Below are 57,111 nucleotides of genomic sequence, written 5' to 3' on the forward strand. Positions count from 1 at the left end.
CCTCGGTGAGCAGGGTGCGGAACCCCGTCGTCGTCGCGTCGCGCCTGGCCGGGTTGGCGACCGCACCGTGCCACAGCGCGTGCGCGACGAGCACGAGGCCGCCGGGGCGGGCCATCCGGAGTCCGTGCTCGACGTACTCGATGACGGAGCCGGGATCGGCGTCGACGAAGACCACGTCGTAGCTGTTCTCGTTCATGCGGGGCAGCACCTCGGCGGCCCGGCCGGTGATCAGGCGCACCCGGGCGGCGGGCACGCCGCCGCGCAGGTAGGCGTCGCGCGCCGCCTGCTGGTGCTCGATCTCACGGTCGATGGAGGTGAGGGTCGCGTCGGGCGCACCGGCGAGCAGCCAGAGGCCGCTGACGCCGACCCCGGTGCCGATCTCGATGATGCTGCGGGCCCGCGACGAGGCGGTGGCGACGGCCAGCTGCGCGCCGACGGCGGGGGAGACGGCCTCGACCCCGACCTCGAGCGAGTGCTGCCGAGCCTCGGCCAGCGGTCCGCTCTCCGTCACGAGTTCTTCCGCGAACTTCCAGCTCGATTCGATCTGCGACACACTCACTCCTCGGTGCCCAAGCCTAGGGGCTGGCTGTCGGGGGCAGACGTTAGTCTGCATGCGTGTCCCTGTTCGGTCTGACGTTCGACAAGCTCCTGGTGATCGGCGTGCTCGCCGTCTTCCTCCTCGGCCCCGAGCGCCTGCCCGGCTACGCCTCGAAGCTGGCCCAGCTCGTCCGCAGCCTGCGCGACATGGCGAACGGCGCGAAGGCCCGCATGCGCGACGAGATGGGGCCCGAGTTCGATGAGGTCGAGTGGCAGAAGCTCGACCCGCGGCAGTACGACCCGCGGCGCATCATCCGCGACGCCCTCCTCGACGCCCCCGAGGCCGCCACCAAGCCCGTGTCGGGCGCCATGGCCCCGGCGACGGCGGCTGCCGTGTCGGTCGGGCTCCCCGGCGGCGGCCCACGGCCGGCGCCCGAGCCGCTCGCGGTCGGCGAGGTGCCCCCGTGGGACGCCGAGGCGACCTAGCCCTGCCCCGCCGCCGGTCGCGCAGCTCCGGCCCTGCAGCACCGCGTCAGACCCCGCCGTGCAGCGCGGCGACCCGCGAGGCCTCCGCGCGCAGGGCGTCGACGACGCGGCGGACGGACGGCCGCTCCGCCCGGTCGCGACGCATCAGCACCGAGACGTAGCGGACGGCTCGGATGCTCTCGAGGGGCAGCAGGACCATGTCGTCCCGCGCCTCCTTCGCGGTGAACCGCGGCAGCACCGCGATGCCGAGGCCGGCCCCCACGAGCGACTCGGTCACCTTGGTGTCGCTGAAGCGCTGGGCGACGCGCACGGGGCTGCCCGTGACGCGCTCGATCTCGCGGTAGACCCACTCGAACGGGAAGTCGGTCGGGACCCCGATCCAGGTCTCGCCCTCGAGGTCGCCCGGCGAGAGCGAGGCCCGTCCCGCGAGGCGGTGGTCGGCCGGCAGCGCCACGTCGAGGGGCTCCGTGAGCAGCGGGACCGTCACGAGCCCGCGCCCCCGCCAGGCGCGCCCGTCGGGGGAGTGCGCGACGACGACGTCGTGGTCGGCGGCGAGGTCGGCGAACTCGAGGATCGACGGGTCGTGGTCGGTCGCCACGACCGTGAGGCCCGGCGTCTCGGCGATGGTCCGGAGCAGGCCCGGCAGCAGCATCTGCCCGCCGGTGGGGAAGGTCGCGAGGGTGACCTCGCCCTGGGGCGTCGCGACGAAGTCGGCCCAGACGGCCTGGGCGCGCTCGAGGGCCACGGCCACGTCGGTGGCGGTCTGGGCGAGGACGCGGCCCGAGCCCGTCAGGACGACGCCTCGGCCCACCCGCTCGGTCAGGGCGACCCCGGCCTCCTTCTCGAGCACCTTCAGCTGCTGCGAGACGGCCGACGGGGTGCGGTGCGTCGCCTTGGCGACGGCGGCGATGCTGCCCCGCTCGGCGAGTTCCCGGAGCAGTTCGAGCCTCTTGACGTCCATGTAGCGATTCTACGGTGTCACGGTAGAAAAGCATGGTTGTGCTTCCCTTTGTGAGGGCGCAGACTTGACCTTGTCATCAGAGGGACCCCATGCCCTCTCCGCTCGGTCGACCTGGTCCCGAGCATCCGCAACGAGGCTGACCGACCGCCTACGAGACCTGTCGTCGTGCCCTGCACGACCCGGTCCAGGAGGCGGTCGATCGTCCTGCCCACACCGCGCGACAGCGCAGACAAAGAGAAGAACATGTTCACCGGAATCATCGTCCTGGCCGTCGCCGCGAGCATCGGCATCGTCGGATCCGTCGTCGCGGTCGCCCGCGACGGCTACCGCGCCATCCCGACCCGCACCTTCACCCGCTGGTCCTAGTCGGCTCGTCGCCGCCTCCCCTCGCCGCCGGTCCGTGCTGGAACCGATGACGAGTCGGCGGGCAGGTCGCGTCTCCTCCTGAGCGCGACGGCCCGCGAGAGGCGAGTGATCGAGACACCCGAGAGGCCCCCGTGCACCTGCACGGGGGCCTCTCGTGCACCCGGATGCCGTCAGGCGACGCCGTCAGCTGACGCTGAGGCCCAGCCGGCGGCCGACGAGGCTGCGCGGGCGCACCGCGAGGGTGCCCGCGAGCGCGTCGATGACCCGCGCCGCAGGGTCGTCGGGCGCCGCGACGACGACGGGCGCCCCCAGGTCGCCGCCCTCGCGCAGCCCGAGGCTCAGCGGCACGCTGGCGAGCAGCGGCACGTCGGCCTCCTGCCCGGCTGAGAGGCGGCGTGCGGTCTCGGCGCCGCCTCCGGTGCCGAACAGCTCGAGCACGGTGCCGTCGGGCTGGGCGAGCCCGGCCATGTTCTCGACCACCCCGAGGAGGCGCTGGCCGGTCTGGCGGGCCACGACGCCGCTGCGCTCGGCGACGTCGGCCGCCGCGGGCTGCGGCGTCGTCACGACGAGCACCTCGGCGTGGGGCAGCAGCTGCCCGACCGAGATCGCGACGTCGCCCGTGCCGGGCGGCAGGTCGAGCAGCAGCACGTCGAGGTCGCCGAAGAACACGTCCGTGAGGAACTGCTGGATGGTGCGGTGCAGCATCGGTCCGCGCCAGGCCACCGCGACGGAGGAGTCGTCGACGAACATGCCGATCGAGATCACCTTCACCCCGTGGGCCACGGGGGGCAGGATCATGTCGTCGACCTGCGTGGGCTTGACGGCGGCGCCGTCCGGGCCGACCAGGCCGAGCAGGCCCGGGATGCTGAAGCCGTAGACGTCGGCGTCGACGATGCCGACCGACAGGCCGCGGGCCGCGAGCGCGACGGCGAGGTTGGCGGTCACGGTCGACTTGCCCACGCCTCCCTTGCCGCTGGTGACCGCGATGACGCGGGTGAGCGAGTCCGGCCCGAACTGCTGCACGCGGGCGCCCCGTCCGGCCCGCAGCTTCTCGGTGAGCGCGTGTCGCTCCTCCTTCGTCATGACGGTGACGGCGACCGTCACGTCCGTGACGCCGTCGACCGAGGCCGTCGCGGCGCGCACGTCGCGCTCGATCGTGTCGGCCGCGGGGCAGCCCACGATGGTCAGCTTGACCGAGACCGTCGCCGCGCCCGCAGCGTCGACCGACACGTCGCCGATCATGTCCAGCTCGGTGACCGGTCGGCGGATCTCGGGGTCGAGCACCGATCCCAGCGCCGTCAGCACGCGAGCGGCGGGGGTGCCTGCGTCAGCGGTGTCAGCCACGGGGCGCGTCGTCCGTCGTGGCCGCCGCAGCCGCCTCCTCGTCCCGACGGTCCATCTCGTCGAGCAGCCCCCTCAGCTCGGCCCGGATGAAGTCCTTGCTGGCCATGTCGCGGATCGCGATGCGCAGGGCCACGACCTCGCGCGCGAGGTACTCGGTGTCGGCGAGGTTGCGCTCGGCCCGCTGGCGGTCCTGCTCGAACTGGACGCGGTCGCGGTCGTCCTGGCGGTTCTGCGCGAGGAGGATCAGGGGCGCGGCGTAGGAGGCCTGCAGCGAGAGGATCAGCGTCAGCGCCGTGAAGCCGATCGCGGCGCTGTCGAAGCGGATCGAGTCGGGCGCCGTCGTGTTGTAGACCATCCACAGCACGCAGAACGCCGTCAGGGCGATCAGGAACTGCGGCGTGCCCATGGCCCGGGCGATCGCCTCCGTGGCGCGGCCGAAGCGGTCGCGCCCCGCACGGCGCCGCCCCGGCAGCACCCGGGTGCGGAGGCCCTTGGGCGAGTCGAGTCGGACGGTGCTCCGGTTATCGCGTGCCACCGGTGGTCCTCCTCGGGGTAGTCGTCGGGGTCGTGGTCAGGGGGGCGCGGCGGGCACGCGCCCGGGAGCGGCTGAGCGGTCTGTCCTGGTCGTTGCTGCGCCAGTCGTCGGGCAGCACGTGGTCCAGGACGTCGTCGATGGTCACCACCCCGACGAGGCGGTGGGCGGCGTCGACGACGGGCACGCTGACGAGGTTGTACGTCGCCATGACCCGCGTCACCTCGAGGGCGGTCGCGTCGACGCGGACCGGTTCGAGCTGCTGGTCGAGCAGCGTGCCGAGGCGCTCGTTGGGCGGGTAGCGGAGCATCCGCTGGAAGTGCACCATGCCGAGGAACCGGCCGGTCGGCGGCTCGTACGGCGGCAGCGTGACGCAGACGGCGGCCCCGAGCGCCGGCGCCAACTCGTGGCGCCGGATCAGGGCGAGGCCCTCGGCCACCGTCGCGTCGGCGGAGACGATCACCGGCTCGGTGGTCATCAGGCCGCCGGCGGTGTCGGCGTCGTAGCTGAGCAGCATGCGGACGTCGTCCGCCTCCTCCGGCTCCATCAGCTGGAGCAGCTGCTCCTTGCGCTCGTCGCCGAGCTGGGACATGAGGTCGGCGGCGTCGTCGGGCTGCATCTGGTCGAGCACGCCCGCGGCGCGCTGGTCGTCGAGCTGGGAGAAGATCTCGACCTGCTCGTCCTCCGGCAGCTCCTCGAGCACGTCGGCCAGGCGGTCGTCGGACAGCTCGGAGGCCACCTCGAGGCGGCGCTCGGGGGTCAGGTCGAGCAGCGTGTTCGCGAGGTCGGCGGGCACGAGGTCGGAGTAGGCGGCGATGAGGTGCTCGGCGCTCTGGGCCTCGCCGGGCTCGTTCTCCTCCACGACCTCGTCCCACGTGGCGAACGCGGTGGGGCCCTTCCCGAAGGGCGACGGCGTGGTCTTCGGGCGGCGCAGGAACAGCTGGCCGATCTCCCAGTCGCCCTCGCTGACCTCGTCGATCGCGACGTCCTCGACGACGGCGCGGCCGCCGTCCCGGCGCAGGGAGACCCGTCGGCCGAGCATCTCGGCGATGACGCGGGTCTCGCCCCCGCGCTGCTCGAAGCGACGCAGGGTGATCGTGCCGCTCGTGATGATCTGCCCCGAGCCGATGCTCGTGACCCGGCCGATGCTGACGAAGACGCGGCGCTTGCCGGGCACCTCGACGATCAGGCCGACGACCCGCGGCGGGTCCTCACGGCGGTAGACGACGAGGACGTCCCTCACCTTGCCGACCTTGTCGCCGGCGGGGTCGAAGACGGAGCACCCGGCGAGACGGGCGACGAAGACTCTGGTGGCGCTCACGCCTCCAAGTTAGTCGCTCAGCCCGACCGCGCCGCGTGCTGCCGTCCATGCCGACGTGTTTCACTGCTCTCATGACGAACCCGAGCCCCTGGGGCCGCCGAGCGCCGAGCGTCCCGACCCTGCCCCGCGGCGACGTCCTCGGGACGTACGCCAGCTACCCCGAGGCCCAGGCCGTCGTCGAGCGCCTGTCGCACGCCGACTTCCCCATCGCGCAGCTCGCGATCATCGGGAACGAGCTCACCACGGTCGAGCGGGTCACCGGCCGGCTGACCTACGGCCGTGCGGCGCTGGCCGGTGCCGTCACGGGCCTCTGGATCGGCGTCTTCTTCGGGGCCGTCATGCTCCTCTTCTCGCCCGACACCGCCTCCGTCACGACGATCCTGGCGGCGTCGCTGATCGGCGCCGGCTTCGGCATGCTCTACGGACTCGCCAGCTTCGCGATCAGCCGGCGCCGCCGCGACTTCACCTCGACCCACCAGGTGCTCGCCCGCAGCTACCAGATCGTCGTCGACCCGGAGCTCACCCACCGCGCGCAGCAGATCCTCGCGGGGCCGCAGACCGGGCGGTGAGGCGACCAGCTCGTCGATCGGTCCGGTCGGCCGGCACGCCCGCCGGTCCGGTCAGCCGCGCAGCGCCGCCGCGAGGTCCTCGGGGAGGGGCCTCGCGCCTCCGTCGCTCGTCAGCAGCCGCCCGCAGCCGTCCAGCTCGGCGGTGAGCAGCGGGTCCGACGGCAAGGAAGCGCCCGCCGCGTGGTCGGGGAGCGTCACCAACGACGTCGTCGTCGCGTCGCACTGCTCGAGCCCGGGTGTCGACGGCTGCCCCGCGGCGAGCACCAGCCGGGACCCGACTCCGTCCGCGAGCGGCACGACCCGCGTGAACGTCCCGCTCGTGACCGACTTCGAGATCGTCCCCGGCGCCGCCGCGGACCCTGACCCGGCGCCGGTGCCGAACGGGCTGTCGGTGGGCGCCGCGGGCTCCGGGAGCGGCGGGTCGACCGCGTACACGCAGGCGCGGTCGAGGTCGGCCGGGTCGGGCAGCGCAGGAGGCGCCATCGGCTGGGCGGGGACGGCCGGCACCGTCGTCGTGCCGGCCGCGTCGTCGGTCACGACGTCGTCGGGCTCCAGGCCCTCGATCCTGGTCGTGGTCCCGACGCCGAGCATCCAGGGCAGGGAGGCCTGCATGCTGCAGCCGGCGTCGAGCGCCGCCCGGCTCTGGACGAGCGAGACGCGGACGAGCCGTTCCTCCTCGACGGGGAGCGCGTCGAGCACGTCGTGCGTGCCGGGCAGCGTCCCGCCGCACGGGGTCACCGGCCAGGCCGCGCGCATCGACCGTCCGTCGGCCGAGGTCAGCCAGAGGTCGGGCACGATCTCCATGTCAGCGGTGCACACGCCCGAGCCGCCGGTCTCATCGGGCAGGGCGAGGGCGGCGAGCAGCCGGTCGAGGTCGTCCGTCCAGGTCGTCTCGAGGCGTGCGGACCAGCGGCCGACGGCGCGGCGCCCGGCTCGGGCACGATCCAGGCGTCGGTGCTCAGCGCGCAGTCGGGGGGACCCTCGACGACCTCGGCCACGGGCCGAGGCGGCGCCGTGGCGTCGAGGGCGCAGCCCGCCGTGACCAGCAGCACGACGAGCACCGCCCCGGTCGTCGTGGTCGTGCTCAGCCGCCCCATGGGGCGAGCGTAGGAGGCGCCCGACCCGTCGTGCGGGATCGTTGTCGACCCGTGACCCCGCTGTCCCAGAGCGGCGACGGCGACTGCATCTGCAGCCCTCGCCTGCCTCCCCGCCGCGACCGGCGGGAGAGGTCGCTCGGCGTCGACGGACCTGTCCCGTCCCGGCCCGTGGCCGACCCCGGCCGCCGCTAAACTGGCGCGACCGTCCCCGACCCCGAGAGAGCGCCATGGCCCCGAGATGGACGCGGTTCGTCCGCGGCTGGCTGACCGCCGGCTTCTCCGTCGTCGTCGCCGCCTTCTCGCACGTCGCGGGCGGCGGCGCCGAGCCCGGCACGCTCGGGGTGGTGCTCGCGCTCGCCTTCTCGGTGCCCCTCTGCATCGCGTTGACCGGCCGCCGGGCCTCGCTGCTCCGTCTCGCCGTCTCGGTCGCCGCCAGCCAGCTCGCGTTCCACCTCCTGTTCTCGCTGGGCGCCGCCGCCGCCGGCTCCGGCTCCGGCTCCTCGGCCGTGGGCGGGCACCACTCGCCCCTGGTCGTCACGGCCGGCGCGTCCGACGTGCTCGCCGCGCCCGGCGGGCACCACATGGCGATGGCCGGCGGGCTGATGTGGGCCGCGCACGCGTCCGCCGCGCTCGTCACCGCGGTCGGGCTGCGCTGGGGCGCCCACTGCCTCGAGCGCCTGGCTCTGGTGGCCGTCCACGGCCTCGCCCGCGTCCGTCGTGCTCTCTCCGGGGCCGTGCCGCCCGTGAGCACGGGCCCGCGCCTCCGTCCCGTCCTCGCCCTGCCGGGGCGGCGTGCGCCGCCCCTCCGGGCGATCGGCGCGAGGCCCCTCCGCGGTCCGCCCCTGCCCGTCTGACCACCGCACCGGCGTCGACTCCCGACGCCGGTGCCCGGCCCGCCGTCCGCTCGACGACGAGGCCCGGACCAGACGACACCGGCCGCCGCCGCGCGGCCAGACAGGACCATCACCATGACCACCACCCGCTCCTCCTCGCGTCCGGCCGCCGCCGCGCGCGTCGCCGCAGCCCTCGGCGCCGCGGCACTGCTCACGCTCGCCGCCCCCCTGGCGGCGTCGGCGCACGTGCGCGTGAACCCGGCCCAGGTCGACCCCGGCTCGTACGCCACCCTCACCTTCAAGGTGCCGACCGAGTCGGCCACGGCCGGGACCGTCGGCCTCACCGTCGACCTCCCGACCGACACGCCCTTCACGTCGGTCACCTACCAGCCGCTGCCCGGCTGGACCACGGTCGTCACCACGAGCACCCTCCCCGAGCCCGTCCAGCTCGACGGCGCGACCGTGACGGAGGCGCCCACCGAGGTCACCTGGACGGCCGACCCCGGCACCCAGGTCGGCCCGGGGGAGTTCCAGCAGTTCGTCATCTCCGCAGGAGCGGTGCCGGAGACCGGCTCGATCACGTTGCCCGCCCACCAGACCTACTCGGACGGCTCGGTCGTCGACTGGGCGGACGAGACTCCGGCCTCGGGCGAGGAGCCGGAGTTCCCGGCCCCGGTGCTGTACGTCGAGGACGCCCCGCCCGCCGACGAGCACGGCGGCCACGACATGTCGGGCGGTGCGGACGGCGCCGCCGTCGCCGCGGGCGACGACTCGTCGTCCGGCGACGCCGGCTCCGCCTCGGACTCGGTCGCCGTGGGTCTCGGCACCGGCGGTCTCGCGCTCGGCGCCGTCGCGCTCGTCGTGAGCGTCGTGGCGCTGACCCGACGGCCTCGCGCCGCGGGTGCGACCCGACCCGGCACGGACGGGGCGGGGGAGCGCCGGTGATCCGCGCCTCCTCGCCCCTGCCCGGTCGCGCGCCGGCCGGTCGGCGACCGTCCCGTGCCGCCCTCGTCGTCGGCGTCCTGGGCGTCGGGGCGGCGGGCCTGCTCGCGCTCGCACCGGTCTCGTCCGCCTCGGCGCACGACTACGTCGTGAGCAGCACGCCCGCCGAGGGCAGCACGCAGACCGCCGAGCTGACCGAGGCGTCGATCACCTTCAACGACGTGATCCTCGACCTGTCGGGCACCGGCTCGTCGAACGTGCTCGAGGTGACCGACGCCTCCGGGCGGCACTTCGAGGACGGCTGCTCGGCCACCGGCGGGGCCACCCTCAGCACCGGGGTCGCGCTCGGCGCGGCGGGCGACTACACCATGACGTACCAGGCCGTCTCGGCTGACGGCCACACCGTGTCGGCGTCGCTGCCCTTCACCTGGGCGCCGCCCGCCGGGGCGAGCGTCGCCGAGGGAGCCGCCACCCGGCCCGCCTGCGACACCTCGGACGAGGGCGCGGGCGCGGCCGGTGCGGGGCAGCCCACGGCCTCGGAGGAGCCGGGAGGCGCGGAGTCGACGGGCGCAGCCGTCCCGTCGGTCTCGGCGGACCCGACCGACGGCGCCACCGGCGAGGCCCTCGCCCAGACCGCCGACCCGGACCAGTCGAACCTCGGCCTCGTCGTGGGCATCGGGATCGGCATCGTCGTGCTGGCGCTCGTGGCCGTGGTCGTCGTGCTCGTGACGAGCCGACGGCGCGGCGACGACGTCGCCGGTCCCGCGGGCGAGGTGGACCGGACCGACGGCGTGGACGGCGCGGGACGCGCTGACGGCGTGGACGGCACGGAGTCGGGGCCCGGCACCGGGCGCGACTGACGCAGCTGCACGGCACGCGCCTCCTGCGGGGCCCGTGCTCCGGCCACACGAGAGCCCCGGCCCCCTGAGGGGGACCGGGGCTCTTCCCGTGGGGGCCGAGGGTCTCCCCGTGGGAACGGTGCTACGGGCGGGCGATCCAGGCCTCGACGTCCGCGACCGTGCGCGGGATGCCGACCGAGAGGTTCTCGGCACCGTCGGCCGTCACCAGGATGTCGTCCTCGATCCGGACGCCGACGCCGCGGAACTCCTCGGGCACGGTGAGGTCGTCGGGCTGGAAGTACAGGCCGGGCTCGATGGTGAACACCATGCCGGGCTCGAGGACGCCGTCGAGGTAGAGGTCGCGACGCGCGGCTGCGCAGTCGTGCACGTCCATGCCGAGGTGGTGGCTCGTGCCGTGCACCATGTAGCGGCGGTGGTACTGGTGGTCGGGCTCGAGGCTCTCCGCGGCGCTGACGGGCAGGAAGCCCCACTCGGCGGTGCGCTCGGCGATGACCTGCATCGCGGCGGCGTGGATCTCGCGGAACGCGATGCCGGGGCGCACGATGGCGAAGGCGGCATCTGCGGCCTCGAGCACGGCCTCGTAGACGAGTCGCTGCACGTCGCTGAAGCGGCCCGACACCGGCAGCGTCCGGGTGATGTCGGCGGTGTAGAGGCTGTCGAGCTCGATGCCGGCGTCGATCAGGATCAGGTCGCCGTCGGCGACCGGGCCGTCGTTGCGGGTCCAGTGCAGCACGCAGGCGTGGTCGCCGGAGGCCGCGATGGTGTCGTAGCCCACCGTGTTGCCGTCGGCCCGGGCGCGGCGGTTGAAGGTGCCCTCGACGAGGCGCTCGCCGCGGGGGTGGGCGACGATGTCGTCGAAGTCCGCGATGACGTCCGAGAAGCCGCGGCCGGTGACGGCGACCGCCTGCCGCATCTGCGCCACCTCCCACGCGTCCTTGACGAGGCGCAGCTCGCTCGCGTCGCGGGCCAGGACGTCGACGGCTGCGGCGGACGTCAGGTCGGCGTCGGTCGCGTCCGCGTCCGTCTCGTCCGTGCCCGTCTCGTCCGTGCCCGTCTCGTCCGGGCCGGCGGAGTCGACGGCGGCCGCGACGACGGCGTCGACGCGCGCGGTCAGCTCGGGGTCGGCCTCGCGGAGCACGAGGGTGGCGCCGGTCGACGAGGCGACGACCGCGTCGAGCTCGGCGAGCTCACGGGTGGCGAGGTCGAGGTCGGCACCGACCTGCGCGAGCGAGGGGCGAGGTCCCGTCCAGAACTCCCCGATCTCGGGGTCGGCGTAGAACTCGTCCGACTCGCGACCGGCGCTGGCGCGGAAGTACAGCGTGGCCTCGTGTCCGTCGCCGGCGGGCTCCAGGACGAGCACCGAGCCGGGCACGGTGGCGGAGCCCCAGCCGGTCAGGTGCGCGAAGGCGGAGTGCGCCCGGAACGGGTAGTCGCAGTCGTTCGAGCGGACCTTCGCGCGCCCGGCCGGGACGACGAGGCGCTCGCCCCGGTGCAGCTCGGAGAGGCGAGCCCGGCGCGCGGCGGCGAAGGCGGCTTCCTCGCGCGCCGCCGGCATCACCTCGTCACGATCGGCCCACCGGGACGAGATGTAGTCCTTGAACGAGTCCGAGCGGGGGGTGGTCGATCGGTTCGTGGTGGCACGGGGTGCCTTCTGTGCGTCCATGCCGCCATTGTCCCGCGAAGTCGCGGGCCGTCCAACCCGGTGCGGGGTCAGGCGCCCGTCATGGTGAGCTGCGCGACGACGGGGCGGTGGTCGCTGCCGGCCTCGTCCTGGTCGGTGACGACCTTGTAGCCGGTCGGCATCCAGGAACGCGTCGCGAGGACGTGGTCGATGGGGGTGCCGAGCAGCGGCGGGAGGTCGGTGGGCCAGGTGCCCAGGCCGGCGTTCGCGGTCGTCACCCCGACGTCGCGGCACCGGCCGAGGGCGCCGCCCGCGGTCCCGAGGCCGGCCATGTGGTCGAGGGTCGCGTTAAAGTCGCCCGCCATGATGACGTTCCCGTCCGTGCAGGCGTCCGCGAGGTACCGGAGGCCCGCCTCCCACGGGTCCATCTGCGCGGTCGTCGGCGCGACGGGGTGGGCGGCGACGATGGTCGGCCCCGTCCCCGAGGCCGGGGTGGCGACCACCGAGGGCATGAGCGGCGTCGTCTCGACGGCGGTGCCGTCCTCGGCCAGGGCGACGGTGTACTCGCCGAGGGCCGCCGCGATGAGCAACGACGTCGGCTCCGAGCCGCCCTGGGCGGGGTACTCGACGGTCTTGACGGTCATCGGCAACCCGGCCACCGCCATGGCGTCGGCCACCGCGGTCGCGGTCTCGGCGCTCGTCTCGGGAAGGCTCACGATCTCCGCGCCCTCCTCGACGGCCAACGCGGCGATCGCCTCGGCGCCGGGCGCGCCTCCTTCGGTGTTCCAGACCACGACCGTCAGGTCGGTCGGCAGCGCCTCGACGAAGTCGTCGCGGCCGATGCCCCTGGCGGCGGCCACGCCGATCGACACGGCCCCGAAGACGAGCAGCAGCACCCCGAGGGAGGCGGCGATCGACCGGAGCGGACGAGCCGCGATCCCGACGACGAAGAGGACCACGGCCAGCACGCCGGCGACGGCCGCTGCCGCACCGCGGAACGAGACCAGCTGGGCGACGGGCCACGTCCGCTGGAGGTCGAGCTGCTGCGGCCAGAGCACGACGAACAGGGCGGCGGCGACCGCGAGGACGATGACGAAGGCGACGAGACGACGGATCATGGCGGGACCGAGCATAGGCGACCGCCCGTCCTGTGCAGGGAGGACGCTCGGGCGGGCCGGAGCGGTGTCGGCCTACGATGAGGGGATGCCCCACCGCCCGATCGACCTGCACACCCACAGCAGCGTCTCGGACGGCACGGAGACCCCCGCCGAGCTCGTGGCTGCGGCCGTCTCCGCGGACCTCGCCGTCGTGGCCCTCACGGACCACGACTCGACGGCCGGCTGGTCCGAGGCCACCCGGGCCGTCGCGGGCACCGGCCTCACGCTCGTCCCGGGCATGGAGATGAGCACGAGGCTCGGCATGAACAGCGTGCACATGCTGGCCTACCTGTTCGACCCCGAGGACGCCGCGCTCGTCGCCGAGACGGCACGCCTGCGCGACAGCCGGCTGCACCGCGCCGAGCGCATCGTCGAGCGGATCGCGGCGGACTACGACGTGAGCTGGGCCGACGTCCTGGCCCAGTCGACGCCGGGCGCGACCCTGGGACGGCCCCACATCGCCGACGCCCTCGTCGCCGCGGGCCTCGCGCCCGACCGCAGCGCGGCGTTCGCCGGCATCCTGCACTGGCGCTCCGGCTACTACGAGCCGCACGAGGCGCCCAGCCCGATCGACGCGATCCGGCTCATCCGTGCAGCCGGCGGCGTCCCCGTGATCGCCCACCCGGCGACGCGCGGACGCGACACGAACATCTCGGCGCGGTCGTTCGAGCAGCTCGTCGAGGCGGGCCTGCTGGGCGTCGAGGTGCGGCACCGCGAGAACACGGAGGCGGGCGCCGAGCGCCTGCGCGAGCTCGCGGCCCGGCACGACCTCATCACGACCGGCTCGAGCGACTACCACGGGACGGGCAAGCCCAACCGGCTGGGCGAGAACAGCACCGACCCCGAGCAGCTGGCGCGCATCGTCGACGCCGCGACCGGCTGGCGGCCCGTCGAGGGCTGATCGTCCCGAGGTGCGCCGGCGGACGCGGTCGATCGATCCGTCCGCCGCGCGGGCCCGGCGACGACGGAGGCCCCGCACCGTGACGGTGCGGGGNGGCGACGCCGCGTGCGGCTGCGTCGGCGAGGGGCCTCGCCGTCGCCAGCGGGCGCAGCCGTGGGGGCCTCGGCCGGAGCCTGGTCACGGCGGGGCGCCTGGTCGCGTCGCGACGACTGCTCGCTCCCGCGACGACCGGAGTCGCCCTCGGCGCCGCGCGACCGGCTGCGCGAGCCGGGGTTGCGCTCGCGGGCCGTGGCGGCGCCGCCCTCGACGGCGGCCTTCGGGGCCGACTTGAGGCGGCCCTTGGTGCCGGCGGGGATGTCGAGGTCCTCGAAGAGGTGCGGGCTCGACGAGTAGGTCTCGACGGGCTCGGGCTGGCCCATGTCGAGGGCCCGGTCGATGAGAGCCCACTTGTGCAGGTCGTCCCAGTCGACGAACGTGACCGCGATGCCGGTCTTGCCCGCGCGGCCCGTCCGGCCGGCGCGGTGCAGGTACGTGTCGTGGTCGTCGGGGACCGTGTGGTTGATCACGTGCGTCACGTCGTTCACGTCGATGCCGCGCGCCGCGACGTCGGTCGCGATCAGGATGTCCTTCTTGCCGGCCTTGAAGGCCGCCATCGCGCGCTCGCGCTGCTCCTGGTTGAGGTCGCCGTGCACGGCGGCGGCGTTGAAGCCGCGGTCGTTCAGCTCTTCGACCAGCTTCGCGGCGGCGCGCTTGGTGCGGGTGAAGACGACGGTCTTGCCGCGGCCCTCGGCCTGCAGGATGCGCGCGATGACCTCGTCCTTGTCGAGCGAGTGGGCGCGGTAGACGACGTGCTTGATGTTCGCCTGCGTCAGGCCCTCGTCGGGGTCGGTGGCGCGGATGTGGATCGGCTTCGTCATGAAGCGGCGGGCCAGCGCCACGATCGGGCCGGGCATCGTCGCCGAGAACAACATGGTGTGGCGCGTCGCCGGCACCTGCTGGAAGATCTTCTCGATGTCGCTGAGGAAGCCCAGGTCGAGCATCTTGTCGGCCTCGTCGAGCACCACTTCCTGCACGCCCTTGAGGTCGAGGAGGCGCTGGCCGGCCAGGTCGAGGAGGCGCCCGGGGGTGCCCACCACGATCTGCGCGCCGGCCTTGAGCTGCTCGACCTGGCCCTCGTAGGCCTTGCCGCCGTAGATGCTGACGACCTTGGTGTCGCGGTTCGACGTGGCCACCTCGAGGTCCTCGGCGACCTGGACGCAGAGCTCTCGGGTCGGGACGACGACCAGCACCTTGACGCCGGGCTCGGGGGAGAGGCCGATGCGCTGGACGACGGGGAGGCCGAAGCCGAGGGTCTTGCCGGTGCCCGTCTTGGCCTGGCCGATGATGTCCTGGCCGGAGAGCGCGAGCGGGATGGTCTGGGTCTGGATGGGGAACGGTTCGAGGATCCCCTTCGCAGCCAGTGCGTCGACCATGTCCTGGTCGATCTGAAGATCGGTGAAAGTCACGTAGTTGCCCTGTCTCATGTGTAGGCGGATCGCGGACAGTTTAGCCCGTCGTGCGGCCGCGACCCCCGGACCCCGTAAGCTTGCGGCGTGGTGTCATGGAAGGGCCGGAGGTCTCAGCGCGGCGTCCCGTCCATCCAGTGGCCGCGGCCCGCCTCCAAGGCCGTGCCCGTGAACCGGGTCGAGCTCGGCGACTTCACCCCCGACCTCGACGTGTACCTCGGGCAGGCCGCCTACCTCGAGCTGTCCCTCTTCGAGGGCCTCGGCCGTGCTGCGGAGTCCGCCCCGCACGTGCGCGCGCAGCGGATGACCGCCCGCGTGGCCGGCAGCACCCTCGACCGGCACCGGGGCCTGCTCGCCGAGATCGAGCGCACCGGGGGCGACCCGACGGTCTCGATGGAACCTCACCGCCACGCCGTGGACGAGTTCCGTCGACGCACCGAGGGCGCCGACTGGCACGAGGCCATCCTCGCCTCCTACGTCGCCGCCGGCCTGCTGAACGACGTCTTCGTCCGACTGGCGGCGGGACTGACCGCCGACCACCGCGAACGGATCGTGCGGGTGCTGGAGGCGGGAGACGACGAGTCCGCCATCGTGGCGGAGCTCTCGGCGGCCATCGAGGACGACCCGCAGCTCGCGTCGCGCCTGGCCCTGTGGGGCCGCCGACTCGTCGGCGACACGCTGCTCGTGGCCCGCGCGGCGATCTCCGCGTCGCACGAGTCCGCCGACGACGAACGGCTCGAGCCCGTCTTCACCGAGCTCGTGGCGGCGCACACGCGCCGGATGGACGCCCTCGGCCTCACGGCCTGACGACACCTCGCTGCGGGGCAGCGCGCGGTGTCAGCCCCGCATCAGGCGGGCGAGCAGGTCGCCGTCGCGGCGTCTCCTCGCCGTCGCCGCGACGCGGCAGACCACGATCGCGACCACGCCCGCCAGCAGCAGGGCGACGACCCAGATCCAGCCGCCGTCGGCTCTCAGGCCTGCCAGGAGGAGGACCTCCCAGGCGACGGCCGCCACGGCCGCCGCGGCCGCAGGGGCCAGGAGCACCCCGCGGGTGTCGTGCGCCGGCAGGGCGAAGTGGGCGACGAAGCCCAGCAGCGCACCGCCGAGCACGACGAAGAGGAGCTCCATGTCAGCTGACGAAGCCGACGCGGCGGTTCTCGTCGGAGCCGACCTCGACGTAGGCGAGGGAGGCGGTGGGCACGAGGTAGGTCTTGCCCTTCGAGCCGGCGAGGGTGACGTACGTCTTGCTGCCGTCGAGGGCGTCGGCGACGATCGCCTCGACCTCGGCCGCGGTCTGCGACGTCTCGAAGCTGATCTCACGGGGGCTGTTGGTGATGCCGATGCGAATGTCCACGTCGTCACGATATCCGACCCGGCCCGGTGCGGCCTGACGCGTTCACCGAGAGCGCAAGCGGCGTCGCGGCACCGGCCCGCGTCGCTCCTCGGTGTCGGCGGCAGCCGCTAGCGTCGAGCGCATGGTGACGACCTCCTTCCGCCCGGTCTCGGGCACCGACACGCGGTCGGCGGTCGAGCTCGACGCGTCCCAGCGGGCGGTGCTCGACCTGCCCGACGGCGTCTCCGCCGCGGTGATCGGGGCCCCGGGCACCGGCAAGACGACCGCCCTCGTCGAGTTCGTCGCCGACCGGCTCGAGACGCGCGGCTGGGCGCCCGGCTCCGTGACGGCGCTGACGCCGTCCCGCACGACGGCCACGCGCCTCCGTGACGTCCTTGCCGCCCGGCTCGACGTGCCCACCCCCGGCCCCCTCGCGCGCACCGTCTCGTCCCTCGCCTTCGACGTGGTCGGCCACGCCGCCCGTCTCGCCGGCGCCGAGCCGCCCGCGCTCCTGACCGGCGGGGACCACGACTCGGTCGTGCGCTCGATGCTCGAGGGCCACGAGGTCGACGGCACGGGCCCTCGGTGGCCCGACGTCCTCGGCCCCCGCGTCCGCGTGCTGCGCGGGTTCCGCACCGAGCTGCGCGAGGTGATGATGCGCGCGACCGAGCAGGGCCTCTCGCCCGACGACCTGCGTCGGCTCTCCGCGGCGCGCGACCGGCCCGAGTGGGCCGCCGTCGCCGACTTCGTCGACGAGTACCACGTCGTCGTCGACGCCATGCCGGGCCGCCGACTCGACTCGGCCGAGCTCGTCGACTGGGCCGTGGCGGCGCTCGACCGCGGCGAGACCGCGCCGGTCGTCGACGGCCTCCGCGCCGTGCTCGTCGACGACGCCCAAGAGGCCACCGAGTCCACGGTCGCCCTGCTCCGCGCCCTGGCGCGCCGCGGGGTCGCCGTGATCGCGCTCGGCGATCCCGACCTGGCCACGAGCGCGTTCCGCGGCGGCAGCCCCGACGTGCTCGGCCGGCTCGGGCAGCGGCTCGGCCTGCCCGACGCGCGGACGCTGTGGCTGTCGACCGCGCACCGTCACGACCCGCCGCTCCGGGAGCTCGTGCAGCGGGTCACCGCGCGCATCGGCACGGCCGGCGCCGGGCGTCAGCACGCCGCCGAGCCCGGGCGGCCCGCGGCGGGAGTGCCGGGCGCTCAGGGCGCGCCGGGCCTTCGTCCGGACGTGCAGCCTGGCCGTGACGTCCCTCCGGTGCTCTCCGTCCAGGCCGACAGCCCCGCCCACGAGCTCTCGACGGTGGCGCGCGTGCTCCGCGAGCACCACCTCGTCTCCGGCGTCCCGTGGTCGAGCATGATGGTCGTCGTGCGCAGCGGCGGCCAGGTGCCCGGCGTCGCCCGCGGCCTCCAGCTGGCCGACGTCCCCACGCGCACCTCAGCAGCGGGACGTGCCGTCCGCGACGAGCACGGGGCGCGACACCTCCTGCTGGCCGCCTCGGTGGCCGTCGGGCGCGACGAGCTCACGGCCGACCTCGCGGCCGAGCTCCTGCTCGGCCCGCTCGCGGGCTTCGACGCCCTGTCCCTGCGCCGCCTCCGGCTCGCCCTGCGGGCGGACGAGCTCGCGGGGGGAGGCACGCGCTCCGCCGACGCCCTCCTCGTCGAGGCGCTCGCCGGGCCGGGACGCTTCGCGACGATCGACTCGAGGCCGGCGGCCCGGGCGGGCCGCTTCGCGGCCAGCCTCGACGGCGCCCGTCGCGAGGCCGCGGCCGGCGCCAGCATCGAGGAAGTCCTCTGGGGGCTGTGGGACAGAAGCGGCCTCGCGCGCGAGTGGAGCGCCCGCGCCGCGGGCCGGGGCATCGTGGCGGCCGAGGCCGACCGGCACCTCGACGGGGTGGTCGCGCTGTTCACGGCCGCGAAGCGGTTCGTCGAGCGCACCCCCGAGGCCCCCGCCGTCGGGTTCCTCGACGCCTTGCTCGGCGCCGAGGTGCCTGAGGACACCCTCTCGCCGCAGGCGTCCGCCGAGTCGGTGCTCGTCTGCACCCCGTCGGCCGCGGTGGGCCTCGAGGTCGACGTCGTCGTGGCAGCCCGCCTGCAGGACGGCGTGTGGCCGAACCTCCGGGTGCGCGGTGCCCTGCTCGGCCCCGACGACCTGGTCGACGCGGCGCAGGCGGGCGAGGGACCCGACCAGGGGCCGACCCCGGTCGACGCCCGTGCCGCGGTGCTCAGCGACGAGCTGCGCATGTTCGCGCTCACGGTCTCGCGAGCGCGTCGCCAGGTCGTCCTCTCCTGCACCTCCGACGACGACGAGGGGCCGTCGGTCTTCTTCCGGCTGCTGCCGACCGACGCGCCGTCGCCGTCCGGGGGGCACCCGCTCTCGCTCCGCGGCCTCGTGGGTCACCTCCGGCACGTCGTGGTCGAGTCGACCCACCAGGGCCGCGCGGAGTCGGCGACGGCGGGCCTGGCCCGTCTCGCCGCGGCCGGCGTCGCCGGGGCGCACCCGGGCGAGTGGTACGGCCTCGCCGAGCCGAGCACGTCGGCACCCCTGGTCGACCTCACCGAGCCCGAGGCCCACGTCGCGGTCTCGCCCTCCCAGCTCGGCTCGTTCGAGGAGTGCCCGCTGCACTGGTTCGTCGACCGGTTCGGCGGATCGGCGCCCAACGCCTCGATGGGCATCGGCACGGTCCTCCACTCCGTCATGGAGCACGCGCTCGACACCGACGTCGAGGCCCTGTGGGACGCGGTCGAGGAGCGCTGGGACGAGCTCGACTTCGAGTCGCCCTGGATCGCCGAGGCCGAGAAGCGCCGAGCCCGGCAGATGACCGAGAGCCTCGCCTCCTACCTGCGCGACTTCGCGCAGTCGGGCGGCGAGCTGATCGGCGCGGAGTCGACCTTCACCCTCGACACCGGCCCGGCGCGCCTCCGTGGCTCGATCGACCGGGTCGAGCGCACCCGCGACGGCGCCGCGGTCATCGTCGACCTCAAGACCGGGCGAGCTGCGCCGACGTCGTCGGCGGCCATCGCCGCCCACCCGCAGCTCGGCAGCTACCAGCTCGCCCTCGCCGACGGCGCGGTCGAGAGCGTGCCGGAGGGGACGCCGCCGGGCGGAGCGAAGCTCGTCGTCGTGTCCTCCGGCGTGCGGGGCAAGCTCTACCGGGAACCCGCCCAGGCCGCCTTCGACGCCGAGATGCTCCAGGAGTTCCGCGGCCGCGTCGAGACCGCGGCCGAGGGCATGGCGGGGCAGGTCTTCCTGGCCCGCCTCGACGAGCACTGCGAGGGCAGGACCGGTGGCTCCTGCCGCATCCACGTCGTCGGCGAGGTCAGCTCGTGAGCCTGTCGGCGGTCGACGTCGCGGTGCGCCTCGGCCTGCCCGAGCCGACGCCCGAGCAGCAGGCCGTCATCGAGGCGCCGCTCGTGCCCGCCCTCGTGGTCGCGGGCGCCGGCAGCGGCAAGACCGAGACCATGGCCAACAGGGTCGTCTGGCTGCTCGCCAACGGCCACGTCGAGGTCTCGCAGGTGCTCGGCCTGACCTTCACGCGCAAGGCCGCCGGCGAGCTGGGCGAACGCATCGAGAAGCGCATCCGCCAGCTCGGCGAGGCGGGGCTGCTGGGCGACGACCCCGACCCGTTCGACGTCCCCACCGTGTCGACGTACAACGCCTTCGCCAACGGGGTGTTCCGCGACGACGCCCTCCGCGTGGGTCGCGAACCCGAGTCGCAGGTGCTCGGCGAGGCCTCGGCCTGGCAGCTGGCGCGGTCGCTGGTCGTCGCGAGCCGCGACGAGCGCCTCGCCGGGCTCGGACGCAGCGTCGACTCCTTGACGGAGGCGGTGCTCCGGCTGAGCCACGCCCTCAGCGAGAACGTGGCCGACGGCGACGACGTGCTGCGTCTCAGCGACCGGTTCCTCGACCTCGCGGGCCTGCCCTCGACCAAGGGGTCGGCCTACAAGTCGGTCACCGACGCGGTCGCCGCGGTGTCGGCGCTGCCGCCGCTCGTGGCGCTCGCCGAGCAGTTCGCCGACGAGAAGGCGCGTCGGGGCCTCGTCGAGTACTCCGACCAGGTGGCGCTCGCGCTCGACGTCTGCGACACGGCCCCCGAGGTCGTCGACGCGATGCGCGCGCGCTTCCGCGTCGTGCTCCTCGACGAGTACCAGGACACGAGCGTCGTGCAGACGCGCCTGCTGTCGCGCCTGTTCGCCTCCACGGGCGTGATGGCGGTCGGCGACCCGCACCAGTCCATCTACGGCTTCCGGGGCGCCTCCGCGGCGAACCTCGGCCGGTTCCCCGTCGACTTCGGGGCCGAGCCCGACGCCGTCTACAGCCTCTCGACGAGCTGGCGCAACTCCCGAGGCGTGCTCGACGCCGCCAACGTGGTGGTGGCCGAGCTGGCGGCGGCGTCCGAGGTGCCGGTCGGCGAGCTGCGAGCCCGGCCCACGGCCCCCGACGGCCGGGTCGAGACGCTCTTCGAGCAGACCCTGCCGGCCGAGGCGGACCAGGTCGCGGCCTGGTTCGCCCGCGAGCTCGCCGACCCGCCCGTCGTCGACGGCGTCCCGTCGCCGCGCACTGCGGCGCTGCTCTTCCGGTCCAAGAAGACGATGCCCGCCTTCGTCGAGGCGCTCGCCGAGCGCGGGGTGCCCTACCGGGTGCTCGGCGTCGGCGGGCTCCTGCAGCGCCCCGAGGTCGTCGACCTGGTGTCCTGCCTCCGGGTGCTCCACGACCCCTCGGCCGGGTCCGAGCTCATCCGGCTCATGACGGGTGCGCGCTGGCGGATCGGCCTGCACGACGTCGCGGCGCTCCGGTCCGTCGCCTCCTGGCTGTTCGCCCACGACCACGCGCAGCAGGTGCTGGGAGACGAGGTCGCCGCGGGCTTCCGCGCGTCCGTCGCCGTGGGCGAGCACGGCTCCCTGGTCGACGCGCTCGACTTCGTGGCCACGGCGCCCGACGGGCACGGACAACTGCGCGGGCTGAGCGACGAGGGCCTCGCCCGGATGCGGCGGCTGGGCTCGCAGCTGGCGTTCCTGCGCGGGCGCACGGGCCTCGACCTTGTCGACCTCGTGACGCTGGTGCAGCAGGAGATGCTGCTCGACGTCGAGGTCGCGGCCGCCACGGGGCAGGGCCACGGCGGCGCGTGGCTGCAGGCCTTCGAGGACGAGCTGACGGGCTACGTCGCGGCGGACGAGAACGCCGCCCTCGGCGGCTTCCTCTCCTGGCTGGCCGCGGCCGAGCGGCGTGACGACATGGGGCCGAGGTCGGACGACGGCGAGCCCGGCACCGTCCAGCTGCTCACCGTGCACGGCTCCAAGGGCCTCGAGTGGGACCTCGTCGCCGTCCCGCGCCTCGTCGAGGGCGAGCTGCCCGGCACGTCGCGCGAGGGCGTCGGCTGGCTCGGCTTCGGCGAGCTGCCCTACGAGTTCCGCGGCGACGCCGCCGAGCTGCCGGACCTCGCCTGGCGCTCCGTCGACGACCAGAAGGAGTTCGACCAGCGACTCGCGGCCTTCAAGGACGACCTCCGGCGTCGGCACCTCGCCGAGGAGAGGCGCCTCGCGTACGTCGCGTTCACCCGAGCGAAGGAGGCCCTGCTGCTCAGCGGGTCGTTCTGGTCGTCGACCGTGAAGCCGCGGCAGCCGAGCAGGTACCTGGCCGAGCTTGTGGAGGCGGGCCTCGTCCCGGCCGAGGCGGTGCCGGTCGAGCCCGACGACGAGTCCGACCCTCTCGCCCAGTCGTCGCGCGAGCTGGTCTGGCCCGTCGACCCGCTGGGCCCGAGGCGCGCACGGGTCGAGCGCGCCGCCGTACGGGTCGGGCGCACCCTCCGAGCTCGCGAGTCGGGGGAGGACGGCACCGGCGAGGTGGTCGACGCGGCGGCCCGGCGGCGGGAGGACGTGGGGCCGTGGGCCGACGACATCGAGCTGCTCCTGCTCGAGCGAGAGGCCGTCCGCCGGCGGGCCGGCAGCATCGACCTGCCGCAGCGCATCCCGGCGTCCCGGTTCAAGGACTACGTGAGCGACCCCTCCGGCGTCGCCTCGTCCCTCCGACGTCCGCTGCCGGAGCGCCCCTACCGGGCGACGCGCCTCGGCACCCTGTTCCACGAGTGGGTCGAGCAGCGCTACCGGCCGACCGGCCGCGCCGAGCTGCTCGACGCGTGGGGTCTCGAGCTCGACCTCGACGACGACGAGGAGCGCGGCGGGAACGGACTCGTCGATCCCGACGACGCGCGCCGTCTCGTCGAGCTCCAGGCCACCTTCGAGGGGTCTCCCTGGGCACGGCTCGAGCCGGTCGAGGTCGAGCTGGAGGTCCACCTGCCGCTCGGACGGCGGACGGTCATCTGCAAGATCGACGCCGTCTTCGAGCGGGAGGGGCGCCTCCAGGTGGTCGACTGGAAGACCGGTCGAGCCCCGACGGACGACGCGGACCTCGAGCTTCGGCAGCTGCAGCTCGCCCTCTACCGCGAGGCGTACTCCGCGTTCCGCGGCGTGCCGGCGGACGACATCGACGCGGCCTTCTACTTCGTGGCGGACGACGTCGTGGTCGAGCCCCGGCACATCGCGGACAGGGACGAGCTGACGGCCCTCTGGGACGCGGTGGAGGCAGGAGGCCAGGCCGAGTAGCCCGCCGCCCAGGCGCAGGCGCGACGGGCAGCTCGGTCGAGCCGAGGGTCAGCGCGACCGGGTATCCGCCGGTCCGGTCGTCAGCCCGACCGGGTCTCAGCCGTGCCGGCGCTCGGTGGTCGAGAGCAGCTCCTCGACGCCGTCGAGGTCGAGCGCGGCCGTCGAGTCCGACGAGATCGACACCCCGTCGGGAGACTGCAGCCGGTCGACCAGGGCGGCCATCATGCCGACGGCGTCGTCGACGACGGCGGTGTTCTTCGTGGCGGTGCCGTGCAGGAGCCACTTCGCCGTGTCGAGCTCGCGGTAGAGGGTGGCGCGGCGTCGGAGCTGGTGGTCGCTCGTGCCCCGGGCGTCGTTGTAGGCCGAGAAGGCGGAGTCGACGGCCTCGGGGCCGGCGCCGAGCAGCCAGGCGAGGTCGCGGGCAGGGTCGCCGACCTGCAGGTCGTGCCAGCCCAGCACCCCGGTGACGGCGCCGTCCAGGACGAGGAAGGACGCCGCGTCGAGGGAGCCGTTGACGACGGTGGGCTGGAACTGCCACAGCACGTGGTCCTGGATCGCCGCCTCCCACCGCTCGAGCAGCGCGGCGGGCAGCAGCCGGGTGGAGGCGGCGCGGTCGACGAGCGAGGCCGTCGAGCGCATCGCCTCGAACGGCGTGTGGCTCGTGAGCCCCGCGTCGGTGACGAAGCTGGTCGGCAGGGCGTGGATCGCGGCCACGCCTCGGCCGAGGGCCGTGGGCAGGCCGGAGCCGCCGGTCACCTGGGCCGTGCGGAGGTGCGTCCCCGCGATGAAGTCGTAGACGATCCCGCGGGTCCGGCCGACGGGGGCCTGGCCCCGGTAGGACGGGACGGCGAAGGGCAGACGCCCGCGGACGCCCGCGCTGAGGGCCCGGAGGGCGACCAGGTCGGCGGACTGCTGTGCCTCGGCACGCTGCGACCGGGGGACGCGCACGATGAGCTCGTCACCGGCCCCCGTCGTGAGCAGCGCGGAGTCGACGTCGCCGGTCGAGGAGCCGTGCGGGGAGGTCGTGCGCACGTCGAGGTCGGCGACGGCGGCCGTGGCCAACGCGGCTAGAGTGAGGTGAGATCTGGCCATGCCCTCAGGGTAGGCCGCAGTGTCCGGTGCTCCGCCGTTCGCCACGCTGTCAACTCGCGATGATTGGTCGTCCGATGTCCTCGCCGCTCACGTCCCGGCTGCCCCTCGCCCGACACCAGGTCGACCGCGACTACCTCACGCGAGAGAAACCCGACGCGATCCCCGAGCTCCTCGCGGAGCAGGGCACGCGCGTGCTCCCCGTGTGGGGCACCCGCCTGCTGATGGCGGGCGGCGACCGTCTCGCCCTCCTGCCCCCGAGCGAGGTCCCCGAGGCGGCCGGTTACCTCTACCTCGGACGGTCGCTCGACCCCGACGCGGCCGAGCCCGTGGGCACGCCCCTGGTCGCGGCCCTGCTCGACGACGAGGCCTCGGCCCGGCTGTCGGCGACCGACGACGACTGGGGCAGCGTCCGCATGTTCGGCACCCGGCTGAGCGACCGGGACGCCGGCCTGGCCGTCGAGGCCGTGGCGCTCGCGAACTGGCACGACTCGCACCGGTTCTCGCCCCGTACCGGCCGTCCCCTCGTCCGCGACAAGGCCGGGTGGGTCGGTCGCGACGCCGACGACGGCCACGAGGTCTTCCCCCGGACCGACCCGGCGATCATCGTGGGCGTCACCGACGCCGAGGACCGCCTCCTGCTCGGCTCGAACGCGCTGTGGGAGTCCAACCGCTGGTCGCTGCTGGCGGGCTTCGTCGAGCCGGGCGAGTCCCTCGAGCACGCGGTCCAGCGCGAGATCTTCGAGGAGAGCGGCGTCAAGGTCGTCGACCCGCGCTACGTGGGGTCGCAGCCCTGGCCGTTCCCCGCCAGCCTCATGCTCGGCTTCACGGCGCGCGTCGACGTCGACGACCCGGGCACCCTCGAGCCCGACGGCGCCGAGATCCTCGACCTGCGCTGGTTCAGCCGCGACGAGCTGGCCGCCTCGCTCGGCGAGGTCCTCCTGCCCGGCCGCACCTCCATCGCACGCGCCATCATCGAGGACTGGTTCGGCGCCGAGCTCGACCAGTGAGCGACGCCGCGTCGCTCATCGCGGGCCTCGACGAGCAGCAGCGCGAGGCGGCCAGGCGACTGCTCGGCCCCGTCTGCCTGCTGGCGGGGGCCGGCACGGGCAAGACCAGGGCGATCACCCACCGGATCGCCTACGGGGTCGCCACCGGCGTGTACGCGCCCGGGCGCGTGATGGCCCTGACGTTCACGTCGCGTGCTGCTGCCGAGCTCCGGGGGCGCCTCCGCCAGCTCGGTGCGGGCGGGGTCTCTGCTCGCACCTTCCACGCCTCAGCGCTGTCGCAGCTGTCGTACTTCTGGCCCCAGACGATGGGCGGGCAGATGCCGCGGCTGATCGACAGCAAGGGGAAGCTCCTGGCGCACGCGGCCGAGCGTGTGGGCCTGAAGCTGGACACGGCGTCGCTGCGCGACACGGCGGGTGAGATCGAGTGGCGCAAGGTGTCGCGGCTGACGGTGGAGCAGTACGCCGTGAAGGCGCACTCGCGGAACCTGCCGCAGGCGCTCACCGTCGAGAAGGCCGTCGATCTGCACCGTGCCTACGAGGACATCAAGGACGAGCGCCGGCAGCTCGACTTCGAGGACGTCCTCCTGGCGACCGTCGGCATGATGCAGCTCGAGCCCCGCGTCGCGCAGCAGGTCCGTGAGCAGTACCGCTTCTTCGTCGTCGACGAGTACCAGGACGTCTCCCCGCTGCAGCAGGAGCTGCTCGAGCTCTGGCTCGGCGACCGCAACGACCTCTGCGTCGTGGGCGACGCCAGCCAGACGATCTACTCGTTCGCCGGGGCGTCGGCCGACTACCTCCTGGGCTTCGGCTCGCGCTACGACGACGCGACCGTGGTCCGGCTCGAGCAGAACTACCGGTCGTCGCGCCAGATCGTCGACACGGCGAACCAGCTGATGCGGGGCCGGCCCGGCGCGCTGCACCTCCACCCGGCGGTCGAGTCGACGGGGCCGGTGCCGCCCGTCGTCCAGTACCCGACCGACATGGCCGAGGCCCGCGGCGTCGCGCAGACGATCGCCGACGAGATCCGCAGCGGGGTCGCGCCGGAGGAGATCGCGGTGCTCTACCGGGTCAACGTCCAGGCCGCGGCCCTCGAGCGCGCCCTGGCCGACGTGGGAGTCTCGACGCGGATCCACGGGGCCACCCGGTTCTTCGACCTCCGCGAGGTCAAGGAGGCGGTGATGATGCTCAAGGGAGCCTCGGTCAGCATCATCGGCGAGCCCCTCTTCAAGACGGTCAGCGACGTGCTGCGCTCCCTCGGCTGGACGCAGGAGGCGCCGGAGCAGCGAGGCGCCCTCCGCGACCGCTGGGAGTCGCTGAACGCCCTGATGGGCCTCGCCGAGGCCTCGCCGGAGGGGACGACCCTGGTGCAGTTCGTCGAGGAGCTGCTGGCGAGGCAGGCCGGGCAGCACGAGCCGACGATGGCCGCGGTCACCCTCGCCACGCTGCACTCGGCCAAGGGCCTCGAGTGGCGGAGCGTCTACCTGATCGGCCTCAGCGAGGGTCTCGTGCCGATCAGCTACGCCCAGGGCCTCGAGGCGATCGACGAAGAGCGTCGTCTGCTGTACGTCGGCATCACCCGGGCGCGGGAGCGACTGCGTCTCTCGTGGGCGCCGAGCGGCCAGGGCCGGGGCGGCGAGCGTCGACCGAGCCGGTTCCTGGAGGAGCTCCGCACCCGCAGCCGGGATGGGGCCGCACGACCGACGAGCTGACCTCGTAGGTGTCGAGGTCGATGCGGACGACCTCTGCCGGCGGGGAGCCGCCGACGCGGCGCTCGCCGTCGCCGTCGCCTCCGGCCGGGGACGTCGTCGCCGCGAGGACGCGGCGGACGGTCCGGACCGCGGCGTCCCGCAGGACGAGCAGGGGAGGCGCGGCGACGGGGAGCGCGGCCAGCTGCCCTGCGACGGCCGGCCACGCACGGTCGCGGTCGCCGTCGTGGAGGTGCAGGCACCGCGCACAGGCCGTGACCCCGGGGACGACGACCGGACCGACGCGGACCGAGCGGTCGCCGACGCGCACGAGGACGTGCGGCACGTCCCGGCGCAGCCACTCGGACACGACGACGGGGTCGAGGGCGAGGCCGCCGACGACGACGCCGACCTGCTGCCGCGCCCCGTCGACCCGACCCGGCGTCGAGGCGGCCGAGGCGGCCGACTCGCCGTCCTCGAGGAGCACGCCGAGGCCGCAGGACTCGAGCAGGCGCCCCACCTCGTCGGCCAGGGCACCGCGCCCCGCGAGCCGGACGACCGGGCGGGGCGTGAGGGCGAGCTGTGCCGAGGGGCCAGGGAGGAGGACGGGCCCGAGCCGCCTCACCAGGTCGTCGGCCTCGGACCTGTCGCAGCCCACCTGGACCACCACCGCCGAGATGCCGCCAGCCCCGAGGCCGGCCGAGAGGGCGGCCAGGAACTCCGCCTGCCCCGCCGTGACGCGGTCGACGACAGCGTGCACGTGCTCCACCCCGATCTGGAGCGACGACGGATCACGCCAGACGACGGGAGCACGGGCAGGGAGACGGAGCGGCGAGGAGCGGGGCACCTGACGAGACTGGACCACGCCGTCCGGCCCCGCGGGGTTGTCCACAGGAGCTCGGGGGCCGTCGTGGACCTCAGGGGGCGGGGGAGGAGCCGGGCTCGTCGGCCGAGCCGTCCTCAGCCTCGCGGGGACGGTCGTCGCTGGTGTCGTTCAGCAGGTCCTCGATGGCCTGGTCGACGTCGTCGAAGGCCGGCTCGTCCGACGTGAGCCGGGCGATAAGCGCCTGCGGGTCGTCGACGTCCGCGCTGGTGGGCACGATGTCGGGGTGCGACCAGAGAGCGTCGCGCTGCTCGGCGCCCACCGCCTCCGAGACGGCCGACCACATGGCCGCGGCCTCGCGCAGTCGACGGGGTCGCAGCTCGAGTCCCACGAGCGTGGAGAACGCGGACTCGGCCGGCCCGCCTGCGGCCCGGCGACGGCGCACCGTTTCGGCGATCGCGGCGGAGCGGGGGAGGCGCGCGGTGGCCTGGGCGGTGACCACGTCGACCCAGCCCTCGATCAGGGCGAGGGTCGTCTCGAGCCGGCCGAGCGCGGCGAGCTGCTCGTCGGTCTTCGGGGGGATCAGCGCACCGCTCGCCAGCGCGTCGCGCAGCTCGCCCGGGTCGGAGGGGTCGAAGTCGACCGCCAGCTCCTCGAGCCGGGCGGTGTCGATGCGGATGCCCTGGGCGAACTCGCGGATCGACGAGATGAGGTGGAGGCGGAGCCACCGAGCGTGCCGGAACAGCCGGGCGTGGGCGAGCTCCCGCACCGCGAGGTAGAGCTGCACCTGGTCGGTCTCGATGTCGAGGCCCTCGCCGAAGGCGGCGACGTTCTGCGGCACGAGCGCGGCCTGCTGGTCGTCGAGGAGGGGGATGCCGACGTCGCCGCCGGACACGACCTCGGTCGAGAGCTGGCCCACGACCTGGCCGAGCTGCATGGCGAACAGCGTGCCGCCGACGCTGCGCATCACCTGGCTGGCACCGGCGAGCAGCTGCTGCATCTCTTCCGGGGCCTGCTCTCGGAGGACGTTCGTGAGCGAGTCGGCGATGGACTCGGCGACCGGCTCGGCGAGCTGGGTCCACACCGGCATCGAGAGCCGTGCCCACTCGGCGCGCGTGAGGAGGCGAGGCGCCACCGTGAGCTCGGAGACGAAGGTGACGTCGTCGAGCCAGAGGGCCGCGACGTGGAACGCCTGCTCGAGGGCCCGCTCGTCGGCCGGGCTGGTCGCGACGGCGGACTGCGTGCCCACCGAGGCGGCCTGGTCGGTCGCGACCGACCAGTCGATGCCGTCGCCGCTGCGGGCGACGGCGGACTGCAGCTGGCTCATCAGCTGGGCCACGAAGGCCGGGTCGTTCGGCAGCCCCGCGGCACCCGCGAGCTGCGACGGATCGATCTCGGAGTCGCCGGACAGGAACTGGCGGAGCATGTCGCGGAACTCGTCCTCAGGCTCGCGCTGCGGATCATCGGTCATGGTGGCTACGCTAGCTCGTGGCCCCAGGAACAGCCTGGATCCCGGCCGATGCCCCAGGGTCCTTCGCTGCGCCCGTGGCGAACAGCGAGAGGAACACCCGTGGCCTTGTTCACGCCCCCGACCCGAGCCGCCACGGCCGGTCGCCGTTCCGGCCGTCTGGGCTGGTCCCTCCTCGGCGTCGCGCTCGTCTCCGGCCTCGCGCTCACCTTCATCCCGTCGCCGTACCTGATCGAGCAGCCCGGCCCCGTCTTCGACACCCTGGGCACCGCCGAGTACGAGGGCGAGGACGCCCCCCTGATCACCGTCGACGGTGCGGAGACCTACCCCACGGCGGGCTCCCTCGACCTCCTCACCGTGAGCGTCCAGGGCAACGAGTCCGTCCGCCCGAGCTGGATCGAGGTCGTCGGCTCCTGGTTCTCCCCGAGCCGGGCCGTCGTGCCGGTCGAGGCGATCTACCCCTCCGGCGTCTCGAACGAGCAGGTCGACGAGCAGAACGCCGTCGACATGCAGAACTCCCAGAAGTCCGCCGTCGCGGCCGCCCTGGTGCACGAGGGGTACCAGGTCCCCAGCACGGTGTCGGTGAGCCAGGTCTCGCCCGGCGGTCCGTCCGAGGGCGTGCTCGAGGAGGGCGACGTGCTCGTGAGCGTCAACGGGCAGGACCTGACGACGAACGGCGACGTCGACGCCCTGCGCTCGATCGTGGCCGACAACGGGGCCACGTCCCCGGCGGAGGTGGTGGTCGAGAGGTCGGGGCAGCGCGAGACCGAGCGGATCACGCCCCAGGAGGTGCAGGGCACCTCCTTGCTGGGGGTCGGGGTGAGCGTCGACTACACGTTCCCCTTCGACGTCACCCTGCGCCTCGACAAGGTGGGCGGCCCCAGCGCCGGAATGATGTTCGCCCTCGGCATCATCGACAAGACGACGCCCGGCGAGCTCAACGGCGGCGAGCGGGTCGCGGGCACGGGCACGATCACCGCCTCCGGCACGGTCGGCCCGATCGGCGGCATCCGCCAGAAGCTCTACGGCGCGCTCGACGCGGGCGCCACCGTCTTCCTCGCGCCCCGCTCGAACTGCGACGAGGTCGTCGGCCACGTGCCCGACGGGCTCGACGTCTACTCGGTCGCGACGCTCGACGACGCCGTGACGGCGCTCGAGACCGTGGCCGACGGAGGCGACACCGGGGCCCTGCCCACCTGCTCGGCACAGTAGGCACGAGGAGGCGCGTCCAGCTCCCTCTTGGACGTGTCGAGGACGATGGGCGGGCTCGCAGCCTGTTCGGGAGCGGCCCCCGTAGGATGGCCGTCCACGTCCCCTGATCCAGGAGCAACCACTTGACGTCACCTGCATCGTCGCGACCCGTACGACGCTCGCCCCGATTGCCCGTCCTGGTGACGGTGGCGGTCCTCGCCGCCCTGGTCATCGCCTTCTTCATCTTCTCGTCGCTGCTGACGGACTACCTCTGGTACGACCAGCTGGGCTTCGCCAACGTGCTGACGACCCAGTGGCTGGCCGGGGCGGCGATGTTCTTCGTCGGCTTCGTGGCCATGGCCGTGCCGGTGTGGGTGAGCATCGAGGTCGCGTTCCGGTTCCGGCCGGTCTACGCCAAGCTCAACTCGCAGCTCGACCGCTACCAGCAGGTCATCGAGCCGCTGCGCCGTGTCGTCGTCATCGGCGTCCCCGTGGTCCTCGGTCTGTTCGCCGGCATCGCCACGTCCACCAACTGGCAGACGACCCTCCAGTGGCTCAACCGGACGCCCTTCGGCCAGACCGACCCGCAGTTCGGCCTCGACGTGGGCTTCTACGTGTTCGAGCTGCCCTTCTACCAGGGCGTCGTCGGCTTCGCGTCGGCGGTCGTGCTGATCAGCGGCATCGCCGCGGTCGCCACGAGCTACCTGTACGGAGCGCTCCGCTTCTCGGGCCGCGACGTCCGCATCTCGCGGGTCGCGCGGATCCAGCTGGCTGTGACCGCCGCCGTCTACCTGCTGCTCCAGGGCGTCAGCCTGTGGCTCGACCAGTACGCCACGCTCTCCGACGGCACCAACAAGCTCATCACGGGTGCCACCTACACCGACGTCGCGGCCGGCATCCCCGGCAAGCAGATCCTCGCGCTCGCCGCGGCGGTCGTCGCCGTGCTGTTCGTCGTGACCGCGATCATCGGCCGCTGGCGCCTGTCGGTCATCGGCACCGCCGCGTTGATCATCATCAGCATCATCGTCGGCGGCATCTACCCGTGGATCGTGCAGCGCTTCCAGGTCGAGCCCAGCGAGCGCACCGTCGAGTCGACGTACATCGACCGCAACATCCAGGCCACCCGGGACGCGTACGGCGTCTCCGACGTCGAGGAGCAGCCGTACGACGCCGTGTCCGACGCCGAGGCGGGCGCCCTGGCGGGCGACGCGGTCACGACCGCGAACATCCGCATCATCGACCCGGCCCTCGTGACCGACGCCTTCGCCCAGCTGCAGCAGTACCGCCAGTACTACAGCTTCCCCGAGCAGCTCTCCGTGGACCGCTACACGATCGACGGAGCGACGCAGGACACGGTGATCGCCGTGCGCGAGCTCAACACCGACCAGCTCGGCAGCTCGGCCACGCCCTACAACACGACGTTCGTCTACACCCACGGCTACGGCGTCGTCGCGGCCTACGGCAACCAGCGCTCGGCCGACGGCCAGCCCGTGTTCCTCGAGTCGGGCATCCCCGTCAACGGCGCGCTCGGCGACGCTGACGAGTACGAGCCGCGGATCTACTTCGGCCAGGAGTCGCCCGCCTACTCGATCGTCGGCGGCGAGGGCGGCGACGACATCGAGCTCGACTACCCCTCGGGCAGCAACGACAACGGCACGAACCAGACGACGACCTTCAGCGGCGACGGCGGGCCCAAGCTCGACAGCGCCTTCAAGAAGCTCATCTACGCCATCAAGTTCCAGTCCGAGCAGGTCTTCCTGTCCGACGCCGTCAACGACGGCTCGCAGATCCTCTACGACCGTGACCCGGCGCAGCGGGTGCAGAAGGTGGCTCCGTACCTGACCATCGACAGCGCGCCCTACCCGGCTGTGGTCGACGGCAAGGTCAAGTGGATCGTCGACGCCTACACGACGACGCGCGAGTACCCGTACTCGAAGCCACAGGCCCTGTCCGACGCGATCGCCGACACCTACACCGAGCGTCCCGTCTACGCGTCGAACGAGATCAACTACATCCGCAACTCGGTCAAGGCGACGGTCGACGCCTACGACGGGTCGGTCGACCTCTTCGCCTGGGACACCGAGGACCCGATCCTCAAGACCTGGGAGAAGATCTTCCCGTCGACGGTCAGCCCGCTCAGCGACATGAGCGTCGAGCTCATGCAGCACGTCCGCTACCCGCAGGACATGTTCAAGGTGCAGCGCGCCATCCTCGGCACCTACCACGTCACCGACGCGGACTCGTTCTACTCGAGCGACGACGCGTGGGTCACGCCCAACGAGCCGACGAGCAACGCGGCCAGCCCGCCGTTGCAGCCGCCGTACTACCTGACGCTCCAGCTTCCCGACCAGGACCCGGCCTTCTCCATCTACTCGACGTACATCCCGCAGCAGTCGGGCGAGAACGCGAGGAACGTGCTGACCGGCTACCTGGCGGCCAACGCGGACGCCGGTTCGACACCGGGGGAGATCTCGGAGAACTACGGGAAGCTCTCGCTGCTGACCCTGCCCAAGACCGACACGGTGCCCGGCCCCGGACAGGTGCAGAACAACTTCAACACCGACACGGCGGTCGCGAACCAGCTGGCGCTCCTCACCCGGGGCGACACGAGCGTCGTGCGGGGCAACCTGCTCACGCTCCCCGTCGGCGGCGGCCTGCTCTACGTGCAGCCGATCTACGTGAAGTCGAACTCCGAGACGTCGTACCCCGTGCTGCAGAAGGTGCTGGTCTCGTTCGGCGAGAAGATCGCCTTCGAGGACACCCTGAACGGCGCGCTCGACTCGCTGTTCGGCGGCAACTCCGGGGCGGTGGCCGGAGACGACGCCGTGCCCGAGACGGACGACGGCACGTCGACGGACACTGGCGGCGACACGGGCACCGACTCGGGGACGACCGACCCGGGCACGGCGACGCCCGCTCCGGACGCGGGCACCGCCACGGGCAACTCGGCGCTGAACGCGGCCCTGGCCGACGCTCAGTCCGCGCTGGACGACCGTGCGGCGGCGTACGCGTCGAACGACCTGGTGGCGGCGGCGGAGGCCGACCAGCGCCTCCAGACCGCCCTCGAGGACGCGGTGGCCGCCAGCGGCCAGTGACGTCACGACCTGACGGCGACGGCCGCCTCTCGACTCGTCGAGGGGCGGCCGTCGCCGTCTCCGCAGGCGCTCTGCGGGTGACCAGGCTCGCCCGACAGCACCTCGCACGGCCTCGATTTGTGGAGCGTCAGTTGCCGTGATAAGTTTCTTCTCGTGCCGCGGGGTGGAGCAGTTCGGTAGCTCGCTGGGCTCATAACCCAGAGGTCGTAGGTTCAAATCCTGCCCCCGCAACCAACGCCGCACCACGACAGAAGCCCTGATCACTCGATCAGGGCTTCTGTCGTTCCCGGTGTCCGACCCTCCCGTGCCTGGCGCCCGGTGTGCCAGCATGTCCCTGTGCCAGGCCTCGCCGTCGTCGTCGCGCCCGACTCCTTCAAGGGGACCGCGGGCGCCGCCGCCGTGGCCGCCTCCGTCGCCGAGGGCTGGCGCTCCGTGCGGCCGGGCGACCACGTGACCGAGCTGCCCCTGGCCGACGGCGGGGAGGGCACCCTCGACGCCCTCGAGTCCGCGCTCCCGACCTGCACACGTCACGAGGTCGTCGTGCCCGGCCCCGACGGTCGGGCCGTCACCGCGTCCTGGCTGATGCTCCCCGACGGCACGGCCGTGGCGGAGCTCGCGTCGTCGAGCGGCCTCGGGCTGATGTCGGCACCCGCGCCCTACGACGCCCACACGCGCGGCCTCGGCCGGGTGCTCGCCGACGCGCTCGACGCAGGTGCACAGCGCCTCGTCGTCGGGCTGGGCGGCAGCGCGTCGACCGACGGGGGCGCCGGGCTCCTCACGGAGCTCGGCGCGCGCCTCCTCGACTCCCTGGGCGAGCCCGTGGTCGACGGGTCGCACGGGCTGGCCGCGGCCGTGCGGGTCGACCTGTCCGGTCTCCGGCCCCTGCCCGCGGGCGGTGTCGAGATCTGGTCCGACGTGACGGCGCCGTTGCTGGGACCGCGCGGCGCTGCTGCTGTGTTCGGTCCACAGAAGGGCGCCACTGCCGACGACGTCCTCGCCCTCGAGCGCGCGCTCGAGGGCTTCGCCGTGCTGGTCGACGCCGATCCGTCGAGGCCGGGCGCCGGGGCCGCGGGCGGGACGGGCTTCGGGCTCCTCGTCTGGGGCGCGACCGTCGTCTCCGGCGCGGAGGCCGTCGCGGAGGCCGTGGGGCTCGACCGCCTGGTCGCCGAGGCCGACCTCGTCGTCACCGGGGAGGGGCGGTTCGACGAGCAGACGGCAGGAGGCAAGCTCGTCTCGTGGGTCGCCTCCTCGGCTCGTGCCCTCGACGTGCCGGTCGCCCTGGTGGCCGGCCAGGTGGCAGCGGACCCGGCCGGGTTCGTGGACGTCGTCGACACGTCCGTCCTGGCCGGGGGAGCCGCCGCCTCGCGGGCGGAGCCGCAGCGGTGGCTCGCGAAGGCCGGCGCCGTGCTGGCCGAGCGCACCACGGCACGCAGCGACACGGCCGGCGCGGGCGACGCGGCCGGTGCGGCCGGCAAGACCCCGTGAGCCGAGGAGGCGCCCCGCTCGTGCCTCAGACGCGCAGGGCCGCCAGCTGACGAGCCGCCTGCTCGAGCACCTCCGCGCGCTTGCAGAACGCGAACCGGATGCGCGACGCGTGCTCGACCGCCGCCTCCTCGTGGCAGAAGGCGCTGACGGGGACGCCGACGACGCCGGCGAGCTCGGGCAGTCGCCGGCAGAGGTCGGCGGCGTCCGGGAAGCCGAGCGGGGCGGCGTCGGCGACGACGAAGTAGCCGCCGCGGGACGGCGCGACCGAGAAGCCGGCGGCGGCGAGGCCGTCAGCCAGCACGTCCCTCTTGCGCTGCAGGCCGGCGGCGAGCCCCGCGAACCACTCGTCGGGCATGCCCAGCCCCACGGCGATCGCGGGCTGGAAGACCGAGCCGTTCACGAACGTCAGGTACTGCTTGACCGTCATCACCTTCGACACGAGGTGCTCGGGGCCGGTGAGCCAGCCGATCTTCCAGCCCGTCGTGCTGAAGGTCTTCCCGCCGCTGGAGATGCTCAGCGTGCGCTCCGCGGCGCCCGGCAGGGTCGAGAGCGGCACGTGTGCGGCACCGTCGAAGAGCAGGTGCTCGTACACCTCGTCCGTGACGAGGACGGCGTCGTGGCGGCGCGCCAGGTCGACGACGAGCTGCCTCGTCGCCGCGTCGAGCACCGTCCCCGTCGGGTTGTGCGGGTCGTTCACGATCACGAGGGCCGTGCGGTCGGAGAACGCCGCGCGAAGCTCGGCGTGGTCCACCGCGAACTCGGCCCCGCGCATCGGGACGGTGCGGTGCACCCCGCCGGCGAGGCCGATCACGGCTCCGTAGGCGTCGTAGAACGGCTCGAGGGTGACGACCTCGTCACCGTCGTCGACGAGGGCGAGGACCGTCGCGGCCAGGGCCTCGGTGGCGCCGGCCGTGACGAGCACCTCGCGTCCCGGGTCGAGCTCGATGCCGTAGAAACGCCGCTGGTGCTCGGCGACGGCCTCGAGCAGCTCGGGCCTGCCGCGACCGGGCGGGTACTGGTTCAGGCCGGCGTCGAGGGCGGCGTGGGCGGCGTCGAGCACGACCCGGGGCCCGTCCTCGTCGGGGAACCCCTGGCCGAGGTTGATCGCCCCGGTGCGGGCCGCCAGCGCGGACATCTCGGCGAAGACGGTGGGCGCGGCGCGGCCGGCACCGTCGAGCAGCATCGCGCCGCGCGCGGCGCGTTCCCAGGGGGCAGGTGCAGTCATGGTGCTGTCACGGTACCCGCACGACCGGTCACCTCTGCGGGGGCAGGCCGACCCTCACCGGCGGACGCATAAGCTGACCGCAGCCCGCTCCCAGGCGGGTCTTATGCGCTGCACAGCTTGCGCGACCAGGCTGTCAGGGCTTGGAAGGAGCACACCCTCATGAACGAGACCCCCCGAGGCGCGGACGACCACGTCGGTCCCGACCACGACGCGACGAACGAGGCGCCGACGACCGGGGGCCCCGCCGAGGAGGCGCGGGCCGACCGACCGGACGCCGCAGGCCTTCCCGAGACGGCCGCCACCGCTCCGCGCGGGCAGGAGCCCCCGGTGACGTTCGGCGCACCGCCCCTGCCGGGCAGCACGCCGGGATCCCTCGCCGACGAGGCGGCCGCGCGCGCCGGCTCGGCCGACGGGCGCCCTGCCGCGCCCCAGCAGCCTGGGTCCTCCCAGCAGCCGGCGTCGTACCAGCAGCCCGCGGCCCACCAGCAGCAGCCGGCCTCGTACCAGCAGCCCGCGTCCTACCAGCAGCCTGCGTCGTACCAGCAGCCTGGTTCCTACCAGCAGCCCTCGTCGTACCAGCAGCCGGCGTCGTACCAGCAGCCCTCGTCGTACCAGCAGCCTGGTTCCTACCAGCAGCCCTCGTCGTACCAGCAGGCGCCGCAGTACGCGCAGGCGTCGTCGCAGCAGACGGACGCCTTCGGGCGGCCCGCCGCGGGCGGAGCTCCTCAGGGTGCCGCCTCCTGGGCGCCTCCCACCTCGACGACTAGGCGCCGCGGCGGCAAGGGCGTCCTCGCGGCCGCCCTCGCCGTCGGCCTGATCGCGGGCGGCGCGCTCGGCGGGGTCGTGGGAGGAGTGGTCGCCGACGGACGCGGCGGCACGACCGCCTCGAGCGGCCCGTCCCGTGAGCTCACGGTCAACGACTACGACGACGCCACGGCCATCACGGCCGTCGCGGCCAAGGCCACGCCGTCCGTCGTCACCATCAACGTCGCGAGCGGATCGTCGGGCGGCACGGGGTCGGGCGTCATCGTCTCCGACGACGGCTACATCGTCACCAACACGCACGTCGTCACCCTCGACGGCGCGAGCGCCTCCGGCACGGTGACCGTCACCCTCAGCGACGGCAACATCCTGCCCGCCGAGGTCGTGGGCCTCGACCCCACGGTCGACCTCGCCGTACTCAAGGTGGACGCCACGGGCCTGAAGCCCATCACGTTCGCCGACTCGTCCAAGCTCAACGTGGGCGACACCGCCGTGGCCATCGGGGCGCCCTTGGGGCTCTCGAACACCGTGACCGACGGCATCGTGTCGACCCTGAACCGCAGCATCACCGTCCAGTCCTCGGCCGCGCCGAGCGACGGCAGCGACCAGGGCGACCAGGGCGACAACAACGGCCAGGGCCCGTTCTCGTTCAACAACGGCGACGGGAGCACCCAGAACCAGGCGAGCAGCGTGATCTCGCTGCCCGTCATCCAGACGGACGCGTCGATCAACCCCGGCAACTCGGGCGGCGCGCTGCTCGACGCCAAGGGAGACCTGATCGGCCTGAACGTGGCGATCGCCAGCTCCGGCTCGTCCTCGGGCAGCATCGGCGTGGGCTTCTCCATCCCCTCCGCCCTCGTGCAGCGGGTCTCGAAGGAGATCATCGCGAACGGGAGCGCCACCCACGGCCTCCTCGGCGCGAGCGTCGACGACGCGGCCACGGCGCAGGGCGCCGACCGGGTCGGAGCGCTCATCGTCGAGATCAGCCAGGGAGGCGCGGCCCAGGAGGCCGGCCTGCGTGCCGGCGACGTGGTCACCGAGTTCAACGGCATCGCGGTCACGAGCCGCACCGACCTGACCGCCCAGGTCCGGTTCCTGACCGGGGGCGCCACGGCCGAGCTGACGTACGTGCGGGACGGCGCGGAGGCGACCGCCCAGGTGACCCTGGACACGCTCACGAGCTGACCTCGGGGACGACACGGCTCCTCCTCAGGGCGGACCAGGGCACCTGCTGCCCCGGCCCGCCCTGAGGCCTTGGTAGGCTCGGCAGGATCTCCGCGGGGCTCCGGTCTCGTCCGTCAGCGCGTCAGCGCCGCATCCCGAGGCACCTCCATGACCTTCCCCGACAGCCCGGCGCCCGGCGTGTCCTACGTCATGCCCGTGCTCAACGAGGAGCGAGAGATCCGTGCCGCGGTCGAGAGCCTCGTCGACCAGGACTACGAGGGGCCGTTCGAGGTCCTCCTGGCCCTCGGCCCGAGCGTCGACGGCACCAACGAGGTCGTCGCGGCGATGTCGGCCGCGGATCCCCGCATCCGCACCCTGCCGAACCCGGTCGGCTCCACGCCGGCGGGCCTGAACGTGGCCATCCGCGCCAGCGTGCACCCGATCACGGTGCGGGTCGACGCGCATTCGGTGCTCCCGCGGGACTACACGCGGCTGGCCGTCGCCGCGCTGCGCCGCAGCGGCGCCGACAACGTGGGCGGCATCATGCTGGCGGAGGGGCGCACGCCCTTCGAGAAGGCCGTGGCCCGCGCGTACGGCAGCCGGGTCGGGCTCGGCGGCACGCCCCACCACGTCGGAGGTGCGGAGGGGCCGACCGAGACGGCCTACCTGGGCGTCTTCCTGCGCCACCGCCTCCTCGAGGTCGGACTGTTCGACGAGGGCGTCAAGCGCGGCCAGGACTGGGAGCTCAACCGCCGCCTCCGCGCCACCGGGGGCACCGTCTGGTTCACGCCCGAGCTCGTGGTGACGTACCGTCCGCGACCCAGCCTCCGCAAGCTCGCCCGGCAGTTCGTCGCCACGGGGCTGTGGCGGGGCGAGCTCGCGCGGCGGTTCCCCAAGGCCAACACGCTCCGCTACCTCGTGCCGCCCGCGATGGTGGTGGGCGTCGCCCTGGGCGTGCTGGCCGGCCTGGTGGGCCTCGTCGGCGCGCTGACGGGGACGGCGGCGGCCTGGGCGCTGCTCGGGCTCGTCGTGCCGGGTCTCTACGTCGCGTTCGTGGTGCTGGCCGCCGTCCTCGTGGCCCGGGGCGACGGTCTCCGCACGCGGCTGTGGTTTCTCGTAGTCTTGCCTTCCATCCACTTCGGCTGGGGGCTCGGCTTCGTGGCGGGGTTCCTCGACCTGACGGGGAACATCACCGCGCACACGGGAAGATAGCCTCACGCCATGACCGCGCTGCCCACGCGTCCCACGTCCATCGCCGAGCTGCGACGGGTGGCCCAGCCGCCCGAGGTCCGCAGCCGTGCCAACGCCGAGCACTGGACGGCCTCGCTCTACCTGCGCGACGTCTCGCCCTACCTCACGTGGTGGCTGCTCAAGACGAGCGTCACCGCGAACGGCGTCACCGGGCTCATGATCCTCACGGGCTGGGCCACCGCCGCGGCGCTGCTCGTGCCCGGCATCGGCGGCGCGATGCTCGCCCTCGTCCTCGGCCAGCTGCAGATGCTGGTCGACTGCTGCGACGGCGAGGTCGCCCGGTGGCGGGGGACGAGCTCACCGGCCGGGGTGTTCCTCGACAAGGTCGGGCACTACTCGACCGAGGCCCTCATTCCCGTGGCGCTCGGGCTCCGGGCGGCCGGCTGGCCGTTCGACGTGCCCGCCGACTGGCTCTGGACGACGCTCGGCACGGCGCTCGCGCTCGTCATCGTCCTCAACAAGGCCCTCAACGACATGGTGCACGTGGCCCGGGCCAACGCCGGCCTGACCCGCCTCGAGGACAAGCGCGGCGGCGCGACCGTCCCCAGCGGGCGCCTCCTGTCGCGGCTCCGCTCCGCCGCCCGCTTCGTCCCGTTCCACCGGCTCTACCACTCCGTCGAGCTGACGATGCTCGCCTTCGTCGCCGCCCTCGTGGGGCTGGTCGTCGGCGAGCCCCTCGCGGACCGCGTGCTCGTGTCGCTGCTGCTGCCGTTGTCCGTGGTCGCCCTCGTGGGCCACTTCGTGGCCATCATGGCGTCGAAGAGGGTCCGCTCCTGAGCGGCGAGGCGGCTGGCTCGACACCTCGGGTCGGGGTCGTCAGCCTGACCCAGGGCCGCCGGCCCGACGACCTGCGCCGCGGCCTCGAGAGCGTCCTCGCGCAGGTCGGCGTCGAGGTCGACGTCGTGTGCGTCGGGAACGGCGGGGGCCCCGGCCCCGTGCCCGAGGGCGTGTCGGTCCTGACGCTCCCCGAGAACGTCGGCATCCCCGCGGGTCGCAACCGCGGCGCCGAGCGCGTGTCGGGCGAGTGGGTGTTCTTCCTCGACGACGACGCGAGCATCCCCTCCCCGACGTTCCTCGCCGACGCGATCGAGCTGATGCGGCACGAGGGCGACGTGGGGCTCGTCCAGCCCCGGGTCGTCGACGCCTCCGGGGCCACCTCGCCCCGCCGCTGGATCCCGCGGCTGCGCAAGGGCGACCCTGCGGTGTCGAGCGACGTCTTCTCGGTCTGGGAGGGCGCCACGGTGATGCCTCGCCGGGTCTTCGACGCCTGCGGGGGCTGGGGCGAGCCCTACTTCTACGCCCACGAGGGCATCGAGCTCGCGTGGCGGGTCTGGGCGCAGGGCCTCCGGGTCCGCTACGAGGGCAGACTCGTGGCGCACCACCCCGCGATCGACCCTGCGCGCCACGCCGAGTACCACCGGCTCAACGCCCGCAACCGGGTGTGGCTCGCCAAGCGGAACCTGCCGTGGCCGCTCGTCCCCGTGTACGTCGGCAGCTGGACGGCGGTGCAGGTGCTGCGCTGGGCCTCGACGCCGGCCCGCCTCGGGGCCTGGTTCGGCGGCTGGGCCGAGGGCTGGCGCACGTCTCCCGGTGGCCGTCGGTCCATCGGTTGGGTAACGGTCCTGCGCATGTCCAGGTCCGGCCGACCGCCGGTGATCTAGCCTGGGACACCCCGGTGCGCGACGGTCGTCGGGGACATCAGCACCACAGGAGGACCCTCCGTGCCCTTGAAACGGGATCTCTCGCTCGCCAGGGGACTGGCCTCGCGTGCCTGGAAGTCGCGGCGTCAGCGCCGGCAGCTCGAGCGTCTCGGCGACGACCGCCGGCGCCCGGCGCCCGGGACGGTCCGCGTCGCCGTCTACTTCGCGGACACGGCGGTCAACATGTACCAGATCAGGCAGTGGTACGCGCCGCTGGCCCATCTCGCCGAGACCGTCCCCGTCGCCATCGTCGCGCGCTCGCCCGGCGCCATGCTCGCCCTCCTGGAGGAGTCGCCCGTCCCCGTCGTCTACGCCCGTCAGGTCGTCGACCTCGAGGACTTCGTCGGGTCGCAGCCCCTGGCCATGACCCTGTACGTGAACCAGAACGCCAAGAACTTCCAGATGATGCGCTACGGGCGCATGTGGCACGTCTTCGTCAACCACGGCGAGAGCGACAAGATGTACATGACCACGAACCAGTTCAAGGCGTACGACTACGCCTTCATCGCGGGCGACGCCGCCCGGGCACGGCTCGAGGCCGCCCTCTGGGACTACGACCTCGACCGTCGTGCCGTGCCCATCGGCCGGCCCCAGGCCGACCACGCTGCGGGGACGCCCCCGTTCGAGCCGGACGACCGCATCGTCGTGCTCTACGCCCCGACCTGGGAGGGCGATCGCCCGGCGGCCACCTACGGGTCCATCGCGACACACGGCGTCCGTCTGGCCGAGGCGCTGCTGGCGTCGGGGCGCCACCGGCTCGTCTACCGCCCGCACCCTCGCAGCGGGGTGGTCGACCGTGACTACCGGCGCGCTCACGAGGCCGTCGTGGCGGCGATCGAGGCCGCGAACGCGGCGGCGCCCGGAGCAGGCCACATCTACGACACCAGTCCGCAGCTCGGCTGGCAGCTCACGACGGCGGACGTCGCGATCACCGACGTCTCGGCGATGATCTACGACCGCCTCGCGACGGGCAGGCCCCTCCTCGTGACGAGGCCGGCGTCCGCCGAGGCCGACGTCGACGAACGAGGCTACCTCGGGGCCGCCGAGTGGCTCGAGGCCGCGGAGGCCGGCGACGTCGTCGACGTGGTGGACCGCGTCCGTGACGACCCGGAGGCTCGTCGACGCCTCGAGCACTGGGTCCGCCGGTACTTCGGCGACACGACTCCCGGCGCCGCCACGAGGCGGTTCGAGGAGGCGGTGCTGCGGCTCGTCGAGCGGAGGGACGACTTCGCCCGGCGCGCCGATGCGGCGGATATCGACGCATCGGACACCGAGTCCTCGGGCGGCGAGACCGCCTCCTAGGCTCGGTCCTCGGCCGAGGGCAGAGGCATGCAGCGCTCGTGGCCGTGGCATCCAGGCGTCTGGAATCTGGCACCGCATCGCTGAGGGGCGTATCCATGAGGCATGCCCGATCCCTCGTCTCCCGCCGCCCTGCTCTTCGGTGAACGTGTCCGCGGCGAGCGTCAGCGCCTCGGGCTCAGCCAGGACGAGGTCGCCCACCTCGCGGGGATGAACGTGTCGAACTACGGCAAGATCGAGCGCGGCGTCGGCAACCCCGTCCTCCACACGATCGTGCGACTCGCGGCGGTGCTCGGCGTGGACCCGGCCGTGCTGGTCGGCGGCATGTCGGGCGACCACCTGCCGCCCGTGCTCGAGGCCTTCTCGGCTGCGGACTACGTGGCGGAGCGTCGCGCCCGCGCCGTCAGAAGCTGAACCGCCAGAGGTACTCCTCCCGGGACGGCCGGAACCACCGCACGACCGCGATCGAGCTCGCCACGAGCTCGGGGCCGATGACGCTCAGGGCCAGGGACTGCCCGGGGGCCAGGGTGCCGGTGCTCACGGGCACCAGGAGGCCGGAGCCGAGCAGGGTGACCCTCAGGGACGACACGGTCTCGCTGCCGTCGTTGACGAGGCGGACGATCCGCGGCCCGCGCGAGCGGTCGAGGCGGAAGGGGACGTTGTAGGCGGTGGGAGCTGTCACAGTCATGCCGTGACGGTAGGTCGGACCCCCGACCCTTCCCGCTCCGACCTGTGGACTGCTCCCTGTCGGGGGAGGAACGACCTCCCGCCGCACGACGACGCCGCGGCGGTCCGTCGGGCCGGCAGGTGCGTCAGGCGCCGAGCTCGACCGGGAAGGAGGCGGGAGCCGGTCCGAACGCGTCCCTCGCGCTCGCGACGACCTTGCGCCCCAGCAGGTGGTTTCCGGTGCCGCCGACGACCGCGCCGATCCCGAACGGGACGGCCCTGCCGAGGACCGTGGCGGTCTGCGACGCGGCGAAGCGCCGGACGAAGTGCTTGCGGACGGTGTCGGTCAGCCCGCTGATGGCCGTCTTGGGGAGCTTCTGCGTGACCAGCTCGCCCCAGAACGCGCTGCGGGCAGGGGCCGTGCCCAGCGCCTCCCCGGCGAACTGCCGGACGAGGGTGGCGCCGGGGGCGCCCATCATCATCGTCATGACGAGTGCCCGGGCGCGTTCCGGGTCGGTGACGGCGATGCCGTGCACCTCGGTGACGGACTGGGCGAACAGGGCGCTCGCCTCGAGGAACCCCGCGGTCTCCACCCCGGAGAGGGCGAGGGAGATGCCCCAGCCGACGCCGGGGATGACCGCGCTCGCCCCGACGGCCGCCCCGCCGGACGTGACGGCCGTCAGGTACTCGCGCTCGAGGATGCGGATGAGCTTGGCCGGGTCGGCCTTGCGGTGGCGGCGCCGCAGGGCCGCGACGTGCTTGACGACCACGGGCCGCTGGACGGCGAGGAGGCGGTCGAGACGACGCAGCCACGCCGAGTCGACGACCTGGCCGTCCTGCGACGCGGCCCGGTACGGCTCGGGAGACCCGGTGGCGGGATCGATGCGGACGATGTCGTCCTCGGCGGGACGGGGCAAGACGTGGCGATCGGGCATCACCGGATGCTACGCCGCGGGCCGGGGAGGATGATCGGAGGAGTAGCGGGCCAGGGCCTCGTCGAGCGGGCCGTCGAACACCAGCTCGCCCTTGTCGAGGTAGAGGCCCCGGGCGCAGAAGCGCTTGAGGTCGCGCTCGTTGTGCGACACGAGGAACAGCGTGCGGCCGTCGGCCAGCATCTGCTCGATCCGCCCGTAGCACTTCTCGCGGAACGCCTTGTCGCCCACCGCGAGGACCTCGTCGACGAGGATGACGGGCTCCTCGAGCCGGGAGATGACGGCGAACGCGATCCGGACCTTCATGCCGCTCGAGAGGTGCTTGTAGGGGGTGTCGACGAACGCGGCGATCTCGGCGAAGTCGATGATCTCGTCGAAGCGCTCGTCGATCTCGTCCCGGCGCATGCCGTGCAGGCCCGCTGTCAGGTACACGTTCTCGCGCACGGTGAGGTCGGCGACGAAGCCGCCGGTGATCTCGATGAGGGGGGCGACGCCTCCCGAGACCGAGACGGACCCCGTGTCGGGGAGGATGACCTCGGCCACGAGCTTGAGCAGCGTCGACTTGCCCTGCCCGTTGCGGCCCACGACCCCGATCGCCTCGCCCGCACGGACGTCGAACGAGACGTCGCGCAGGGCCCAGAACTCGCCGGGGCGGGACCGCCGGCTCGAGTCGGAGAAGAGGTCCTTGAAGGAGCGGCGTCCGCGGCGGTTGCGGCGGAACCGGATGCCGACGCCCTCGACGCGGATCACGGGCTGGTCGCCGGTGGGGGGAGTCATCAGATCTCCTTCAGCACGGCGCGCTCGCTGGCCCGGAACACCGTGAGGCCGACGGCGAGGAGGAGCAGGCACATGCCGCCTCCGACGAGGACCTCGAGCAGGTCGAGCTGCTCGGGGAAGAACGCGGACCGGTAGAGGCCGAAGATCCCGCTCAGCGGGTTGAAGGCCGCGAGGAGGTGCAGGCTCTCGGGCAGGTCGCGGGTGCCGTAGATGATCGGGGACGCGTAGAAGAGGAACCGGAGGGCGAGCTTGGTCGCGCGTTCGAGGTCGCGGAAGAACACGACCAGGGGGGCGACGATCAGCCCCACTCCGGCGACGAGCACGGTCTGCATGACCATGGCGAGGGGCAGGAACACCACCTGCCAGTGCAGCTCGGCTCGGCCGAGGACCGCGAACAGGGCGAGCACCGGCAGGCTCAGGGCGAACTCGATCCCCTTCGAGCCGACCAGGCGGAACACCCAGATCGTCCGGGGGATCTTCGTCGACCGCACCAGCTTCGCCTCGCGGATGAACGCCCGGGTGCTGTCGGAGACCGCTCCGTTGAACCACATCCACGGGAGGAGCCCGCTCAGCAGGAAGACGATGTACGGGTCTTCGCCGACCGATCGCTGGAAGACCACCTGGAAGACGAAGAAGTAGATCCCCGCCATCACCAGCGGATCGAGGATCGACCAGACGTAGCCGAGCGCGGACGTCGAGTACCGGACCTTGAGGTCGCGGCTGGTCAGCAGCCACAGCGTCTGGCGGTAGCGGGAGGCCCCGGTGCGCCGGGGACGATCGGCCAGGGCTGTGCTCACGGGTGTCCTCGGTCTCGGGGGACATCCCGGCCGACGGGGCGGGCCCCGGTCACACGAAGAGGTTCGCGCGCTCCAGGTCCTCGGCGAAGTCGACCTCGACGGCGTAGAGGTCGGAGATGTCCACGGGCTCAAAGAGTAGCCCGTTCTGCTCGATGGCCAGTTCGATGCCGCGCTCGAAGTAGTCCTGCGCGTCGACCTTGGCGAGCTGGCGCATGAGGACGGCCTTGTCGGCCTTGGCGACGAAGTTGATGCCGACCGCCTCGCCCAGGCCGCCCACGACCTGCTTCGACAGCTGCGCGATGTAGCCCTCGGCGGTGGTCGTGTACTTGACCTCTTCGTCGGAGACCTTCGAGGTGTTGACGGCGACGAACGACTGCTCGTCGCGGACCTGACGCGCGGCACGGCGCAGCGCCTCGGGGTCGAACACGACGTCGCCGTTCATCCAGAGGACGCCGCCCGACGTGCTGGCACGCAGCGCGCGCAGCAGGCTCTTCGAGGTGTTCGTCTGGTCGTACTGCTCGTTGTAGACGAAGGAGGCGGTGGGGAACGCCTCGACGATGTGCTCGAACTTGTAGCCGACGACGACGGTGATGCGGGCGTCGGGCCCGAACGCCGACCGGATGTTGTCGAACTGCTGCTGCATGATGGTGCGGCCGTCGCTCAGCTCGGTGAGCGCCTTGGGCAGCGAACGACCGAGGCGGCTGCCGAGGCCGGCGGCCAGGATCACGATCTGGGGGGCGGTGCTGTCTGTCTTGCTCACGTCTGTCTCCTCGTGGGGCTGACTGTCTGCCTGTCGTTCCGTGCCGGCCGGTGGTGAGGGCCGTCACGGTGCGCCGCCTGGACCTCGGATCGGAGATCCGTGGGGCGGGCCCCGGGTCTGGACAGGTGTCGGTCGTGCTTCTGGGTCGTGCCCCGGGAGGTGCGGTCGGGCGCCTTCTGTGGCGCCCCTCCGTCTGGTGTTCGGGCGGCGTTCACCCTCGGGACTCGATGTGGACACGTCGTCGTGCTCGCCCAGACTACCGCGAGCGGTCGCTCAGCGGCAGGTGCTGGTCGAGGTCGTGTCCCTTTCGTGATCGTCCTCAGGGCGGGCGTGCCGGGCTCGCTCGCTTGGTACGGTGGTGCGATGGCTTCCGCGCGCGACGACCAGGAGGGTGCCCTGCACCCCGACGAGGCGACGCGCAGCGGCGGGGACGTGCTTCACCGGGGGGATCAGATGGACGACGAGGCGACGCCGACGGACGCACCGGAGGGGGTGGCGACGGTCGACGAGCCCGGCCAGGGCGCGACGGGCCAGCGAGAGCAGCCGGGACGCGAGCGGACCCCCTCCCGAGGAGGCGCGTCTCCCGCCCCGAGGGGCCCTCGGACCACGTCGGCCGGCCGCAAGCCCGCCTCGACCCGGACTGCTGCCGACCGGTCGGCAGCCGCCAAGAAGGCTGCCGCGACGCGGGCCGCGAACGCACGCGCCCGGGCGGCGGCCGCTGCCGCTGCGGCGGCCGAGGAAGCTGCCGCCGCCGAGGTCGCCGCCCAGGAGGCGGCCGTCGCCGAGGAGGCCGTGGCCGAGCTCGACGTCGTGCCCCCCGCCGAGGAGCAGGCCGTGGTCGAGTCCGACGACGACGACGAGAGCGTGCCGGGCGACGCCGTCGCCCTGCCGGCTGACGCCGATGGCCCGCCCGACGACGCGGAGCCCGTCCAGGACGACGACGACGTCGTCGCACTGGCGACCGCGCCCGACGAGCTGGCGGTCGAGACGGACGACGAGTCCGCGTCGGTCGACGCGGGCACGGACGACGACGAGCTGCCGGCCGTGGTCACGGACGACGCGACGGGCCCCCACGTGGCGACCGCGCCTCCTGCCGACGACGGGGAGCGCCCCGTGGTCCTCTCGATCAAGGGGATCGCGAAGAGGTACGGCAGCACGGTCGCCGTCGAGGGCGTCGACCTCGAGGTCCGGGCCGGCTCGTTCTACGGCATCGTCGGCCCCAACGGCGCGGGCAAGACGACCACCCTGTCGATCGTCACCGGGCTCCTGCGACCCGACGCGGGCACCGTCTCGGTGCTCGGCTCCGACGTGTGGGACGACCCTGCGGCCGCCAAGCGCGCCCTCGGCGTGCTGCCCGACCGCCTCCGGCTCTTCGACCGCCTCACGGGCGCCCAGCTCCTCTACTACTCCGCGACCCTCCGGGGGCTCGACGGGGCCACGGCCCGCAAGCGCTCGGCGGACCTGGCGGCCGCCTTCGGGCTGCAGGACGCGCTCGGCCGTCTCGTCGCCGACTACTCGGTCGGCATGACGAAGAAGATCGCCCTCGCGGCGGCCGTCATCCACTCGCCCCGCGTGCTCGTGCTGGACGAGCCGTTCGAGTCGGTCGACCCGGTGTCGGCGGCCACGGTGACGGACGTGCTCCAGCGCTACGTCGCCGGCGGCGGCACGGTGCTGCTGTCGAGCCACAGCATGGACCTCGTCGAGCGCATCTGCGACAGCGTCGCGGTGATCGTCGACGGCCACGTCCTCGCGAGCGGGACGGTCGACGAGGTCAGGGCCGGCCGTTCGCTCGAGCAGACGTTCGTCGAGCTGGCCGGCGGCCGAGCCGTCACGGAGGGCATGGAATGGTTGCAGAGCTTCTCCGACTGAGGCTCCAGACGATCGCGAACACCGTCCGGCACGAGCCGCGCCGGCTGCTCGTCACGGTCGTGTCGGTCCTCCTCGTCCTCGGCGCCTCCTTCGCCGTGTCCGCCCTCGCGGGCTCGCTGCGCGACGATCCGCTCAGCGACGTCCGCGCGCTCGTCGTCGGTGCCGGGGCGCTCGTCGTCGTCGCCTACAGCGTGCTGCCGTTCGCGCGGGTCCGTCCGCCGTGGAGCGACCCCCGCCGCCTGGCCGTCCTGGGCGTGCCCGAGGGGTCGGCCGCGGTCGGCCTGGCCCTCGGCGGTGCCGTCGGCCTGCCCGTGCTCGCCCTCGTCGCCGTCGCTCCCGGCTACGTGCGCTCGTGGGGCGAGGGGCAGGGCATCGCGTCGCTCGCCGTCCTGGCCGTCGTCCTCGCCGGCGCCACGGCCTACCTCGCGTCCCTGGTGGCGGCGACGATCAACAGCGTCGTCCTCACCACCCGCCGGGCTCGCCAGTTCCTCGTCGCGGGGGGCGTGGTGGTCGCGGTGCTGCTCGTGCCTCTCGTCATCGACCTGGTCCGTGCCACCCTCCCCGGCGGCAGGACGAGCGGGGTCGTCGCCGACGTGCTCGCCTGGACCCCGTTCGGCGCCGCCCTCGCCCTCCCGGGGCACGCGGCCGTCGGCGAGACGGGTCGGGTCGTCGCGGACCTCGTGGTCGCAGTCGTCACCCTCGTCGGCCTCTGGCTCGCGTGGCGGGCGCTCGTGGCCCGCGCGTTCGTCGACCAGCCCGAGCCGGACGTCGCGGACGACGCGGCCGGCCTCGGCTGGTTCGAGTTCGTCCGGGCGAGCCCGACCGGTGCCGTCGCGGGCCGGAGCCTGACCTACTGGATGAGGGACGCGCGCTACCGCATGTCCCTCGTCATCATCCCGATCCTGCCGCTGCTCGTCGTCCCGCTCGGCATCGCGGGGATCAGCTGGCACTGGCTCGCGCTCGTGCCGGTGCCGCTCATGTGCCTCATCCTCGGGTTCCTGCCGCACAACGACGTCGCGTACGACAGCACCGCCCTGTGGCTGCACGTCGCGGCCGGCACGGGGGGCCTCGCGGACCGCGTGGGCCGCCTCGCGCCTCCTCTGCTCATCGGGGTGCCGCTCGTCGTGCTCGGCTCGCTCGTCGCCACGTGGCTCTTCGGCGACCGGGGCGCCCTGCTGCCCGAGATCGGGGTGTCCGCCGGGTTGCTGCTGAGCGGCCTGGGGCTGTCGAGCGTCGTCTCGGCCGCGATGCCCTACGCGGCGGTGCGTCCGCACGACGACCCGTTCCAGCAGCCCCAGGCACACGGCAGCGCCTCGGTGACGGCCCAGGTCACGATGATCGGAGGGGCTGTCCTCGCGACGTCCCCGTCGCTCTGGTTCGCCGGCCGCTACCTGCTGCAGGGGCAGCAGGACGCCGACATGTGGTCGTTCGTCACGGGGCTCGCCGCGGGCGTCGTCGTGCTCGTCGTCGGCGTCGCGATCGGCTCGCGCACGTTCACCCGTCGTGCGCCCGAGCTGCTCGCCTTCACCCTGCGCAGCTGACGTACGATGGTCGCCATGAGCGACACACAGACCGGCGGCGGACTCGACGTCCTTGATCGCGAGCTCGAGAAGCTCCTCACCGAGGACGCCGTCGACCCCGGCGACCACGAGCGCTTCTCGCACTACGTGAAGAAGGACAAGATCATGGAGTCCGCGCTGAGCGGCAAGCCCGTCAAGGCGCTCTGCGGCAAGAAGTGGACGCCGGGGCGCGACCCCGAGAAGTTCCCCGTGTGCCCGACCTGCAAAGAAGTCTACGAGAAGATGAAGTCCGAGTAGGTCCCGTCCGTCACCCGGCAGGCGCCGCTCACTCGTAGACCGTCGGCAGCACGGGGTCGCCCCGGCCGAGCCGGAACGCGCTCGGCGGCAGCTCGTCGACGGCGGCCTGACGGTGGTCCCGCGCACGCTGCACGCCCTGCGGCCCGGTCCAGCGGTCGTCGACGACGCCGTCGGTGACGAGCGACACGAGCAGCGGTCGCTCCTCGCCCTCGCCCGGGCCCCCCTCACCGATGCGCACGAGCTCGGTCGTCGCGACGCCGTCGACGAGCACGCGCACCGGTGCCTTGCGGCCGCCGATGGTCGCCTTGTCGGCGGACTTCTTCGCCACCGACACCCACTCGCCGTCGGCGCCCTGACGGGCGACCAGCTTGAAGACCATCCCGGCCGCCGGGTGGCCCGAGCCCGACACGACGGACGTGCCGACGCCGTAGCTGTCGACCGGCGCCGCGCGCAGCGCCGCGATCGTGTACTCGTCGAGGTCGTTCGTCACGGTGATCTTCGTGCCCGTGGCGCCGAGGCCGTCGAGCTGCGCGCGCACCTGCGACACCAGCGCAGGGAGGTCGCCGCTGTCGATGCGGACGGCGCCGAGGCCCGTGCCGGCGACCTCGACGGCCGTGCGCACCGCCTCCGGGATGTCGTAGGTGTCGACGAGCAGCGTCGTGCCGGGCCCGAGGCTCGCGACCTGCGCCTCGAACGCCTCGCGCTCTGTGTCGTGCAGGAGGGTGAAGGCGTGCGCGGCGGTGCCCATCGTCGGGACGCCCCAGGTGCGCCCGGCCTCCAGGTTGCTCGTGGCGACGAAGCCCGCGACGTAGGCGGCCCGTGCCGCCGCCACGGCGCTGCGCTCGCCGGTGCGCCGCGAGCCCATCTCGGCGAGCGGCCGGCCGTCGGCCGCCGAGACCATCCGTGCCGCGGCGCTCGCGACGGCGGAGTCGTAGTTGAAGACGCTGAGGGCGAGCGTCTCGAGCAGCACGCCCTCGGCGAAGGTCGACTCGACGACGAGGAGGGGCGAGCCCGGCAGGTACACCTCGCCCTCGGCGTAGCCGCGGATGTCGCCCGAGAAGCGGTAGTCGGCGAGCCAGTCGACGGTGCGGTCGTCGACGATGCGGCCGTCCCGCAGCCAGGCGAGCTCGGCGTCGCCGAACCGGAACTGCGTCAGCTCGGCGAGGAAGCGCCCGGTGCCGGCCACGAGGCCGTAGCGGCGACCCTGGGGGAGGCGGCGGGCGAAGAGCTCGAACACGCATCGTCGGTCGGCGGTGCCGGCCTTGAGGGCCGCCTCCACCATCGTGAACTCGTAGCGGTCGGTCAGCAGGGCACTGGTCACCCCTCCACCCTAGGCGGGGGGAGGGGGCCGGGACCAGGGCGCCCGGCTGCGGCGCGCCTCCGTCCGGGTAGGCTCGACGACCGTGACGCACGCACCCATCGGAGTCTTCGACAGCGGCGTGGGCGGGCTGACCGTCTCGCGGGCGATCATCGACCAGCTGCCGCGCGAGTCCGTGCTCTACGTCGGCGACACCGCCCACTCGCCCTACGGCCCGAAGCCCATCGCCGAGGTGCGCGAGTACGCGCTCGCCGTCATGGACGACCTCGTCGCCCAGGGGGTGAAGCTGCTCGTGATCGCCTGCAACACCGCCTCGGCAGCGGTCCTCCGCGACGCGCGCGAGCGGTACACGACGGGCGCCGGGATCCCGGTCGTCGAGGTCATCCAGCCCGCGGTCCGCTCCGCCGTGGGCCAGACGCGGAACAAGCGCATCGGGGTCGTCGGCACCGAGGGCACCGTCCGCTCGCGCGCCTACGAGGACGCCTTCGCCGCGGCCGCCGACCTGCAGCTCTTCACGCAGGCGTGCCCGCGGTTCGTCGAGTTCGTCGAGGCGGGCGACACCTCGAGCCCCGAGCTGCGCGAGGTCGCCGCGGGCTACCTCGCACCGCTCCGCGAGGCCGGGGTCGACACGCTCGTGCTCGGCTGCACCCACTACCCGCTGATGTCGGCCGCGATCCAGTACGTGATGGGGCCGGAGGTGCGCCTCGTCTCGAGCGCGGACGAGACGGCCGCCGACGTCTACCGCACCCTCGTCGACCACGACCTCGAGGCGCCGGCCGGCAGCGTGCCCCGCTACGAGTTCGAGGCCACCGGCGCGGACGAGGCGTCGTTCCTGCGGCTCGCGAAGCGGTTCCTCGGGCCCGAGGTGTCGCGCGTCGGCCACCTCGAGACCGGCGCCATCGAGCTGCCGGGCGGGCTGCGCGCCGGCGGCCCGCGCGCCTGACCGCGCCGCCACGGCCTGACCGCCCCGCACCGCCCGCCCCGCACTGCGCGAGACCACGCAAGACCACACCAGACCGACCCGACCAGGGGAGACACCATGACCGAGACCACCACCGACCTCGTCCGCGCCGACGGCCGCCGCGCCGACCAGCTGCGACGCGTCACCATCGAGAAGGGCTGGAGCGCGCAGGCCGAGGGGAGCGCCCTGGTGTCGTTCGGCGACACGAAGGTGCTGTGCACCGCCTCCTTCACGAACGGCGTGCCGCGCTGGCTGGCCGGCAAGGGCAAGGGCTGGGTCACGGCCGAGTACGCGATGCTGCCGCGCGCCACCGGCTCGCGGAACGACCGCGAGAGCGTCAAGGGCAAGATCGGCGGACGCACCCACGAGATCTCCCGCCTGATCGGTCGCAGCCTGCGGGCCGTGGTCGACACGAAGGCCCTCGGCGAGAACACCATCGTGCTCGACTGCGACGTGCTCCAGGCGGACGGCGGCACGCGCACGGCGGCCATCACTGGCGCGTACGTCGCGCTCGCGCAGGCGATCGAGTGGGGCCGCGAGAAGAAGTTCATCGCCCAGAAGGCGACCCCGCTGACCGACAGCGTCGCCGCCGTCTCGGTCGGCATCGTCGACGGCGTCCCGCTGCTCGACCTCGCCTACGTCGAGGACGTCCGCGCCGAGACCGACATGAACGTCGTCGTCACGGGCTCCGGCCTGTTCGTCGAGGTGCAGGGCACGGCCGAGGGTGCGCCCTTCGACCGACGCGAGCTCGGCGAGCTGCTCGACCTCGCCGTCGCCGGCGGCGCCGACCTGACGACCCTCCAGAAGGAGGTGCTGGGCGCGTGACGCAGGTCGTCATCGCCACGCACAACCAGGGCAAGGTGCGGGAGCTGCGGCTGCTGCTCGCCGAGACCGCGCCGGGCGTCGAGCTGGTCGCCTACGACGGCCCGGAGCCCGTGGAGGACGGCGACACGTTCGCCGCGAACGCGCTGATCAAGGCACGCGCGGCGGCGGCCCACACCGGGCTGCCGGCGCTCGCCGACGACAGCGGCATCTCGGCCCACGCCCTCGGGGGCGCGCCCGGCATCCACTCGGCCCGCTACGCCGGCACCCGTGACGACGACGACAACATCGACCTGCTGCTGGCGAACCTGGTCGGCGTGCCCGACCGCTCGGCGTACTTCTCGTGCGCGGCGGCGCTCGTCGTGCCCGCGTCGGCGGACGGCACGGTCGCCGCCCGCGAGCTGGTGGAGCAGGGCGAGTGGCCGGGCGAGGTCCTGGAGGCGCGGGTCGGCACGGGCGGACACGGGTACGATCCCGTGTTCCGGCCCGAGGGCGAGACCCGCAGCGCGGCCGAGCTGACCCCGGACGAGAAGAACGCGGTCAGCCACCGGTCGCGGGCGTTCCGCGCCATCGCGCCGCACGTCGCGGCCCTCGCGGGCTGAGCGCCTCTGCTGTTGCCCGCGGGCTGGCTGAGCCTTCGCGGGCCCGACCGCGCGGGCAACTCAGGAAGCTCCTTGAAGGGGTTCCTGAACGCTGCAGCAGACAGGAACATCGGCACCTGATCCGCGAGGATCAGGACCGATCTTCCTGAATGAGGAGGGGGGTCAGGCCTGCGTCGGCGTCTGGCCGGTGGGGGAGTCGACGGCGGCGGAGCCGACCGCGGAGGCGTCGACCTCGGCGTCGGGGGTCGTGCCGTCGGCCTCGTGCTTCTTGGCCGTGTGCACGCCGTGGAAGTAGTGGATCGCGACGGGGATCAGCGTCGCGAGCACGGCGCCGAGCAGGATCAGGTCGATGTACGAGCTGACGAAGTCGGCGACGGGCGGGATGTGGCCGATGCCGAAGCCGAGCATGGTGACGCCGAAGCCCCAGAGGACCGCGCCGATGCCGTTGTAGAGCGAGTAGCGCCGGTAGCTCATGTGCCCGACGCCGGCCATGATCGGCGCGAAGGTGCGGACGACCGGCACGAAGCGGGCGATGATGACCGCGAGCGGGCCGAAGCGCTCGAAGAAGGCGTTCGTCCGGTTCACGTTCGCCTTGCTGAACAGCCCGCTCTCCTTCCGCTCGAAGATGCGCGGCCCGATCTTGTGGCCGATCAGGTAGCCGAGCTCGCCGCCGGCGAAGGCGGCGATCCCGATGAAGATCGCGATCAGCCAGATCGGCAGGCCGAGGGCACCGGGGTTCGTGGCCGCGAGGATGCCGGTGATGATGAGCAGGGTGTCGCCGGGGAACAGGAACCCGATCAGCAGCCCGGTCTCGGCGAAGACGAGCAGGCAGACGCCGAGCACGGCCCAGGGGCCGAACGCCGACAGGAGGTACTCGGGGTCCAGCCACGAGATGGTCGCCAGGGGCAGCATGGGTCTCTTTCTCGAGGTGCCGGGAGGCCCAGGCTACCCGTGCTGGCTGCGCAGGCTGCAGTGACCTTCGTCACCGGGACAGAGCCGGACCTTCGTGCGGGAGAAGGGACTTGAACCCTCACGCCCGAAGGCACAGGAACCTAAATCCTGCGTGTCTGCCAGTTTCACCACTCCCGCGGGCAGGACCGAGTGTACCGACGAGCACGAGCACGAGCACGAGCACGAGCACGAGGAGGCGCGGGCTCGGCGTCAGCGCAGCTCCCGCGGCACGTGCGGCGAGTACCGCGGCACGTAGCGCAGCAGGATGACCGCCCCGACGAGGCCGAGCACGCCCATCACCCCGCTCGCCAGCGAGATCGAGACGACGGCGGTCAGCCCGGAGATGAGCAGCGGTGCGGCCGCGCTGCCCGCGTCGCCCGTGAACCGCCAGGCACCGAGGAACGGCGCGGGGTCGGCCCGGTCGGCGAGGTCGGCGCCGAGGGTCATGAGGATGCCGCTGCCGATCCCGTTCGCGAGCGACATGAACATCGCCACGGCGACGAACCAGCCGACCCGGGCGTCGAGGTCGTGGGTGAGCGACAGGGCCAGGTACGAGATCGAGAGGCCGACCATCGAGGGCACGGCGCTCCAGAGGCGGCCCCAGCGGTCCATGATCTGGCCGCTCGTGTAGAAGAGCGCGAAGTCGACGGCGCCCGCGATGCCGATGATCAGCGCCGTCTGCGGCGCGCTGATCCCGATGCTCACGGCCCAGAGCGGCAGGATCACCTGGCGCCCGGCCCGCATCGCGCCGATCAGCGCGGCGCCGCTGCCCAGCTTGACGAGGACGCCGCGGTGGCGGGCGAGCGTGCGGAACAGTCCCTCCGCCTCCTTCGCGACCTTCTCCTCGCCGGGGGTCGGGGCGTCGACGGGGACGGCCGCCGCCGCCCGCCGTTCACGGAGCACCTCGGACGGGTCGCGCAGCACGAGCAGCACGACGGCCGCGCCGAGGCAGCCGGCGACGTGGATCCAGAACGCGGACTGCGTCGAGCCGGTGAGGTGGATGGTGCCGGCCGCGAGGAACGGCCCGACGAAGTAGCCGAGCCGGAAGACCCCGCCGAGGCTCGACAGCGCGCGTGCCCGGACCTCGACGGGCACGAAGCTCGTCATGAAGGCGTGCCGGGCCAGGGCGAACACGGCCGTCGAGAGGCCGATGAGCAGCACGCCCCCGGCCAGGACCCACTCGTTCGGCGCCCACACGCAGGTCAGCAGCCCGACGATGCTCACGAGCGCGGCGGAGATCATCGCGGTGCGCTCGCCGATGCGGGAGACGAGCCAGCCGCTCGGGACGTCGCCGATCAGCTCGCCCACCAGGATGAGCGCGGCGACGAAGGCCGCGAAGGGCAGGGTCGCCCCGAGGTCGCTGGCGACGACCGGGATGATCGGGATGATCGCCCCCTCGCCGATCGCGAACAACGCGGCGGGGAGGAAGGCCGACAGGGCGACGGACCGGAACGAGAAGGCGGGGGAGGGCGTCGACGTCATGGCACCGGCCACACTATGCCTGCCTCGGCCGGGGCCGACCCCCTCGACCCCGCCGGGCGCCGGCGCGGCTGCTTACACTTGACGGATGAAGATCCTCGCAGCGATGAGCGGCGGCGTCGACTCGGCGGTCGCCGCGGCCCGGGCGGTCGAGGCCGGCCACGACGTCGTCGGGGTGCACCTGGCCCTCAGCCGGATGCCCGGCACCCTCCGCACCGGCAGCCGCGGCTGCTGCACCATCGAGGACTCGATGGACGCCCAGCGTGCCGCCGACGTCATCGGCATCCCCTACTACGTGTGGGACTTCAGCGAGCGCTTCGCGCTCGACGTCGTCGACGACTTCGTGGCCGAGTACACCGCTGGTCGCACCCCGAACCCCTGCATGCGCTGCAACGAGCGCATCAAGTTCGCCGCCCTCCTCGAGAAGGCCCTCGCGCTCGGCTTCGACGCGGTGTGCACCGGGCACTACGCGACCATCGTCACCGACGACCAGGGCGAGCGAGAGCTGCACCGCGCCTCCGCGTGGGCCAAGGACCAGTCGTACGTGCTCGGCGTGCTCACCGCCGAGCAGCTGGCGCACTCGATGTTCCCGCTCGGGGCCACGCCCTCGAAGGCCGAGGTGCGGGCCGAGGCCGCCGCCCGTGGCCTCAGCGTCGCGGCGAAGCCCGACAGCCACGACATCTGCTTCATCCCCGACGGCGACACCCGCGGCTGGCTCGCGGAGCGCGTCGGCGCCGAGCAGGGCGACATCCTCGACCGCTCGGGCGAGACGATCGGCACGCACCAGGGCGCGCACGCGTTCACGGTCGGGCAGCGCAAGGGCCTGAACGTCGGCTTCCCGTCGGACGACGGCAAGCCCCGCTTCGTGCTCGAGGTGCGACCGGTCGACAACACGGTGGTGGTGGGGCCGAAGGAGGCGCTCGACATCGGCGAGATCGCCGGCGGCTCGTACACGTGGGCCGGCCGCGCGCCGGTCGACCCCACGACGGCGTTCGACTGCGACGTCCAGATCAGGGCCCACGCCGACCCCGTCCCCGCCGTCGCGCGGGTGTCGGTGGTCGAGGGTAGAACGGAGCTCGTGATCACTCCCCACGAGCCCCTCAGCGGCGTCGCCCCCGGGCAGACCGCCGTCGTCTACGTCGGCA

General features: G+C 73.4%; 49 protein-coding genes, 2 tRNA genes and 2 pseudogenes (1 of these 53 cut by a window edge). 29 read left to right on the plus strand and 24 right to left on the minus strand.

From position 1 onward, the window contains the following. Positions 1–553: O-methyltransferase (locus IFT77_RS08925; RefSeq protein WP_371740995.1), on the minus strand; the 553-nt coding region annotated here is incomplete at its 3' end. Between the two features lie 68 nt (positions 554–621). Here IFT77_RS08925 and IFT77_RS08930 point away from each other — a divergent pair. Further along, positions 622–1,023: a Sec-independent protein translocase TatB gene (locus IFT77_RS08930; RefSeq protein ID WP_123548342.1), complete on the plus strand. Its 402-nt coding sequence runs from the start codon at positions 622–624 to the stop codon at positions 1,021–1,023. 46 nt (positions 1,024–1,069) lie between these two features. On the opposite strand, the gene IFT77_RS08935 is transcribed toward IFT77_RS08930, so the two are convergent. Beyond that, positions 1,070–1,984: a LysR family transcriptional regulator gene (locus IFT77_RS08935; protein WP_123548134.1), complete on the minus strand. Its 915-nt coding sequence runs from the start codon at positions 1,982–1,984 to the stop codon at positions 1,070–1,072. A gap of 243 nt (positions 1,985–2,227) precedes the next feature. Between IFT77_RS08935 and IFT77_RS17195 the strand changes: the two genes are divergently transcribed. Beyond that, positions 2,228–2,350, plus strand: coding sequence for a hypothetical protein (locus tag IFT77_RS17195; protein ID WP_255416193.1), 123 nt, complete (start codon positions 2,228–2,230; stop codon positions 2,348–2,350). A gap of 183 nt (positions 2,351–2,533) precedes the next feature. Here IFT77_RS17195 and IFT77_RS08940 read toward each other — a convergent pair whose 3' ends face one another. Genes IFT77_RS08940 through IFT77_RS08950 form a run of 3 tightly spaced genes read right to left on the minus strand, consistent with a single transcriptional unit; the run spans position 2,534 to position 5,547 of the window. Further along, positions 2,534–3,694, minus strand: coding sequence for an Mrp/NBP35 family ATP-binding protein (locus IFT77_RS08940; protein WP_371740996.1), 1,161 nt, complete (start codon positions 3,692–3,694; stop codon positions 2,534–2,536). Next, on the minus strand, positions 3,687–4,229 hold the full coding sequence (locus IFT77_RS08945) for a DUF1003 domain-containing protein (protein ID WP_192041152.1): 543 nt from the start codon (positions 4,227–4,229) through the stop codon (positions 3,687–3,689). The genes IFT77_RS08940 and IFT77_RS08945 overlap by 8 nt, the downstream gene beginning before the upstream one ends. After that, positions 4,216–5,547, minus strand: a complete 1,332-nt coding sequence (locus tag IFT77_RS08950) for a magnesium transporter MgtE N-terminal domain-containing protein (protein ID WP_133738542.1) — start codon at positions 5,545–5,547, stop codon at positions 4,216–4,218. Before IFT77_RS08950 ends, IFT77_RS08945 begins: the two co-directional genes overlap by 14 nt. 71 nt (positions 5,548–5,618) lie before the next feature. Between IFT77_RS08950 and IFT77_RS08955 the strand changes: the two genes are divergently transcribed. Then, positions 5,619–6,116, plus strand: a complete 498-nt coding sequence (locus IFT77_RS08955) for a general stress protein (RefSeq protein WP_192041153.1) — start codon at positions 5,619–5,621, stop codon at positions 6,114–6,116. A 51-nt stretch (positions 6,117–6,167) separates the two neighbouring features. Here IFT77_RS08955 and IFT77_RS08960 read toward each other — a convergent pair whose 3' ends face one another. Further along, entirely contained in the window at positions 6,168–6,935 is a 768-nt protein-coding gene (locus tag IFT77_RS08960; protein WP_192169780.1) for a hypothetical protein, read from the minus strand. A 505-nt stretch (positions 6,936–7,440) separates the two neighbouring features. Between IFT77_RS08960 and IFT77_RS08965 the strand changes: the two genes are divergently transcribed. The 3 genes from IFT77_RS08965 to IFT77_RS08975 all read left to right on the plus strand — a co-directional run bounded on the left by IFT77_RS08965 (position 7,441) and on the right by IFT77_RS08975 (position 9,848). Further along, complete coding sequence (locus IFT77_RS08965; RefSeq protein ID WP_192169781.1) at positions 7,441–8,067, plus strand: hypothetical protein; 627 nt, start codon at positions 7,441–7,443, stop codon at positions 8,065–8,067. A 114-nt stretch (positions 8,068–8,181) separates the two neighbouring features. Beyond that, positions 8,182–8,991: a YcnI family protein gene (locus IFT77_RS08970; RefSeq protein ID WP_192169782.1), complete on the plus strand. Its 810-nt coding sequence runs from the start codon at positions 8,182–8,184 to the stop codon at positions 8,989–8,991. Then, positions 8,988–9,848 (plus strand): copper resistance protein CopC, encoded by an 861-nt coding sequence (locus IFT77_RS08975; protein WP_371740997.1) that lies wholly within the window; start codon positions 8,988–8,990, stop codon positions 9,846–9,848. Before IFT77_RS08970 ends, IFT77_RS08975 begins: the two co-directional genes overlap by 4 nt. Positions 9,849–9,969: 121 nt before the next feature. On the opposite strand, the gene IFT77_RS08980 is transcribed toward IFT77_RS08975, so the two are convergent. Then, on the minus strand, positions 9,970–11,511 hold the full coding sequence (locus IFT77_RS08980) for an aminopeptidase P family protein (RefSeq protein ID WP_192169783.1): 1,542 nt from the start codon (positions 11,509–11,511) through the stop codon (positions 9,970–9,972). Between the two features lie 47 nt (positions 11,512–11,558). Beyond that, a complete protein-coding gene (locus tag IFT77_RS08985) occupies positions 11,559–12,587 on the minus strand; it encodes an endonuclease/exonuclease/phosphatase family protein (protein WP_192041158.1) in 1,029 nt (342 codons plus the stop codon). An 85-nt stretch (positions 12,588–12,672) separates the two neighbouring features. On the opposite strand from IFT77_RS08985, the gene IFT77_RS08990 reads away from it, so the two are divergent. Continuing rightward, positions 12,673–13,527, plus strand: coding sequence for a PHP domain-containing protein (locus IFT77_RS08990; protein WP_192041159.1), 855 nt, complete (start codon positions 12,673–12,675; stop codon positions 13,525–13,527). A gap of 94 nt (positions 13,528–13,621) precedes the next feature. On the opposite strand, the pseudogene IFT77_RS08995 reads toward IFT77_RS08990, so the two are convergent. After that, positions 13,622–15,032 (minus strand): annotated as a pseudogene (locus IFT77_RS08995) (DEAD/DEAH box helicase); the annotation flags it as partial. Between the two features lie 87 nt (positions 15,033–15,119). On the opposite strand from IFT77_RS08995, the gene IFT77_RS09000 reads away from it, so the two are divergent. Beyond that, positions 15,120–15,839, plus strand: a complete 720-nt coding sequence (locus IFT77_RS09000; RefSeq protein WP_233569128.1) for a ferritin-like fold-containing protein — start codon at positions 15,120–15,122, stop codon at positions 15,837–15,839. Between the two features lie 30 nt (positions 15,840–15,869). On the opposite strand, the gene IFT77_RS09005 is transcribed toward IFT77_RS09000, so the two are convergent. Both IFT77_RS09005 and IFT77_RS09010 read right to left on the minus strand, forming a co-directional pair. Further along, on the minus strand, positions 15,870–16,160 hold the full coding sequence (locus tag IFT77_RS09005) for a hypothetical protein (RefSeq protein WP_192041160.1): 291 nt from the start codon (positions 16,158–16,160) through the stop codon (positions 15,870–15,872). Position 16,161: 1 nt separating this feature from the next. After that, the gene (locus tag IFT77_RS09010) at positions 16,162–16,386 is read right to left on the minus strand and encodes a DUF3107 domain-containing protein (RefSeq protein ID WP_123548145.1); all 225 of its coding nucleotides are present in this window, start codon (positions 16,384–16,386) and stop codon (positions 16,162–16,164) included. Between the two features lie 121 nt (positions 16,387–16,507). On the opposite strand from IFT77_RS09010, the gene IFT77_RS09015 reads away from it, so the two are divergent. After that, positions 16,508–19,696, plus strand: a complete 3,189-nt coding sequence (locus IFT77_RS09015) for an ATP-dependent DNA helicase (RefSeq protein ID WP_192041161.1) — start codon at positions 16,508–16,510, stop codon at positions 19,694–19,696. Then, the gene (locus tag IFT77_RS09020) at positions 19,693–22,968 is read left to right on the plus strand and encodes a UvrD-helicase domain-containing protein (protein WP_371740998.1); all 3,276 of its coding nucleotides are present in this window, start codon (positions 19,693–19,695) and stop codon (positions 22,966–22,968) included. The genes IFT77_RS09015 and IFT77_RS09020 overlap by 4 nt, the downstream gene beginning before the upstream one ends. Before the next feature lie 96 nt (positions 22,969–23,064). Here the strand turns inward: IFT77_RS09020 and IFT77_RS09025 are convergent, their stop codons facing one another. Continuing rightward, the gene (locus IFT77_RS09025) at positions 23,065–24,060 is read right to left on the minus strand and encodes a phosphotransferase (protein WP_192041162.1); all 996 of its coding nucleotides are present in this window, start codon (positions 24,058–24,060) and stop codon (positions 23,065–23,067) included. 74 nt (positions 24,061–24,134) lie between these two features. Here IFT77_RS09025 and nudC point away from each other — a divergent pair, with 74 nt between their 5' ends. Both nudC and IFT77_RS09035 read left to right on the plus strand, forming a co-directional pair. Further along, positions 24,135–25,067 (plus strand): NAD(+) diphosphatase, encoded by a 933-nt coding sequence (gene nudC / locus IFT77_RS09030; protein ID WP_192169785.1) that lies wholly within the window; start codon positions 24,135–24,137, stop codon positions 25,065–25,067. Then, positions 25,064–26,776, plus strand: coding sequence for a UvrD-helicase domain-containing protein (locus IFT77_RS09035; protein ID WP_192041164.1), 1,713 nt, complete (start codon positions 25,064–25,066; stop codon positions 26,774–26,776). The genes nudC and IFT77_RS09035 overlap by 4 nt, the downstream gene beginning before the upstream one ends. On the opposite strand, the pseudogene IFT77_RS17455 reads toward IFT77_RS09035, so the two are convergent. Further along, positions 26,775–27,644, minus strand: a pseudogene (locus tag IFT77_RS17455) (hypothetical protein); the annotation flags it as partial. The gene IFT77_RS09035 and the pseudogene IFT77_RS17455 overlap by 2 nt on opposite strands. A gap of 25 nt (positions 27,645–27,669) precedes the next feature. Next, complete coding sequence (locus tag IFT77_RS09040; RefSeq protein WP_192041165.1) at positions 27,670–29,046, minus strand: zinc-dependent metalloprotease; 1,377 nt, start codon at positions 29,044–29,046, stop codon at positions 27,670–27,672. Positions 29,047–29,145: 99 nt separating this feature from the next. On the opposite strand from IFT77_RS09040, the gene IFT77_RS09045 reads away from it, so the two are divergent. From IFT77_RS09045 to IFT77_RS09060, 4 genes are all read left to right on the plus strand, one after another. Beyond that, positions 29,146–30,255 carry a PDZ domain-containing protein gene (locus IFT77_RS09045; RefSeq protein ID WP_371740999.1) on the plus strand — a complete coding sequence of 370 codons (1,110 nt, stop codon included), beginning with the start codon at positions 29,146–29,148 and terminating at the stop codon, positions 30,253–30,255. A 167-nt stretch (positions 30,256–30,422) separates the two neighbouring features. Next, entirely contained in the window at positions 30,423–33,329 is a 2,907-nt protein-coding gene (locus tag IFT77_RS09050; RefSeq protein ID WP_371741000.1) for a UPF0182 family protein, read from the plus strand. Positions 33,330–33,486: 157 nt separating this feature from the next. Beyond that, positions 33,487–33,563, plus strand: a tRNA-Met gene (locus IFT77_RS09055). Positions 33,564–33,665: 102 nt separating this feature from the next. After that, positions 33,666–34,814 (plus strand): glycerate kinase, encoded by a 1,149-nt coding sequence (locus IFT77_RS09060; RefSeq protein WP_192169786.1) that lies wholly within the window; start codon positions 33,666–33,668, stop codon positions 34,812–34,814. A 25-nt stretch (positions 34,815–34,839) separates the two neighbouring features. Here the strand turns inward: IFT77_RS09060 and IFT77_RS09065 are convergent, their stop codons facing one another. Further along, positions 34,840–36,039 carry an aminotransferase class I/II-fold pyridoxal phosphate-dependent enzyme gene (locus tag IFT77_RS09065; RefSeq protein ID WP_192169787.1) on the minus strand — a complete coding sequence of 400 codons (1,200 nt, stop codon included), beginning with the start codon at positions 36,037–36,039 and terminating at the stop codon, positions 34,840–34,842. 159 nt (positions 36,040–36,198) lie between these two features. Here IFT77_RS09065 and IFT77_RS09070 point away from each other — a divergent pair, with 159 nt between their 5' ends. From IFT77_RS09070 to IFT77_RS09095, 6 genes are all read left to right on the plus strand, one after another. Then, a complete protein-coding gene (locus tag IFT77_RS09070) occupies positions 36,199–37,986 on the plus strand; it encodes a trypsin-like peptidase domain-containing protein (protein WP_244638611.1) in 1,788 nt (595 codons plus the stop codon). Between the two features lie 147 nt (positions 37,987–38,133). Further along, a complete protein-coding gene (locus IFT77_RS09075; RefSeq protein WP_192169788.1) occupies positions 38,134–39,177 on the plus strand; it encodes a glycosyltransferase family 2 protein in 1,044 nt (347 codons plus the stop codon). A 9-nt stretch (positions 39,178–39,186) separates the two neighbouring features. Next, positions 39,187–39,993, plus strand: a complete 807-nt coding sequence (locus IFT77_RS09080) for a CDP-alcohol phosphatidyltransferase family protein (RefSeq protein ID WP_192169789.1) — start codon at positions 39,187–39,189, stop codon at positions 39,991–39,993. After that, positions 39,990–40,877 carry a glycosyltransferase family 2 protein gene (locus IFT77_RS09085; RefSeq protein WP_192169941.1) on the plus strand — a complete coding sequence of 296 codons (888 nt, stop codon included), beginning with the start codon at positions 39,990–39,992 and terminating at the stop codon, positions 40,875–40,877. The genes IFT77_RS09080 and IFT77_RS09085 overlap by 4 nt, the downstream gene beginning before the upstream one ends. A 60-nt stretch (positions 40,878–40,937) precedes the next feature. Beyond that, positions 40,938–42,218, plus strand: a complete 1,281-nt coding sequence (locus IFT77_RS09090) for a CDP-glycerol glycerophosphotransferase family protein (protein ID WP_371741001.1) — start codon at positions 40,938–40,940, stop codon at positions 42,216–42,218. A 102-nt stretch (positions 42,219–42,320) separates the two neighbouring features. After that, complete coding sequence (locus IFT77_RS09095; protein ID WP_123548159.1) at positions 42,321–42,629, plus strand: helix-turn-helix domain-containing protein; 309 nt, start codon at positions 42,321–42,323, stop codon at positions 42,627–42,629. Here the strand turns inward: IFT77_RS09095 and IFT77_RS09100 are convergent. From IFT77_RS09100 to IFT77_RS09120, 5 genes are all read right to left on the minus strand, one after another. Further along, a complete protein-coding gene (locus tag IFT77_RS09100) occupies positions 42,619–42,903 on the minus strand; it encodes a hypothetical protein (RefSeq protein WP_192169790.1) in 285 nt (94 codons plus the stop codon). The genes IFT77_RS09095 and IFT77_RS09100 overlap by 11 nt on opposite strands. 124 nt (positions 42,904–43,027) lie before the next feature. Continuing rightward, positions 43,028–43,816 (minus strand): hypothetical protein, encoded by a 789-nt coding sequence (locus tag IFT77_RS09105; protein WP_244638612.1) that lies wholly within the window; start codon positions 43,814–43,816, stop codon positions 43,028–43,030. A gap of 9 nt (positions 43,817–43,825) precedes the next feature. Next, on the minus strand, positions 43,826–44,590 hold the full coding sequence (locus IFT77_RS09110; RefSeq protein WP_192041174.1) for an ABC transporter ATP-binding protein: 765 nt from the start codon (positions 44,588–44,590) through the stop codon (positions 43,826–43,828). Then, positions 44,590–45,387, minus strand: coding sequence for an ABC transporter permease (locus IFT77_RS09115; RefSeq protein WP_192169791.1), 798 nt, complete (start codon positions 45,385–45,387; stop codon positions 44,590–44,592). Before IFT77_RS09115 ends, IFT77_RS09110 begins: the two co-directional genes overlap by 1 nt. Positions 45,388–45,436: 49 nt before the next feature. Further along, a complete protein-coding gene (locus tag IFT77_RS09120; RefSeq protein WP_314102750.1) occupies positions 45,437–46,147 on the minus strand; it encodes a phosphocholine cytidylyltransferase family protein in 711 nt (236 codons plus the stop codon). 363 nt (positions 46,148–46,510) lie between these two features. Here IFT77_RS09120 and IFT77_RS09125 point away from each other — a divergent pair, with 363 nt between their 5' ends. The 3 genes from IFT77_RS09125 to IFT77_RS09135 are packed head-to-tail and all read left to right on the plus strand — an operon-like array spanning position 46,511 to position 49,833. After that, complete coding sequence (locus tag IFT77_RS09125) at positions 46,511–48,016, plus strand: ABC transporter ATP-binding protein (protein WP_244638613.1); 1,506 nt, start codon at positions 46,511–46,513, stop codon at positions 48,014–48,016. Next, positions 47,992–49,557 (plus strand): ABC transporter permease, encoded by a 1,566-nt coding sequence (locus IFT77_RS09130; protein ID WP_192041176.1) that lies wholly within the window; start codon positions 47,992–47,994, stop codon positions 49,555–49,557. The genes IFT77_RS09125 and IFT77_RS09130 overlap by 25 nt, the downstream gene beginning before the upstream one ends. Positions 49,558–49,572: 15 nt before the next feature. Continuing rightward, complete coding sequence (locus tag IFT77_RS09135) at positions 49,573–49,833, plus strand: DUF3039 domain-containing protein (RefSeq protein WP_123548164.1); 261 nt, start codon at positions 49,573–49,575, stop codon at positions 49,831–49,833. 28 nt (positions 49,834–49,861) lie between these two features. Here the strand turns inward: IFT77_RS09135 and IFT77_RS09140 are convergent, their stop codons facing one another. After that, on the minus strand, positions 49,862–51,154 hold the full coding sequence (locus IFT77_RS09140) for a nicotinate phosphoribosyltransferase (RefSeq protein ID WP_192041177.1): 1,293 nt from the start codon (positions 51,152–51,154) through the stop codon (positions 49,862–49,864). An 82-nt stretch (positions 51,155–51,236) separates the two neighbouring features. On the opposite strand from IFT77_RS09140, the gene murI reads away from it, so the two are divergent. The 3 genes from murI (at position 51,237) to rdgB (ending at position 53,536) form a co-directional block, all read left to right on the plus strand. After that, positions 51,237–52,094 carry a glutamate racemase gene (murI, locus tag IFT77_RS09145; RefSeq protein WP_192041178.1) on the plus strand — a complete coding sequence of 286 codons (858 nt, stop codon included), beginning with the start codon at positions 51,237–51,239 and terminating at the stop codon, positions 52,092–52,094. A gap of 96 nt (positions 52,095–52,190) precedes the next feature. Further along, complete coding sequence (rph, locus tag IFT77_RS09150; protein WP_192169792.1) at positions 52,191–52,937, plus strand: ribonuclease PH; 747 nt, start codon at positions 52,191–52,193, stop codon at positions 52,935–52,937. Further along, complete coding sequence (gene rdgB, locus IFT77_RS09155) at positions 52,934–53,536, plus strand: RdgB/HAM1 family non-canonical purine NTP pyrophosphatase (protein ID WP_192169793.1); 603 nt, start codon at positions 52,934–52,936, stop codon at positions 53,534–53,536. Before rph ends, rdgB begins: the two co-directional genes overlap by 4 nt. A gap of 162 nt (positions 53,537–53,698) precedes the next feature. On the opposite strand, the gene IFT77_RS09160 is transcribed toward rdgB, so the two are convergent. The 3 genes from IFT77_RS09160 to IFT77_RS09170 all read right to left on the minus strand — a co-directional run bounded on the left by IFT77_RS09160 (position 53,699) and on the right by IFT77_RS09170 (position 55,969). Then, on the minus strand, positions 53,699–54,448 hold the full coding sequence (locus tag IFT77_RS09160) for a DedA family protein (protein WP_192041181.1): 750 nt from the start codon (positions 54,446–54,448) through the stop codon (positions 53,699–53,701). A 95-nt stretch (positions 54,449–54,543) separates the two neighbouring features. After that, positions 54,544–54,625: transfer RNA gene (locus tag IFT77_RS09165), tRNA-Leu, on the minus strand. Positions 54,626–54,697: 72 nt separating this feature from the next. Next, a complete protein-coding gene (locus IFT77_RS09170) occupies positions 54,698–55,969 on the minus strand; it encodes an MFS transporter (protein ID WP_192041183.1) in 1,272 nt (423 codons plus the stop codon). Between the two features lie 85 nt (positions 55,970–56,054). On the opposite strand from IFT77_RS09170, the gene mnmA reads away from it, so the two are divergent. Next, positions 56,055–57,111, plus strand: partial view of a tRNA 2-thiouridine(34) synthase MnmA gene (gene mnmA / locus IFT77_RS09175; protein WP_192169794.1) — the 5' portion only. 65 nt of this gene lie beyond the right edge of the window; the window shows 1,057 of its 1,122 coding nt (coding positions 1–1,057); its start codon is at positions 56,055–56,057; the stop codon falls past the right edge of the window.

Source organism: Frigoribacterium sp. CFBP 13729 (genome assembly GCF_014841875.1).
Taxonomy (GTDB): domain Bacteria; phylum Actinomycetota; class Actinomycetes; order Actinomycetales; family Microbacteriaceae; genus Frigoribacterium.

Coding starts and splice junctions, on each gene's coding strand:
- IFT77_RS08935 (WP_123548134.1), bottom strand. CDS start 1,984: ATGGACGTCAAGAGGCTCGAACTGCTCCGGGAACTCGCCGAGCGGGGC.
- IFT77_RS17195 (WP_255416193.1), top strand. CDS start 2,228: ATGTTCACCGGAATCATCGTCCTGGCCGTCGCCGCGAGCATCGGCATC.
- IFT77_RS08955 (WP_192041153.1), top strand. CDS start 5,619: ATGACGAACCCGAGCCCCTGGGGCCGCCGAGCGCCGAGCGTCCCGACC.
- IFT77_RS08965 (WP_192169781.1), top strand. CDS start 7,441: ATGGCCCCGAGATGGACGCGGTTCGTCCGCGGCTGGCTGACCGCCGGC.
- IFT77_RS08970 (WP_192169782.1), top strand. CDS start 8,182: ATGACCACCACCCGCTCCTCCTCGCGTCCGGCCGCCGCCGCGCGCGTC.
- IFT77_RS08980 (WP_192169783.1), bottom strand. CDS start 11,511: ATGGACGCACAGAAGGCACCCCGTGCCACCACGAACCGATCGACCACC.
- IFT77_RS08985 (WP_192041158.1), bottom strand. CDS start 12,587: ATGATCCGTCGTCTCGTCGCCTTCGTCATCGTCCTCGCGGTCGCCGCC.
- IFT77_RS08990 (WP_192041159.1), top strand. CDS start 12,673: ATGCCCCACCGCCCGATCGACCTGCACACCCACAGCAGCGTCTCGGAC.
- IFT77_RS09005 (WP_192041160.1), bottom strand. CDS start 16,160: ATGGAGCTCCTCTTCGTCGTGCTCGGCGGTGCGCTGCTGGGCTTCGTC.
- IFT77_RS09015 (WP_192041161.1), top strand. CDS start 16,508: ATGGTGACGACCTCCTTCCGCCCGGTCTCGGGCACCGACACGCGGTCG.
- IFT77_RS09025 (WP_192041162.1), bottom strand. CDS start 24,060: ATGGCCAGATCTCACCTCACTCTAGCCGCGTTGGCCACGGCCGCCGTC.
- nudC (WP_192169785.1), top strand. CDS start 24,135: ATGTCCTCGCCGCTCACGTCCCGGCTGCCCCTCGCCCGACACCAGGTC.
- IFT77_RS09040 (WP_192041165.1), bottom strand. CDS start 29,046: ATGACCGATGATCCGCAGCGCGAGCCTGAGGACGAGTTCCGCGACATG.
- IFT77_RS09065 (WP_192169787.1), bottom strand. CDS start 36,039: ATGACTGCACCTGCCCCCTGGGAACGCGCCGCGCGCGGCGCGATGCTG.
- IFT77_RS09070 (WP_244638611.1), top strand. CDS start 36,199: ATGAACGAGACCCCCCGAGGCGCGGACGACCACGTCGGTCCCGACCAC.
- IFT77_RS09075 (WP_192169788.1), top strand. CDS start 38,134: ATGACCTTCCCCGACAGCCCGGCGCCCGGCGTGTCCTACGTCATGCCC.
- IFT77_RS09080 (WP_192169789.1), top strand. CDS start 39,187: ATGACCGCGCTGCCCACGCGTCCCACGTCCATCGCCGAGCTGCGACGG.
- IFT77_RS09095 (WP_123548159.1), top strand. CDS start 42,321: ATGCCCGATCCCTCGTCTCCCGCCGCCCTGCTCTTCGGTGAACGTGTC.
- IFT77_RS09100 (WP_192169790.1), bottom strand. CDS start 42,903: ATGACTGTGACAGCTCCCACCGCCTACAACGTCCCCTTCCGCCTCGAC.
- IFT77_RS09105 (WP_244638612.1), bottom strand. CDS start 43,816: ATGCCCGATCGCCACGTCTTGCCCCGTCCCGCCGAGGACGACATCGTC.
- IFT77_RS09110 (WP_192041174.1), bottom strand. CDS start 44,590: ATGACTCCCCCCACCGGCGACCAGCCCGTGATCCGCGTCGAGGGCGTC.
- IFT77_RS09125 (WP_244638613.1), top strand. CDS start 46,511: ATGGCTTCCGCGCGCGACGACCAGGAGGGTGCCCTGCACCCCGACGAG.
- IFT77_RS09130 (WP_192041176.1), top strand. CDS start 47,992: ATGGTTGCAGAGCTTCTCCGACTGAGGCTCCAGACGATCGCGAACACC.
- IFT77_RS09135 (WP_123548164.1), top strand. CDS start 49,573: ATGAGCGACACACAGACCGGCGGCGGACTCGACGTCCTTGATCGCGAG.
- rph (WP_192169792.1), top strand. CDS start 52,191: ATGACCGAGACCACCACCGACCTCGTCCGCGCCGACGGCCGCCGCGCC.
- IFT77_RS09160 (WP_192041181.1), bottom strand. CDS start 54,448: ATGCTGCCCCTGGCGACCATCTCGTGGCTGGACCCCGAGTACCTCCTG.
- IFT77_RS09170 (WP_192041183.1), bottom strand. CDS start 55,969: ATGACGTCGACGCCCTCCCCCGCCTTCTCGTTCCGGTCCGTCGCCCTG.